Genomic DNA, 51,032 nt, shown 5'->3' on the forward strand with positions numbered 1-51,032 from the left:
AACCCATTAAGTTGGGGAAGTTATTACGCTAATCAACCAACTGTCTGTGTTGTGAGTTTAGAGCAAGCTCACCAACAAATCGTAAAAACAACAGAGCTTTATAGTTTATTACGTCAAAACCAGCATGAAATTGATACATTAGCGAATGCATTGGTGAAAATATGAGTTTATATGATACGCAATCAAATGCAGCTATTGTTGTTTCACACAGTAATAATAAAACCCATGAAATAAGTGGAAAAGAGTTTGACCAACAAACCACAACGTTGGCTAATACTTTAAAGACTTTTGAAGGAAATGTGGTTGCTTTTCAGCTTGATAACACCCCTGCATGGCTAGCCTTAGATTTTGCAACTCGAATAATCGATAAAGTGGCTATACCTATCGCTCCATTTTTTAGCGAGCAACAAACGCAGTATGTACTCAATCAATGTGGCGCTGCTATTTTTATTACAGATACTCTGCCTGGTCCTAACCAGCATCCAGCGTTCACTGTTATGTTATTTGATTACTATTGTTTGTATATATACTCACAAACAGTGAGTAAAGCAGTTAACTACTTCGATACGACCCAAAAAGTAACGTTTACATCAGGCTCGACAGGTGAACCAAAAGGGGTGTGTTTGTCTGCTCACAGTCAAATGCAAGTGGCGCAATCATTGTGCGATAAAATTAATATTAATCAGCCTGTGCATTTATGTTTATTACCACTGGCGGTGCTTCTTGAAAACATAGCAGGTGTATATGCGCCTTTGAAAAGTGGCGGTCAAGTTCATTTAATACCACTGAACGAACTCGGTTTTTTAGGGTCTTCGTTAGCGCAACCTAATGCACTTATTAACGCTATTGATAAAGTAAATCCTAATACACTTATATTGGTGCCAGAGCTTTTAACATGCCTTGTTGCTTTTGCAGAACAAGGCTGGCAGCCGCCTAAATCACTCAAGTTTATAGCAGTGGGTGGGGCGATTGTAGATAAAACCATAATTGTTAAAGCTAGAAGTTTAAATTTACCTGTTTATCAAGGTTATGGACTATCTGAAGCAGCGTCGGTAGTTAGCTTAAACACAGTCAAAAACGATAATTACCATAGTGCAGGTCGTGTTCTTCCTCATATTCAAACCAAGATTACAGACAATCAATTATATATTAAGGGAGACCTGTTTTTAGGGTATTTAAATCACCCGCCACACGATCAAAACCAGTGGTACGCCACCGGAGACTTGGTTGAGCAACAAAATAATACATTATTTATTAAAGGGCGGATAAAAAATCTAATTATTACCAGTATGGGGCGTAATGTGAATGCTGAATGGCCTGAATCATTATTGCTAAGCCAAAGTGGCATTTTACAAGCGGTTGTTTTCGGCGAAGGTAAACCCTTTTTAACCGCCATTATTTACGTCAATTCAACACTAAACAAACAAAGCTTAACTCTACTTATAAATAACGTAAACCAACAATTACCTGATTACGCTCGCATAAAAAAATGGCACTGCATAGCTAAGCCATTAACTGCTCAACAAGGGTTGTTAACAACTAATAATCGTCCAAAACGACAAGCAATTAGTCGCCATTACCACCATGTTTTCGAACAATTTTACCGACTTGGAGAAGTAATTAATGAGTAATTTTTTTAATACATTAAAAGCACAAACACAAAACGAGCGTGAGTACTTATTAGCTGCGCCAATTATACAGCGTGTATTTAACGGACAAGCAACGCTTGAAGAATATGCCTCTTTTCTGGCGCAGGCTTATCATCATGTAAAACACACGGTTCCTTTAATGATGTCAGTTGGCGCGCGTTTAACAGATGAGCAAGAATGGTTACGCGAAGCGGTAGCAGAATACATTGAAGAAGAAATTGGCCATCAAGAATGGGTACTTAACGATATTGCCGCTTGTGGTTTTGATAAAGAACGCGTGCGTCATTCCAAGCCACAGTTTGCAACAGAAATAATGGTGTCGTATGCCTACGACAGTATTGCTCGTAAAAACCCGTTGAGCTTTTTTGGTATGGTCCATGTGCTCGAAGGTACTTCTATAGCACTGGCCGACGGGGCTGCATCAAATATTGCAAGCGCCGTGGGTTTACCAAAAAAAGCGTTTAGTTATTTAACCTCTCATGGTGCCTTAGATATTGAGCATGTGAAGTTTTTTGAAGACCTCATGAACAAAATAACCAATGAGGCCGATCAACAAGCAATCATCCATGGTGCAAAGTGTTTTTACCGTTTATACGGGAATATATTTCGCGATTTAGATAGTGAACCCTTTTTTAAGACTACTACGCAAAGTGCATCTGTATGAGTGGGGCTCTATGTGTATTAACCGGTGCCTCGGGTGGAATAGGGCAAGCTTTTGCAAAAATGTTACATGATCAAGGTTGGTCATTATTGTTGGTGGGGCGTAATAAACAAGCCCTTGAAGCCTTAAACAAAACGCTCCCAAATAGTGAGGTTTTTATTGGTGATTTAACCGATGAAGCTACCCGCGTTAATTTAGCTATAAAAGCAAACCAACTCGGTGGTACTAAGTTGTTGATTAATAACGCAGGCATTAATGTTGTGCAAGGTTTGAAGCAAACTAGTAGTGATCATATAGACTCGGTATTGAGCACCAATTTATTGGTCCCCATAAAATTATGCCAATTGTTTTTGCAACAGCTAGAAAGCTCAAAAGGCATAATAGTAAATGTAGGATCGTCGTTAGGCAGTATTGGATACCCCTATCACACACTTTATTGTGCAAGTAAATTTGGTTTACGGGGTTTCACCGAAGCCCTTTCTCGTGAGCTTAATGGCTCTGGAGTTAATGTGACTTATTTAGCACCAAGAGCTACAGATACAAGTATTAACAATGATCAAACCCGTGCAATGAACAAAGCGCTTGGTAATAGAATGGATACACCTGAACGCGTAGCAAAAGAGTTATTAACGTTAATTAATTCAAGTAAAAAAAGACGCTTTATTGGTTTTCCAGAAAAATTATTTGTGCGTATTAACGGTGCCTTTCCAGGCATTGTGGATGGCGCAATTGGTAAACAACTATCAATAATAAAACGATTTTTAAGCTAAAAATAAACGAATACACGAGGATAAAGTTATGTATAAAATAACCCTAGCGTTATATTTAATTGTATTAAGTATATTATCAATATCAGCCAAAGCAGATGAATCACAAGATCTACTCGCCATTCAACAACAATGGGCAATTGCCAATTATGAACTTGAAGACGATGCGCAAATAAAAGCATTCACAGATCTAACTGAGCAAACAACATTATTTGTGCAAAACTACCCAAATTCTGCACAATCACATATTTGGCATGGCATTGTACTAGCCAGTTTTGCCGGAGCAAAAGGAGGGATCGGGGCTCTGGGATATGCAAAACAAGCAAAAGAATCGCTAGAGCATTCACTTGAAATTGACGGCACAGCACTTGGAGGCTCTGCGTATGCGAGCTTAGCCACGCTTTATAGCAAAGTACCTGGTTGGCCTATAGGTTTTGGCGATGATGATAAGGCTAAAAAGCTTTTTAAACAGGCACTTGCATTTAATCCGCAAGGTATTGATACTAACTACTTGTACAGCGAATTTTTGTATGGTGAACGTGAATACAAAGAAGCTAAAGCACGGTTAGAGGTCGCGCAAAAAGCGGGTATACGAGAGCACCGACGTAAAGCTGATGAATATCGTCAACAAGCCATTAGCCAATTACAAGTAAAAGTAGATAAAAAACTTAAGAGATAAATAATAAGCATGCATTTACTGTTAGTAGAAGATGATCAACTTGTGGCGCAGGGACTTATCCGTTCATTGCGCCAAGAAGGCTACAGTGTTGAACACAGTGGTACAGTAAAACATGCGCTTCAATGCATATCTGGGGGTGAAATAGAACTCGTTATACTCGATTTGGGATTGCCCGATGGCGACGGTACTCAGATTTTAAAACAAATAAAACAACAAAAAAAAATAATACCTGTCGTTATTTTAACGGCACGTAGCAGTATAGATGACAAAGTACTTGGGCTCGACATGGGAGCTGATGATTACTTAGCTAAGCCTTTTGATCCAGCAGAACTATTTGCACGTTTACGGGCCGCGAGTCGGCGAATAAACCATACCCATTCAAGCCTATTAAACTGTGGCGATGTTGTCCTTGACACATCAGCCCACAGCGCCAGTGTAAGTGGGGAGCCATTAACCTTGCCTCGCAAGGAATACATGCTATTAAAAGCATTAATGGAAAATCAAGGGCGTGTGCAGTCAAAGCAGCAGCTCGAAAATAAACTTTACCAATGGGGCGAAGAGGTCGGCTCTAATACTATAGAAGTCCACATACACCACTTACGAAAAAAGTTTCCAAAAGATTTTATTAAAACTCTTCGTGGTATCGGGTATGTGGTAGGAAAACGTTAGTGTCTATTCGTAAACGCCTTACCTTAATACTACTGTCGATGATGGTGCTTATCTGCTTTTTTGCGCTTGTAAAAGGGTATCAAAAAAGTATGCGTGAAGGTGAAACTCTGCTCGATAACGAGTTAAAAATAGTGGCGCTAGTACTGGGTGAACAGCCCTTAGTCAAAACAGCACAAGCTATAAAGTTAAATAGCGCTAATACCCAGCTTCTTTACCAAATTTGGTACCAAGATACGTTATTAAGTGGATCTGCTAGTTTAAAAATAGAGCCCATGGATTTTGAAGAGGGCTTTCAAACTGCCAATATTGCAGGGCAGAGAATGCGAGTGTTTGTTTTAACACAAAATAACCGAAAAGTGATAGTGGCTGAGCCAATATCAAAACGCTTTGAGTTGGCAGAAGCCGTTATTTTGTCTGCGATGCTACCCATGCTTTGGGCTGTGCCAATACTTGCAGTGTTTATTAGCTTTTTTATTAAGCATGCACTGGCGCCCCTAACACAATTATCGAAACAGCTTGCTGAGCGTAAAGCAAATGATTTTAGCCCTATAAGCTGGCACGTTACCGACCAAGAGATTAAGCCCGTAATAAATAGGTTAAATGATCTATTTCAACGAGTAGAGACTGCCTACCTAAGAGAGCGCTTTTTTGCCTCAGACGCAGCCCATGAACTGCGAACCCCACTCAGTAGTTTAAAAATAAATGTGCATAATTTAAAAAAATTGGAAAACGATCAGTATTATGAGCAAGAGTTAGAGGCTATGTCACAGGGGGTCAATAGACTGGGTAATATAGTGGAGCAAATGCTTATCTTGGGCCGTACCCATCCAGAGCAATGGCAAAAGCAATTTACTGAACAATGTTTACTGGTAATTACCCAGCATGCGGTATCTGATCAATACGACAAAATAGATGAAAAAAATCTAACAATAAGCTTAGAGGGTGATGACTTTAAAATTAATGGCGATGAGTTTACGCTTACTACGCTTATTTCTAACTTATTAAGTAACGCAATAAAATACACCCCTACAAATGGTAAAATTACAATAAAACTTGTCAATAATGTTGGGTGTTATTGGCAAATTGACGATTCAGGTTCCGGCATGACTGATGAGCAAAAACAGCGTGTATTTAATAGGTTTTATCGTGTTGGAGGGGATCAGCATCCATCAGGAGAGCAAGGAGCTGGATTAGGCATGGCTATAGTGCAACACATTATTGCTATATATTCAGCCCAAATAACATTAACAGATAGCCCTTTGGGCGGACTAACCGCGCGTGTCACCTTCAAGGGGGAGCAACATGGGTAAGCGCATAATTAAGCAATGCTTATGCCTTTTAGTGCTTATATCGTTTGAAATTAATGCAAAAGAGTACCTGATTGTACTAAAAGATCACTTATTTTACCCTTCAAAAATAACGATCCCAGAAAATCAAAAAGTTAAATTAATTATAGAAAACCAAGACGACACCCCTGAAGAATTTGATAGTTTTGATTTGAACAGAGAGAAAGTTCTTTATCCGCATCGAAAAAGCGTTATTTATATAGGCCCTCTAAAAAAGGGGCGGTATGCGTTTTTTGGCGAATTTTCGCCAAATTCTGCAACAGGTGTTGTAATCGTACACAACAAAGAGGCGCAACATGCTAATAACTAGTTTAGTAGTTAGCCTTAATCAATTGCTTCCAATTGCAATTTTATTAGTACTATTACAAGTTTTTGCAAAGCAAAGCGCCCACCATATATGGTTCTGTTTGATGTTTGGTGTTGCAATGTCGTTTTTATATATGTACAGCGCGTTGTGGGCTAGCCAGTGGTTTGATCATAAAGGGCTGGAGTACATTCAAATCGCTATGTGTATTGCAATATTCATTGCGGTACTCGTGTTTGTTATACAGCAAAGTGTTACGGCTTTTAATTTTGCAATTATTACTACGATAGTCATGTACTTAAGCCACTATGTTATTTATCTCAATAGCTTTTGGAAAAATAGTGATGCAGCTGAAAGCTTATTTATAGGCACATTCTTAGGCTCTGGTATTTGTTTAAGCTTTTGTGTGTTGTTGTACTTTTTTGTGAGTGGCGTTAAGCACCGTTTTGGTAATTACCCAATACTCATTTTAATTGCCTTAAATAGTGCATCTAAGCTGCTGGTTGCTCTTGATTTAGCAAGTCAAATAGACTTAATTACAAATACTAATCCTATTTGGGATTTAAGGCATTGGATTAGTGAGCACTCAGAGCTTGGTCGAGTGCTTCGCGCTCTAATTGGTTACGAGGCTACTCCTGATCTCACTACGGTGCTTACCTACATCGCAAGTACAGCGTTATTTTTAATATTTTGCTACGTTATTCCAGCTTCAATATCTAAGGAACGAGTATGAAAGCACTCAACCTGTATTCAGCACTATTTTTAACCGCTTTTTGTATGCTGTTAATTTCAACCCAAGCGAATGCCGATGGTATTGTCGTTGATAAGGTTTACCATCCCTATGTATTGCCGCTAGAGCGCGAGTTTGAATGGCGTTTAGTTTCTCATCAAACCGACAATGGCAACCTCTTAGCACAACGCATTGGTGGTGGTGGAGCAATCAACGATACGATGGCTGTAGAAGGCTATTTTGTAGGAGAGCGAGATGACAATGGTGACTTTGGTTTAGAATCATATGAAGTTGAGCTGCGTTGGCAATTAATAGAACAAGGTAAATTATGGGCTGATTGGGGCGCGTTATTTGAACTTGAAAAAATGCACAATGAAGACATCTACGAAGCAACGACGGGGTTTTTAATAGAAAAAGAGTTTGGTAAAACGAGTTTAACCATGAATGCATTTTTAGTGTACGAATGGGGCAAAGATATTGAAAACGAATGGGAAACCCAGTTCAGGGTACAATATCGGTATAGATACCTTTCTGCGTTTCAACCTTCCATTGAGTTGTATGCAGGAGAGGATTTCATTGGGATTGGGCCAGGGTTTATTGGGTTATACCGGTTTGAAGGGCAAAAGCAGCTAAAATGGGAAGCCGGTTTTATAAGTGAAATTAGCCAAGCTGAAAAAAACCATAGTTTTAGACTAGCCCTAGAATTTGAATTTTAAGCTAGCAAACACAATGTGGTTATTTATTGCTCAGCAATTAAAGGAAGTGCTTGACTTATATTTGGTTATCTATATAGTGGGCCGCAGCTAGAAAGAAAGCATGTAAGCTATAAATCTCCATTTCGATGTTGTATAAGTAATACTTGTAGTACCGTCCTGAAGTTTTTAAAGTACCATCTCATTTTTTGCTACACCCGCTCATATGAGCATATTTTTTATTTTTATATCAGGATATTACAATGTCTAACATCGTATCAGGTACAGTTAAGTGGTTTAACGAGTCTAAAGGTTTTGGTTTCATCGAGCAAGAAAATGGCCCAGACGTTTTCGCACATTTCTCAGCAATCAAAAGCGAAGGTTTCAAAACTTTAGCTGAAGGCCAACGTGTAGAGTTTACTCTTTCACAAGGTCAAAAAGGTCCTCAAGCTGATAACATCACAGCTGTATAATTTTACTTTTTAAGTAAAATGAAAAAAAGCGCCTAGGGCGCTTTTTTTGTGTCTAAAATAAACCTAACTTATGTAACAACCCTACCTACTACTCACAAGCACAATTTAAGTGATTCTATTTCCCCCCTAAACACCACTACTTTTTGGCAGGAATACGTGGCAATAAAATGTCGAAATAGCCGATTTTAACAAATAACACCAGCTCCCTTAATTAAGTGATCTTTTGAGGATGAAAAAGCGCGTGAAAGCTGCTCTAAATGAGTTTTTTACGCAGATAACGATACGTTTTGCATTGCAGGTTGGTATAAAAGCGAAGAAGCTGACAAGTGCTTGCAGCGCTTATTAAAGTACTAATTAATACGATGAGGTAACAACACTTGTTATTGGTTTACAGTACAGGTAAACAATACAAATTAAAAGTTTGCTTATTTACCGTAAGGGCTTTTTTTAGTTTTATTTATCTCTTTATGTGCTTTTTGCATTTTTTCTATAAGAACTGTATCTGTATCTTTATTTGCAGCTAAATAAGCAACCGTTGTTAGTGCATCTATTTTAAAAATAAACTTTAAGTGGCCAGGCTTAAGTTTGAAGTAATCACTGTATTGAAGCATGTAATGCGGGTCATCTAATATTAGATCTACTTTTTTGGCTAGTAGTAACTGATAAGAATGCTGTATATCTGAAGTTATAACGCCCTCAACGCCCATTTTTGTGAGAGTTTGTGTTGAAAAGTCGTTATGTTGCATCGCTATTTTATAATTTTTTGCTTGGTTAATATTATTGATTACTATATCTGTTCTGTCTGATAGCCCAACAAACCCCATTTCAAAGCGACCAATTTCGCCTACCCACTGAAATTGATTTTCTCGTTCTGCTGTACGAGCAATACTGTATATAAACGTGTTTTTCTCCTCGCTTGCCATTTTATAAGCGCGAGCCCAAGGGTACATTTGTATGTCTGGCGTTAAACCGGCCTGTTTAAATATATCCCTTATGTATTGTGTCCCTCTACCTTGAACAGTGCCGTCTATTAAAACTTGATTAGGCGGTGCTAATTCTGTAACTACCAGTAACGGTTTTTCAGCTAAAGTAGAAAACGATAAAACAAGTATAAAAAGGGTCAGAATGTATTTCACAACAGCGAGTCATTATTGGATTAAAAACACTAACTTAAGTGTGGAACAAAATAGAATAATTACAAAAAAAAGTGATTAAAATAGAGCATTATAATGATTAAGTGGTAGTTACGATAAGATAAAAAGGCATAAGGTAATTTACGCCTAAAACGATAAAAGGGCCTTGCGGCCCTTGGTGAAGTATCGTTCAAGTCAGCTAGCACTTTAACCCCTTAAAGTACTAACTTCTTGTTTTGCAACACCGGTTCATCTCTTAAGTTTCTAAGCTAGCGAGAGGAAAAACCCAGCAATTGCTGCGCTCATAAGGTTAGCCATAGATCCTGCTAACACTGCTCTGAGCCCTAAGCGTGCGATATCCTTCCGCCTGCTAGGCGCCATACCGCCTAACCCACCTAGTAAAATGGCTATCGATGATAAGTTAGCGAATCCACACAGAGCAAACGTAACAATTGCTTGTGTGTGCGCACTTAACGTATCGCGATAATTTATAAAGTCTAAGTAAGCAACAAACTCGTTCACTACTATCTTTTGACCAATAAAGCTGCCGGCTATAATTGCTTCATCCCATGGCACACCTAGTAACCATGCAACAGGAGCAAATACATAACCTAATATTTCTTGAAGCGTTAATGTTGGGTAATCAAACCACCCACCAATACCGCCTAATAAACCGTTTAGAAGCGCAATTAAAGCAACAAATGCCAGTAACATTGCACCTACATTGAGTGCCAAATGCATGCCATTTGCAGCGCCTGATGCCGCTGCATCAATCACATTTACCGGTTTATCGTCATCGTTTAAATCTAAATCAGCTAAGTTATCTTTAGGTGTTTCGGTTTCTGGCACAATCATTTTTGCCATTAAAAAACCACCCGGTGCCGCCATAAAGCTGGCTGCAATTAAGTACTTAAGCTCTACACCAATAATTACGTAACCAGCCATTACAGACCCAGCTACAGTGGCTAAGCCACCTACCATCACAGCAAACAACTCAGACTTGGTCATTGTTGCTATAAAAGGTTTAACAATTAATGGCGCTTCAGTTTGGCCAACAAAAATGTTTGCCGTTGCTGAAAGTGATTCTGTGCGCGAGGTTTTTAAAAGCTTTTGTAAACCACCGCCTAAAATCTTAATAATCCAATCCATAATGCCAATGTGATATAAAACAGCAACCAGCGCTGAGAAAAACACAATAACGGGCAAAACCTGAATTGCAAAAATAAAACCGAGCGTGTCTTGCGAAGCCAGAGGGCCAAACAAAAAGCCAATACCATCGTTGGCATAGCCAATAACCGATGAAACCGCGGCCGACATACTTGCTAATACGTTTTTTCCTGCGTCAAAAAACAGAACAAAGCCACCAATAACAACTTGCATTGCAAATGCTATAGCAACGGTTCTTAAATTAATTGCCTTGCGATTAGTTGACGCGGCAAAGGCAATGCCCAGCAGCACACACATGCCTACTAAGCTCATAAATGTTGTCATACAAATGTTTCCCGTTGTTATTCTTGTAGTAAATATTTAATTTTACTTTTTATAATATCAATCGCAACGCGGTTCATGCCGCCTCGAGTCACAACTAAATCTGCATTATGCTTAGAAGGCTCAATAAATTGATAAAACATCGGTCTTACAGTTGCTTGATACTGTTCAACAACAGATTGTAACGTTCTGCCTCGCTGCTCCATATCACGTTGCATACGACGCATTAAGCAGATATCTAAAGGGGTGTCTATAAACACCTTAATATCAAATTCTTTATTAAGCGCTTTATCGCTCAGTAATAAAATACCTTCCACAATCAAAATTTTTGCAGCGGCTACACGTCGCGTTTTATCGCTGCGAGTATGTTGTGCATAATCATATGTTGGTACTTCTACTGAATTTCCACTACGAAGTTGAGTTAAATGTTCAAGCATTAACTCATGTTCAAATGCATCAGGGTGGTCGTAGTTCGTTTGCGTACGATGAGCCATCGGCAAATGCGACTGATCCTTGTAATAAGCATCTTCTTCAATAATGGCAATTGCGCCCGGTTCAAGCTCATTAACCAACTCATTGTATATAGTTTGGCTAAACAGAGATTTGCCTGACGCAGACGCGCCAGCAATAGCTATAATAGTTGTTCGTGTCACTAAAGTTCTCACCCACACAGAAGGATATATTGTTGGTAGATCACAATAGCAAAAAAGACACGATTAATCTCTTTTGCTTCGCTTAAGAACGCAAATTTATAATGTTTAGGTTTTATGAAACAGGACTTTTGTCCTGTACGGAAAAATCGTTCAGCAGATAAAGTAACCACCTAGAAACAAAGTGAGGTCAAAATGGCAAGAGCAATTATCTTAATGGCAGATAGCCTAGGAATCGGTGCAGCACCAGATGCAGATAAATTTGGTGATCTTGGCGCTAATACATTCGCTCACTTATTAAAAGCATATTACGACGAAACAGGCAGTGCACTTTCGCTTCCTAATCTATCAAAATTAGGTTTAGTAGACGCCTGTGAAGCTGCCGGTGGAGAAACGTGTTTAGTTTCAGACCGCCAAGCACCAAAGGGTGCGTGGGGTTACGCTAAAGAACTTTCTAGCGGAAAAGACACACCATCAGGTCATTGGGAAATGGCTGGTGTACCTGTGTTATTTGATTGGGGTTACTTCCCAAAAACACAGCCAAGTTTCCCACAAGAATTTATAGACGAGTTTATAGCTCGTACCGGTATTCCGGGCATTTTAGGCAATTGCCATGCATCGGGAACGACCATTTTAGAACAGCTAGGTGAAGAACACGTAAAAACAGGTAAACCAATCTGTTACACCTCAGCTGATAGCGTGTTTCAAATAGCCGCGCATGAAGAGTCATTCGGCCTAGAGAAGCTTTATCAAGTTTGCGAAATCGCACGGGCGCTGCTTGATGAAATGAACATAGGACGAGTGATTGCGCGGCCATTTTTGGGTTCAAATAGTCAAGATTTTGCACGAACAGGCAACCGTCGTGACTATTCAGTACTGCCGCCAGCACCTACTCTGTTAGATGTACTAGCAAAAGACGGCGGCGAAGTAATTAGTATTGGTAAAATTTCAGACATATACGCGCATCAAGGCATAACCCAAAAGCATAAAGCACCTGGGCTTATGAACTTGCTAGAAAAAACCAGTGAGGTAATTTCAACAGCACCTGATCGCAGTTTAATATTTACCAACTTAGTTGATTTTGATGAAAAATTTGGTCATCGCCGTAACCCGGTAGGTTACGCCAAAGCATTAAAAGAATTTGATGACTACTTACCAACTATACTAAACCAGTTAAATGCAGATGATGTATTAATGATCACTGCCGACCACGGATGTGACCCAACCTTTCCAGGTTCTGAGCACACACGTGAATACGTACCTGTGATAGCTTATAAGCCTGGTATGGATAATACACCGCTAGGTGAACGAAATAGTTTTGCAGATATTGGTCAAACACTAGCACAGTGGTTTAACTTGTCTGAGCTTGAATATGGCGACAGCTTTTTAACTCAATTAAACGCGCCAAAATAAAAAGGAAACAACGAATGAGTACTCCTCATATAAATGCAAATGTTGGTGATTTCGCCGAAACAGTTTTAATGCCAGGCGATCCGCTACGTGCGCAATATATTGCTGAAAACTTTTTAGATGATGCGGTACAAGTAACGGGTGTACGCAACATGTTTGGCTTTACAGGTACTTACAAAGGTAAGCCAGTAAGCATTATGGGTTCAGGCATGGGTATTCCATCAATGTCTATTTACGCACGTGAGCTTATTGTTAGCTTTGGCGTAAAAAACATTATACGCATTGGTACATGTGGCGGTATTGGTACCGATATTAAAATCCGTGACGTAATTTTTGCACAAGGTGCAAGCACAGATTCAAACGTAAACCGTGCACGTGTTCGTGGCTACGATTTTTCTGCTATTGCAGACTTTGACCTACTTTTAAACGGCGTTAACGCAGCAAAAGAGCTAGGTATAAAAGCAAAAGTAGGTAACGTATTCACAACCGACACTTTCTACCAAGCAGACGACACTTTCTATAAAGATTTAGACAAGTTAGGCGTACTCGCTGTAGATATGGAAACAGCCGGTTTATATGGCGTTGCAGCTGAATACGGCGCAAACGCAATGGCGTTATTCACCGTAAGTGACCACGTGATCACTGGCGAAGCAACACCAGCCGATGAGCGTCAAAGCACGTTTAACGAAATGGTTAAAATTGCATTAGAGTCTATCTAATCAATAAAACAGTTCCTTGGTAACGTATTCACTAAGTTTTGGAGACACGCCCAAAGTGAAGTGAGACTAACCTCCAAAGCCGCATTTTATGCGGCTTTTTTTATGCTCAAATAATCATTCGTTCAATCATTATCAGATTCTAAAAGCGCAGCGTTTCTAAGCCTCTTTATGAAATTGGGCTTTAAAGCAGTATGCACAAAGAGAAACGAATGAGCAGCCAAAGTGACAGTGTTAAGTGATCTTTTTATCACCACAGAGCGCACCGAGGCGCTTCGCGCTACACAGAGTTAAAAATACTGGTTAGTCACTGCTCCAGGTCTTCTCCTTCACTTCTAGGTGGTGAAACAATCACTTTTATAGCATAAGTAAAGCGTTGTTATTCAACGAAAGTAAAGCGTGCCTACAGGCTATATTTAGCCACAGCATTGTAAATACGGGGCTTTTTCATTACCTCTAAGAGCGCAGCGTTTCTTAGCCTCTTTGTGAAATTGGGCTTTTAAATCTTAATGCACAAAGAGAAGCGAATGAGCAGCAAATGAGTAGCCAAATTGAATAGGGTTAAGTGTTTTTGTATCACCACAGAGCGCACCTAGGCGCTACACAGAGTTAAAAGCATTTTTTAGTCACTACTCCTGGTCTTCTCCTTCACTTCTCGGTGGTGAAATAATCACTTTTATTGCAGTTGCTATTAAACGAAAGTAAAGCGAGTCTGTAGGCTACATTCAGCCACTGCTTTTAAATCTTAATGCACAAAGGGAAGCAAATGAGTAGCCAAATTGAATAGGGTTAAGTGTTTTTGTATCACCACAGAGCGCACCTAGGCGCTACACCGAGAAAAAAAGAGTAACAATTAGTCACTGCTCCTGCTCTTCTCCTTCACTTCTCGGTGGTGAAGCAATCACTTTTTATATCATCAATATAATTATGTATTTAATAAAATTATTTTAAAAAGCTGGGTTAAACTAAAGCTATAAAGGCCAAGGTTATTCATTTAATTGCTACCCGAAAACGGCAAAATTTGCTATGTTGCAATACAGTACACGCTTAGTGTTTTTATTAGGAAAGTTATGAAATCGTTATCTATTTTTTTTGCTTTATTTACCTTTACGCTAGCCTCAAACAGCTATGCCACAGAGCCCACTAACGAACAGCAAAAAGCTGACGAAAAAGTAAACACACTTGAATACAAAGCCCCTGAGCTTAAAAAACCTGTTATTGACCCAGCAAAACCAGACGACACGAAAGTGTTAGGCGATGAAACACCAAAGCCCGTTGTTAAACCAAAAAATAAAATAGAAAAAGCCGCCGCTGTAGCCGAGGCAGAAAAAGCTGTAGCGCAAGCAAAAGAAGCCTTAACAGCTAAGCAGCAAGCTAAAGCTAAACAATCTCGCGAATCACTAGCCGTGGTCGAACAACTTATAAAAGCCTATAACGCACGCAACATTGAAGAGTTCATTCGTGTTTACGATGAAGATGTAGAGTTTTATATTTTTCCCAATGAGCTATTATTTAAAGGAAAAGAAAAACTAATAGCACGTTATGGGTTAATGTTTAAAAAGCTAAAGTGTATTCACTCATCGCCTATTAAACGTATAGTCCATGGCGATATAGTAATAGATCATGAGCTATCAGAAACTTGTTCAACAGACGAAAACGTAATAGATAAACGCTCAGAGCTTGTATCGAGCTACCAAATTAAAAACGGAAAAATAATCCGCGTATTATTTTTTCGTTAAGGATTATTATGCAAATTACTGACGACAAAAAACTTCGCTTAATGTACCGAGTTGAACCTGGTTGTTTAGGCCCTGATGGCGCTGAGTATATTGAAGATTTTTGTCGTTATGCCAATAGGCATATTAAGTCACCGTACTACGCACAATTTGTCTTTTTACCGCGTTACGATAAACAAAAAGACGAACGCCAATACAGCGTAAAAAGCCGTAACCTTTCACAATTACAGGTTAAAAAGTACTTTAGCTATTTTGAAATTGATATGGATGGCTTTGAAGAGCAACTCGACGAGCTACTCACCAAAGCAATCGACTTGTACTTTAAGCGTTAACACCTAAAACTTTGAACAAAAGTAAAGCGGCTAAGGTATACTGAGTACGTATGCTTTATACCAAAGCCTGCTCACGTAACCCTTTATCAAATCACTTAGCACCTACCTCTAAAAGCGCAGCGTCTCTTAGCCTTTTTGTGAATCATTGGCTTTTAAAATCTTAATGCACAAAGAGAAGCGAATGAGGAGTAAATGAGTAGCCAAAAAGTGACAGGGTAAGTGATCTTTTATCACCACCGAGCGCACCGAGGCGCTTCGCGCTACACAGAGTTAAAAATATTGGTTAGTCACTACTTCAGATCTTCTCCTTCACTTCTCGGTGGTAAAACAGTCACTTTTAAAGCATATGTAATACGTTGCTTTAAACGAAAACAAAGCGCGTTTAAAGGCTGTATTTAGCCACGGCATTGTAAATGGTGGGCTTTTTTACTATCTCTAAAATCGCAGCGTCTCTTAACCTCTTTGTGAATGTTTTTTTAAAACAGTAATGCACAAAGAGAAGCGAATGAGAAGAAAATGAGAAGACAAAGTGAACAGGTCATAGTTTGGCCTTGTTTTGTAGACGTAGAGCTTGCTCACGTTAGAAGCGCAGCTTCTTGCTACTCAAAAATAAATATCACCACCGAGCACACCGAGGCGCTACGCGCTGCACAGAGTTAAAAAATATTGGTTAGTCACTACTCCTGTTCTTCTTCTTCACTTCTCGGTGGTGAGTTAATTACTTTATAACCCTTAAAAGCGTATTACACAAAGAGAAGCGAATGAGGAGTAAATGAGCAAAACAAAATGACAGGGTAAGTGATCTTTTATCACCACCGAGCGCACCGAGACGCTACGCGCTGCACAGAGTTAAAAAATATTGGTTAGTCACTACTCCTGTTCTACTCCTTCACTTCTCGGTGGTGAGTTAATTACTTTATAACCCCTAAAACCATAACGCACAAAGGGAACAGAATAAGCTGCAAATGAACTGCCCAAAACCAGTGTGTGGGTATTTTTGGTAGACGTAGAGCTTGCTCACGTTAGAAGCGCAGCTTCTCATTTCAGGTCAAATATTAAATTACCTAGTCCCTAACTCTAAAAGCACAGCACTTTATTACAGCCACAAAAAAAGAGCTTTCGCTCTTTTTTAAATACTATATAAACAGGCTAAACTTACTCGCCCGCCACAATAGTATTAAAGCTGTTATTATCGTGCAGGCTTGCAAATGCACTTTCGTGAAGTAACTCATTACGTAAGTTAGGCGAGTACTCAAGTGCCATTTTTATATCGGCCAGCGCATCGGCGTGCTCGTGTATTAGCGCAAATGCACAGGCACGTTGCCAATACGCATAACCATAATCGCTATCTATATCAATTGCTTGGTTACATAAATCAATCGCTTTTGCTGTTTGATTAATTTCAAGCAACGCATCAGCCTTATAAGCAATAGCTTCAACATCTTCAGGTTTACGTTTTAAAATTTCATCAAAAATTTCAATTTTGTTAGCATAATCACTTTCTAAATTTGCGCGCATCCACAACGAGTGAACCTCGTTTGTAATAGAAATACGTTCTTGGTTACTGAGTATTTCTTCAGAACGTACACGCAGTTTTTCTTCTAGAATTTTTAATCGGTCTTCGTATTCGTCGGTAATAACACTCACGCGCGTATTTACAATATCTTCTACTTTGTTTTTAACATCACGAAGCGAATTCCACCCAACAAGCACCAAAATAGATGCCGTGGCGGTAATAATAAAGAACACATTATTTATTGTATCGGTGGTGTAAGTAAGGGCTCTGTCGGCCGTGTCTAATTGCGCGTGAGTAACTTGTTTAGTTACATCTTCACGTAGTTGTTGCTGATCTTGGCGAACCGCTTTTAGCTCATCTAAAATGTAGCGTTCCATAAGCGGTTTATACATAGGCTCTTTAAGTTGCTCGAGCGCTTGCTGTTCTTGTTGCTTTGAGGGGGCTTCTGTTTGTTGCTCAGCGGCATTAGCCGACGCTAAAAATAAAGTAAAACAAATACATAGTAAATAAAAGTAATAACGCATCAACATGCCCAAATAAAATAATTAATTGCAAAAATAATATTAACACGCACAACCTAAACTCACTAGGGCAGGTTTTGTTTTGAGGGCGAGTTTACGGCACATTATAAATTATTATTATGAAAACATTGTGTAGTGGTAAATTTTAGGCAAAAAAAACCAGCTCTGGGTGAGCTGGTTGAAACTGCTAAAACATCAAAGGTCGGGAAAACTTAACTACTGTTAGCTAATTATAATCAACTAACAAAAAACTGATAAACTGAGTTTATAAAGTAAAGGTGTATTGGGCTTAGTAATACACCTTTAACATTATAACTACAATTTCATGGCGAAGGGGGGTATTCCTATGTGCGCTATGGTAAACCAAAGCCACTTTCAAACCCTTCACATACCATTACGCCGCTACTTTTTAATTCGATCATCGTTATTTAAAAAAAGATCAAAATATTAAACCCACTTGTTTGCTGTACTAACTCAAGCCTCTATTTACCAGAGCTTGTTTTTTAAGTTCCAATCAAAAATACAAATCGGGCCAATCGTTTTAAATACGGTGTATTCATTGGCATAGCTCAAAAAATAAGCCTATATTGGTAATTCAAAATAAGTATAAATATATAAGTAGTTGATTAAGCAATCATTTGCATTAGTTAAAAATAGTATCACTTAAACAAATTAAATATCGCTTACGTATTTTTTACACCAAGAGGATTGAAAATGAGCAACTCTAGCGCCGGCAAATGCCCGGTAATGCATGGCAGCAATACACAAACAGCTGGCCAAAACACAGATTGGTGGCCAAACGCACTTAATTTCGACATCCTACATCAACACGATACAAAAAGTTCTCCCTACGGCAGCGACTTTAACTACGCTGAAGTATTTAAAACCCTCGACCTAGAAGCCGTAAAAACCGACTTAAAAAACTTAATGACCCAAAGCCAAGATTGGTGGCCAGCCGACTGGGGGCACTACGGTGGTTTAATGATCCGCATGGCATGGCACTCAGCAGGCTCGTACCGTTTATCTGACGGACGTGGCGGCGGTGGTACTGCAAATCAACGTTTTGCGCCTTTAAACTCGTGGCCCGATAACGCCAACCTCGACAAAGCGCGTCGCCTACTTTGGCCAATTAAAAAGAAATACGGTAACAAACTCTCGTGGGCCGATCTCATTATTTTAGCGGGCAACATGGCATATGAATCAATGGGCTTAAAAACCTTTGGGTTTGCCGGTGGCCGTGAAGACATTTGGCACCCAGAAAAAGACGTATACTGGGGCGCCGAAAAAGAATGGTTAGCACCAAGCGACGAACGCTACCAAAATGTAGATAAACCCGACACAATGGAAAACCCCTTAGCGTCTGTTCAAATGGGCCTAATTTACGTAAACCCAGAAGGGGTAAACGGTAAACCCGATCCGCTCAAAACCGCAGCACAAGTGCGCGAAACATTTGCCCGCATGGCAATGGACGACGAAGAAACCGCAGCCCTTACCGTTGGTGGCCACACCGTAGGTAAAACACATGGTAACGGAAAAGAGTCAAACCTTGGCCCAGAGCCAGAAGCGGCTGATATTTCAGAGCAAGGCATGGGGTGGAACAACCACAAAACACGGGGTATTGGCCGCGATACAATGACATCGGGCATTGAAGGCGCATGGACCACGTACCCAACAAAATGGGATAACGGCTACTGTGACCTTCTTTTAAACTACGAATGGGAACTGACAAAAAGCCCGGCAGGCGCTCACCAATGGGAACCTGTAAACATTAAAGAAGAAGACAAACCGGTCGATGTAGAAGACCCATCAATTCGTTTAAATCCAATAATGACCGACGCCGACATGGCCATGAAAATGGACCCAGCGTACCGTAAAATAATTGAGCGTTTTCATAACGACTTTGAGTACTTTTCAGACGTGTTTGCACGTGCATGGTTTAAACTCACGCACCGCGACCTAGGGCCAAAAGCACGTTACTTAGGTGCCGATGTACCAAGTGAAGATTTAATTTGGCAAGATCCAATTCCAAGCGTTGACTACACCTTAACAGATGCGCAAATCAGCGATTTAAAAGCAACATTACTTAATAGTGGCGTAAGTGCCAGCGATTTAATTAACACCGCATGGGACAGTGCACGTACCTACCGAGGGTCTGATCACCGAGGCGGTGCAAACGGGGCACGCATTCGTTTAGCACCACAAAAAGAGTGGCAGGGTAACGGGCCAGAGCGCTTAGCAAGCGTGTTATCAGCGCTTGAAAAAGTGCAAGCAGAGTTAAGCACACCTGTAAGCATGGCCGATTTAATTGTACTTGGCGGCACAGCCGCGGTTGAACAAGCTGCTAAAAATGCAGGGGTAGAGGTTAACGTTCCGTTTGCTCCAGGGCGCGGCGACGCAACCGACGACATGACCGACGCCGAATCGTTCGATGTACTTGAACCGATTCACGATGGCTTTAGAAATTGGCTGAAAAAAGATTACGTGGTATCTGCTGAGGAGTTATTACTTGAGCGTAGCCAACTGATGGGTTTAACCGCCCCTGAAATGTCGGTGCTTGTTGGTGGTATGCGAATGCTGGGTACCAACCATGGCGGCACACAGCACGGTGTATTTACAAATAACGTAGGTACGTTAAGTAACGATTTTTTTGTAAACCTAACCGATATGGCAAACCGCTGGGAGCCAACCGGCAATGGCCTTTACAATATTGTAGATCGCGCAAGCGGCGCAACTAAATGGACCGCAACACGCGTAGATTTGGTATTTGGGTCAAACTCAATTTTACGTGCATTGGCAGAGTTTTATGCTCAAGACGATAATAAAACACGTTTTGTTCACGACTTTGTAAATGCATGGGTAAAAGTAATGAACGCCGATAGGTTTGATATTTAATAAACCTAAGTAACAGTAAAAAGGAGCAGCAATGCTCCTTTTTTTAAAAAACTGAGCTTTCAAAACCGTATTGCACAAAGAGAAGCGAATGAGGAGTAAATGAGTAGCCAAAGTAAACAGGTTAGTGTTTAGCCTTGCTTTGTAGACGTAGAGCTTGCTCACGTTAGAAGCGTAGCTTCTTGTTACTAACTTTTAAAGCGATTCCTCTAAAAGCGCAGCGCCTCTCAACCTCTTTGTGAATAATGGCCTTTAAATCTTAATGCACTGAGAGAAGACAATGAGGAGTAAATGAGGAGTAAATGAGTAGCCAAAGTAAACAGGTTAGTGTTTAGCCTTGTTTTGTAGACGTAGAGCTTGCTCACGTTAGAAGCGACAGCTTCTTGTTTCAGATCACATATTAAATTACTTAGTTTTTACCTCTAAAAGCGCAGCGTCTCTTGAACTCTTTGTGAATAATGGCCTTTAAATCTTAATGCACTGAGAGAAGACAATGAGGAGTAAATGAGAAAACATAATGAGCTGGGCAGCGTTTAGCGTTGCTTTGTAGACGTAGAGCTTGCTCACGTTAGAAGCGATAGCTTCTTGTTTCAGAACACATATTAAATTACTTAGTTTTTACCTCTAAAAGCGCAGCGTCTCTTGAACTCTTTGTGAATAATGGCCTTTAAATCTTAATGCACTGATAGAAGACAATGAGGAGTAAATGAGAAAACATAATGAGCTGGGCAGCGTTTAGCCTTGCTTTGTAGACGTAGAGCTTGCTCACGTTAGAAGCGATAGCTTCTTGTTTAACATGCTATTTAATTTAAATAAATACAATCCCAAAATGGATATTGCCCGACACTTTTTACTATGCCAGTTCTTAGTGGGTTAGCAGCAATATAACGAGCTTGATTGATTAAATCTTTTTCAGAACGAAGCTGATGTTCAAAATAATTTTGCTGCCAAATTTTGCCTGTTGTTCCATTTAGCTTATTTATTTTTACAGTCGTTACACTTTTAAAGATTTTTATTACGTTAGCTAGTGAGCACTCTTTAAGCTGAAATAACCAATGTAGATGATCAGGCATTCATACATAGCAAATTGTATTAACTTTATTTTGCATATCCACAATAGCCTTTGCTGCAATACATGCATTGCCAAATTCTTTAAATAGAGATGCTCTATTTATGCAGCATATAGTCACAGAGTAGAACTGATTATTATTTGAAAAACGATGTGCTAATAATTTTGAGGAGTCATGCATCGGAGAGTCATATATTTTGGCTTTGTATAAACATAGATAAGAATTGACCTAAAACAAGTTTTAAAAAGCGTTGCTTTTTCACGCCAGCAAGCTGCGCGTCTACAGGTTAATTTAAACACTGCTTTGTAGACGTAGAGCTTGCTCACGTTAGAAGCGATAGCTTTTTGTTACTTAAAAATAGATATCACCACAGAGCACACCGAGGCGCTTCGCGCTACACAGAAAAACACGAGTAATAATTAGTCACTACTCCTGTTCTTCTCCTTCACTTCTCGGTGGTAAAACAATCACTTTTGCAGCATAAGTAATACGTTGCTTTAAACTAAGCAAAGCGCGTCTACAGGCTACATTTAGCCTCGGCATTGTGAATAATAGGCTTATAAAACCGTATTGCACAAAGAGAAGCAAATGGGGGAAAAATGAGCAGCCATAGTAATCAGGGTAAAGTTATTTTGTTTTGTGAGTGCTTATCTTGTTCATGTAACTATTCATTAAATTATTTAGCCCTTACCTCTAAAAGCGCAGCGTCTCTCAAACTCTTTGTGAATAATGGGCTTTTAAATCTTAATGCACAAAGAGAACAAAATGAGGAGTAAATGAGTAGCCAAATTGAATAGGTTAAGTGACTTTTTATTACCACAGAGCACACCGAGGCGCTTCGCGCTACACAAAAAACATCAGCATAGTTAAACACCTCTTGGTGATGATCTAATTACTTGTTTACTAATGCATTTAACCACGCATAAAAAAGGCGCTAACTAAGCGCCTTTTAAAACTAAACACCCAGCAAGCTTATGCTTTTTTCTCTTCGCAACTTGCAAGGTACTCATCAAACGTACCCTGAAAATCAATAACCTGCTTATCTTTAATATCAATAATACGCGTAGCCAACGACGACACAAACTCACGGTCGTGGCTTACAAAAATAAGCGTCCCTTCAAAGTCTTTAAGCGCATTATTTAATGCCTCAATGGCTTCCATATCCATGTGGTTTGTTGGCTCGTCCATTACAAGTACGTTCACGTCTTGCATCATTAACTTACCAAATAACAAACGGTTTTTTTCACCACCTGAACAGTTACGCGCTTTTTTGTTTGAATCGTCTGCGGTAAACAATAAACGGCCCAACATACCACGAACCATTAAATCGTTATGCTTAGCTGTACGCCATTGCGACATCCAATCAAATAACGTTAAATCGTTATCAAAGTCTTTAGTGCTGTCTTGCGGGCAGTAACCAAAGCTCGCATTTTCAGACCACTTAATTTCGCCTTCATTACTTTTAAGCTCGTTAACCAAACAGCGTAAAAACGTAGTTTTACCCACCCCGTTTTCGCCAATTACCGCAAGCTTAGCACCTGCTTCTAGTAAAAACTCACCGCCACTAAACAGTGTTTCACCATCAAAACCATGGCCAAGTTTGTTAACTTCAAGCGCTTGGCGGTACATTTTTTTGCCTTCGTCAAAGTTTAACGATGGGCTCATACGGCTCGATGCTTTAACTTCATCAAGCTTAATTTTATCCATTTTTTTAGCACGCGAACTAGCTTGTTTAGCTTTAGAGGCGTTAGCACCAAAGCGGTTAACAAAGTCTTGTAGCTCGTCAATCTCAGCACTTTTTTTAGCGTTTTCAGCTAAAAGTTGCTCGCGTTGCAGGCCTGCCGCTTCTAAAAACTTTTCGTAGTTACCCGGGTAAATACGCAGCTCGCCGTAATCAATGTCGGCCATGTGTGTACAAACCGAGTTTAAAAAGTGACGGTCATGCGAAATGATAATCATCGTACATTTACGCTTGTTCAGCTCGTTTGCAAGCCACGTAATGGTATGAATATCCAAGTTATTGGTAGGCTCATCGAGTAGCAGTATGTCTGGGTTTGCAAACAACGCTTGTGCTAAAAGCACACGTAGCTTCCAACCCGGTGCAACGTTTGCCATTAACCCGTAATGAAACTCTTTATCTATACCCGCTTCTAGTAAAATTTCTTCAGCGCGGCTTTCGGCGGTGTACCCGTCCATTTCGGCAAATACACTTTCAAGGTCGGCCACTTTCATGCCGTCTTCTTCGCTCATTTCAGGTAACGAATAAATACGGTCGCGCTCTTGCTTAACTTTCCAAAGCTCAACGTCGCCCATAATTACCGCATCTACCACCGTGTATTGCTCAAATGCAAACTGGTCTTGGCTTAGGTTACCTACTTTTAAACCTGGTGTAATCGACACATTACCCGCACTAGGTACCAGTGCACCGCTTAAAATTTTCATGAAAGTCGACTTGCCGCAGCCGTTAGCGCCAATTAAACCGTAACGGTTACCGTTACCAAATTTAGCTGAAATGTTTTCAAACAACGGCTCTGCGCCAAACTGCATCGTAATATTTGCGGTGGAGATCAAAAAAGGTAATCCTAGAATTAGTACTGACAGGAGCTCGTTGCAGCAAAAGGCCGCAAACAACATCAAGCAATAGGGTAAATTAGCTGGCGAATTATACAGATCAGCCACTACTAATGAAAGGTAAAAGGCAGCTAATTTATAACCAACGCTAAACGCACACAAACGGTGCAAAAGGCCTTAAATTTACCCACTAAGCACGCAAGGTTAACTAATTTAAAGTATTAGTGGTTTTGGTAAATACGCTCAATAGCTGCTTTATTATTAATAATATACGAGTTAATAACCGCTATATCGTCAGTGGTTACCGTTTTTTTACTCAGCATAAAATGCACATTATTTACATTTATAGGCTTAAGCAACGCCGCCGGCATAATGTTTGAGTACTGTTTAGTAAAGTGCTGCGCCACTAACGAATCATCAATTAAATAATGAATACGCTGCTTGTTAAGCATACCAAAACGTTTTTTAGACTCGCTCGTAAGTACAACCTGCTCAGCATACTGTAAGCGCAATTGCTCAAATGTTTCACCAAAAACACTTCCTCTGTTAACCCCCACAGTTAGCGACTGACTAAATAGCTGGTTAATACTGTGTACGTTGGGCGAGTTGGCATGTTTGTATAGCAGCATTTTTTCAACACGATAAGGCAACGTAAAGTGAGCATACTCTGCACGCTCAGTAGTTTTGCTAGCAGCAAAAATTAAATCAACACGGCCCTGTTTTAGCTCTTCAAATGCACGTAACGAGTTAGGCAGCACACTAAAATTTAAACAATAAGGTGAGCCTTTAAAAATAGCGTTAAGTACGTCTATTTCAGTACCACCTAGCGTATTGTTTTTTAATATTACGTAAGGCGGCCAGTAACTTTCGTTGGTAGCCACCGTTAACGTTTTAGTGCATCCCCAGGCATTAAATGCACTAAAAGTAATAAGGGTTATAAACAATAATATTTTCAAACTACAGCCTTTTGTGAGCGGTTTTTAGTGTATATTTAGTTATAATTTTTCAAACAGTTCTTCTAATTGTGCTTTTCTGCTTTGTATTAATTTATTAACTTCAACTACATCTTGCAAGGTAGACGTATTTTTACTCAGCATTAAATGAATAGAGCCTTTGTTAACATAGGTTGTGGTATTTACCCGCTTAATATTGTTTGACTGGCTTATAAAATACTCGCCCACTAATTGGTCTTCAATTATAAAATCGACCCGCTGTTTAGCTAATAAAGCAAAACGCCTTTTTGCTGCACCGGTAAAAATAATTTGTTTTGGGTAAATACTTTTTAAACGCTCAAATTGCTCGCCGTAATAACTACCCGCATGGGCGGCCACGGTGTAGCCTTGTGCAAACGCGTCTTGCAGGTTTTTAACGTTGTACTGTTTACTTTTATGCTGATACAACCACATAACCTCGTTGCGGTAACTATCCGAAAAATAAACATGCTCTGCGCGTTTTTCAGTAAAGCTTGCAGCCCACCCTAAATCCATTCGGCCTTTAGTTTGTTCAACAAATGCGCGCTCTGTATTGGGTAAAAACTCAACCTGAACACAATAAGGCGAACCTGCAAAAATAAGCCAAAGCGCCGTTACTTCTTTACCTTGTGCGTGACCGTTAACATCAATAACGTAAGGCGGCCAAAACGTATCATGCGACGCGACAAAAAACTTTTTTTCGCAAGCCCCACTCCCAAAAGAGAGGGCTACTAACAAATACAAACCGTATTTTTTTAATCTATGCATTATATCCCTCATGCTAGCGACGCAATACGTACAGTATAAACCAGCCTTAAAATTTAGTCGTAAATTTTGTATAAGCATGTAAATAGTATTACTGAGTTTATAAAGTTATGTATTTATAATCAACGTGTTGGGAAGGCTAAGTTTAAATGTTCGTTTTTGTAATCGTTAAACTTGCAATGTGCGCGGGCGATTAATGAAAAGGACGTATTAATTTAAAATATTCTACTACTAAGTCTATATTTTATTTATGTGTTCCTGTAGATTAAACACCAATGAATTTAATATTAACAGCGGCTTAGCTGTTAAACGATTAGCCAAGGAGCGGGTGTATCGTGCCAAGTACCACACTCACTTACTACAATAACAACGCGCAAACCTTTAGCGACTCAACGCTTAATGTTGATATGTCGGCGCTTTACGCTGAGTTTTTACCGCTTATCCCTAAACACGGCCATATTTTAGATGCAGGCTGTGGAAGTGCCCGCGATGCCATGTATTTTAAACAGCAAGGTTTTACTGTTAGCGCGTTTGATGCAAGCGAAAATATTGCAAAGCTAGCAAGTAATTATTTACAACAAACTGTTCAAGTTAAAACCTTTCAGCAGCTTGATTGCTGCAATCAATACGATGGCATTTGGTGTTGTGCCAGTTTACTTCACGTGCCAAAAGTAGAGTTACCGCAGGTGTTTTCAAAGCTACAAAATGCACTTAAATCGAATGGTGTTTTGTATGTATCGTTTAAATATGGCACGCAAGAACGCGTGCATAACGGCCGTGAATTTACCGATTTAAATGAAGATGGCATAACTGCGCTAATTAACCACCACACCGAGATTAAAATACTAAAACAATGGCAAAGTGTTGATCAGCGGCCAGAGCGCGAGAGTGAAGTGTGGCTCAATGCGTTATTAACGCGCAGCGAATTAATAAATGAATAGTTTTAACGAACAGCACCAATTGCAAAGTAATAAGCAGCAGCTTATTACGGGTGATAATGACCCGTTATTACCTAACCTTGTGCATGCCATAAACAATGCCACTGAGATTGAAATTACAGTTTCATTTATTCAGCCAAGTGGCTTAGCACTCTTGTTCGACCCACTAAGCGAAGCTTTACAAAGTGGCGCAACACTCAAGCTGTTAACCTCCGATTACCTTGATATTACTCATCCTAATGCGCTCAGAGAGCTAATGGTATTAGTTGATCGTGGTGCTGATGTGCGTATTTACCAAACGCAGGGCAATCAAAGCTTCCATATGAAGTCGTATATTTTTGTAAAAACAAACGACACCAGCGAAATTACCTCTGGTTGTGCCTTTATCGGCTCAAGTAACATTAGCGCCAGTGCATTGACTAAAGGTCATGAGTGGAATTTTAGACACGATTATCTGCAGCCAAAAACAAGCCAAGCAGCGCAGCAATTTTTGAGTATTCGTAATGCTTTTTACGCTATTTTCAACCACGAGTTTGTCACCAATTTAAGCCATGAATGGATTAATAACTACATTGCTAGGCGTAAAGCACAGCAGTTTGTAGCGGTAAACGATGCCGATACAGCGGAACAAATTATTGATCAAAGCGAAGCTAAAACACCAAGGCCAGCTCAAATTGAAGCGCTTAATGCTTTAGCGCAAACTCGCGCTGAGGGCTTTAAACGTGGTTTAGTAGTACTTGCAACAGGCATGGGTAAAACATGGTTAAGCGCGTTTGATGTTAAACAATTCAAAGCTAAACGGGTATTATTCGTCGCGCATCGTGAAGAAATACTTGTACAAGCACAGCGTACTTTTGCTGAACTATTGCCGCTTTCAACGGGATTTTATAACGGTAAACACCGCGACAAAAACGCCGACTGCTTATTTGCCTCTATTCAAACCATTGGTAGAAGTAATCATTTAAAGCAATTTGCACCAACGGCGTTCGACTACATCATTGTTGATGAGTTTCATCATGCCAGCGCACGTGTTTATCGTCAGCTATTAAACTATTTTGAACCACAGTTTTTACTCGGTTTAACCGCCACGCCAGAACGTACCGACCAAGCCGATATTTTAGGATTGTGCGACAACAATTTAGTGTTTGAGCGAAACTTAACGCAAGGAATTGATCAAAAAACGTTAGTGCCGTTTCATTACTATGGCATTTGGGACGAAAACGTAAACTACCAAGCCATTCCATGGCGTAATGGTCGATTTGATCCAGCAGCGCTTGAGAACAAATTTGCGACACAAAAACGTGCCGAACATGCGCTTGCACAGTGGCAGCAATATAAACAGCAACGTACTTTGGGCTTTTGTATTTCCACAAAGCATGCCGATTACATGGCTGATGCGTTTAATAAAGCGGGTGTAAAAGCACTATCAGTACACAGCCAATCAAAAGTACGCCGTAATGAGGCGCTTAAACAATTAGAACAGCGTCAAGTTGAAGTATTATTTACCGTTGATCTGTTTAACGAAGGGACTGACTTGCCCAGCATCGATACTATATTAATGCTGCGCCCAAGTGATTCTAAAATCCTGTTTTTACAGCAATTAGGGCGTGGTTTGCGTACGCTAGAAGGTAAAACGCATTTAGTGGTGCTCGACTTTATTGGTAACCACCATAGCTTTTTAAATAAGCCTTATGCGTTACTCCATGAAACTACGCCAAGTGGTGTAGTGAAAAAGCTTAAAAAGCTAAATCTAGCTGATGGCTGTTTTATAAATATTGATTTAAAAGTCACCGACTTCTGGCAACAGCTAGCTAAGGCGCAGCGCACCACGGCGCTTGAAGATATAACACAACTTGCTGAGCAACTTGGGCATTTACCCACCTTAAGTGAGTTTTACTACCACTATGGGGATATAAAAAAGGTAAACAGCAATTATATTAGTTGGTTTGAGCTAATTGCAAAAACACAAAATATTGATGACGAAGCACAGCAAAGTGCCAAGCAACTAGCGCCGTTCTATGACTTTTTACATAAGGGCATACAAACAACCAGTATGACCAAATGCTTTAAAGCTATTTTGCTTGAAGCTTATGTGGCATTAAATGGTTTTACCATTCCCCCAACAGTTGCAGAACTTGCAGCCATGAGTGCTAAAGTATTAGCGCGCCACCCAAATTTAAAACAACACGATTTATCAGCCAAAGAGCAGCAAGCTGCCGCGGATTCACAAACATGGCAAAGCTACTGGCGTAAAAACCCAATCAAAGCTTATACCAATAAAAATAAAGACGGCACGCAGTGGTTGACGCTAGAAAACGACACAGTAAAAGCCACGTTTGACGTACCCGCAGAAAAATGCGAATTATTAAACAACGCCGTGTTAGAGCTGGTTGAATACAGCTTAGCTAAATACAGCCAACGGCTAAAAGTAAACGTAGCAACAATTGAACAAAATACCGAGCAACAAGCTGACAATGTAACTCAGCTAGCGTTTAAAGATCGTGCCGATACAGCAAATGAGCAAGATAACACATTAAAGCTGCCGTACTTCCCCAATATAAAAATTGCCTGTGGGCATTTTAAAACAGGGGATGAAAGGGATATGGAATTGATGGATGCACCACTTGGCGCAGGCAAGCTTGATCCAAACGTGCACTTTTTAGCACACGCATCGGGTAACTCAATGAATGGCGGTAAACACCCAATACTTGATGGTGATTTACTGCTACTTGAGCTTATAACACCTGATAAAGCGGGGTCGCTACGCGGCCAAATAGTCGCCATAGAGCGAGATGATATAGGCGGGGAAGGGCAGTATTTACTGCGCAAAGTTAATAAATTACCAAACGGGCAATACGAACTAATCGCTCAAAACCTTGATTACGAAGTAATGATTGCTGATGAAAGCATGCGAACATTCGCACGGTTTAAACAAGTGGTTGTGTAGTCGCGATTTTATATCGCGTTTTAACGTGTAGACGCGCAGCTTGCTGGCGTGCAAAGCGAAGCTTTGAATGTGTTAATTTAATTATACAGCGCTTATAAATGATGTTTTTTTGTGTGAACTTTAAGGGATTTAACAACCTCTATTCGAGGTTATATCGCGTTGGCGATGGCAACCAAAGGGCGGCTGCCGCCGACCACCCTTTGGAATCCCACGGCGCACCCGAGGATCACACTGTATCCTCAAGTTAAAAATTGATATGAACGTAAGCGCCGTGTATTCGCCATCCATGGCGAAGTCACGGCTTAACTTGCATCCATGCAAGTGATTACTCATCAATTGATAACTTTCGGGTGTGATCACGGGGAGTTGGAGTGTGCTGGTAGATTAGTGATATAACTAATTAGCCTTTACAAGTTTCAAACCAACTTAAAGATGAATGATAAATGAACAATTATTTGTTCTAATATTAATTTACTGTTACTTTAATAGAAACGTAATGAGAAAGGACTCTAATATGAAACTCAATCAAGTTTTGTCAGTTGTTAATCAAGTAGAAAAATCAAAATTCATTTCGTGCCTCGATCGTCTTTGCTCGGATGCCGCTAAAAATAATAAGAAACTAGCTAAAACAATCGACAATATCGACGGCCAAATTAAAAATGCCTCAGGTAGTGAAATTACTCAGCTTTTTAATACTGTTCGAGATTTCTTCAAAACGTCAGTTCAAGAGCAAATATTAATGAGTAGCGCTCAGCTTAACTTATTGGTGAATATTTTAAGTAGAGACGGGAATGGTGTAGCAAGAATTACTTGGATAGAGTCGCTTTATGAAAAAGAATGGGTTGAGCTATCTAAGCTTTCAAAAGAGCTCAAAGAATGTATCCAGCAAGGCGCAGCCGAAAGCGTTTTAGAGCGAAACAGAGCCTTAAAAATTTACCATGCTTGTATGAAAGAAGCCTACTTTAATGATGAAAAGAATAATCGAGAAGCTAAAGTTACAGATGATGAGCGCAGTGTTCTCAATGTTCTGGCTAATGAACTTAATTTAACTACTGATGAATGCGCCGCTGTAGAGCATTTAGTTGATGTTATTCCTAAAAATGGGGTATTAGATGCCTTAAATAGTCTCAGGGATATGGGGTTATTATTTATCAGCAAAAAGCGACAAGAAGTATTCATCCCCGATGAAATAGTTATGCTATTGAATGAAATCCAAGGGAAAGATTTAGCTGATAAATACGTGCTTAGAATACTTAGAACGCTAACAGATGCCGAACTTTCCAACGCATTAAAAGCTCATGGCCGAAAAATTAGAGGCGTAAGCAGAACTGAAAAAATTCAAACAATTATTCATTCAGGGATCAGCGCTGCCAAATTGTTATCAGACGACATTCACAATGTTGAAGATAACCAAAACCAGCGTAAAGAGCGATTAAAGCAGCTGATACAAGATTTAGAAATTGATACAGAAAAACTGGGAACAACCTTGGATGAACGTATTGGCTTAATACTATCATCGCTATCAGGCGCTACAGAGAAAGAGTTTGATTCGCTGAGCGCTAGCGGTTTCAAACAGCTTTTAAAAACGCTAGAAGAGCATTTCCCAACTATGCAGGCCGTTCTTAAAGAAGCGTTTGAACTTGAAGCAAACGAAGTTATTGATACCGAAAAATTGCGTGCGTTGAGCATTACTCCTCACGATATTTTATATTTGCTGTCAAACGATGAAGTAAAAGAAGTTCGTGACAGTATGGGGTTATCTAAGCGAGGGAATCCACGTTTCGCCATTTTAGAAAGCTTTGCAAACGCGACAGATAAGCTAATAGAGAACTATGATGCACTAGCGCGTCGCGATTTTAATACATTGAGAGATGTTGGTGCTGATGTAGCCGAGGCTGATATTGGCGTTAAATTCGAAGAAGTTACAAAAGCTATTTTTGAACTTTTAGAGCTCAATATCGATGAAGACTTACGTAAAGACTTAAACACCAGTAAAGATAAAGCCGATATTGTAATTTCACTCAGTGATAACGACATAATTATTGGTGAAGCAAAAACCTGTAAAAATGGTGACTTTGCAAAATACTCAACAACGTCTCGCCAAGTAAAAGCCTATGTAACCCGCGCTGAAAATCAAGGTAAGCGCGTGGCACAAGTATTAATAATAGCCCCTAGCTTTTCTGATGATTTCATCGAATCAGCTGAAATGGATACCGAGGTAAATATTTCACTGTTAGAAGCACATGGCCTTAAGTTAATTCTTGATGCATACAAGTCAAAGCGTAACCCAAGTTTCGCGCCTAAGCTACTGACTAAAGGTGGCTTGTTGAAGGCTGAGTTAATAGCTAAAAATATTTAATTCTTACTTCTAGCTAAAACTTTTGGAAGGTACACATGCTAGCTAATAATAAAATAGTTATGAATATTGCTAAACGTGCTGAGCGCAAAGGCAGTGATTACTTAATAAAATCATTTGTCCAATTAGATAATGTTTTTCCAACTCTATGTTTAGAAGAGAATCAGTTAATTTATGGTCGCCGAGGAACAGGAAAAACACACTTATTAAAATATCTATCTAGTCAATTAATCAATGATGATGAACATGTTATTGATTTGGATATGAGGTTATTAGGATCCACCTGTGGTATTTACTCTGATTCTAACTTACCCATAATGGAACGAACTGCTAGGTTGTTTTGTGATCTTTTATGTAATATCCATGAAGCTTTAGTTGGTATTGTCCAGGATGTTAGTGGCAATGAAGATTTTAATTTTTCAGAGGCTGTTTTACTTCTTGACCAATTTCTAGAGTTAGTGACAAATGTCAGCATTGATGGAAATAAAGAAGTGGAATCATCTTATAATCAAGCTGTTTCTTCTTCCAATACAAAAACAGCAAAATTTCTTTCAACACCATCATGTGCTATTGAATTTAATAGAACGGATAATTTAAGTTCTACGGACGGTACTCGAGTTAAAAACTCTGGCGTGGAAAGAAGAAAAATTCATATTGGGTCTGTCACTCGCGCTCTTAGAAAAATAGTAGATCTATTACCACAGAAAAAACTTTGGATTTTACTTGACGAGTGGAGTGAGATTCCTATTGAACTGCAACCTTATTTAGCTGATAGCATTAAAAGAACGATTTTTAGTGTAATTAGTATAAATGTAAAAATTGCGGCCATTGAGCATCGTTGTCAACTCAGGCTTTATAATAGTGATAAATCAATTGGTATTGAAGTATCAGCAGAAGCTTCTTCTTCAATCAATTTAGATGAATTTATGGTATTTGATAATGATAGAAACAAAGCTATAAATTTCTTTGGCCAGCTCATTCATAAACATAGCATGGCTTTAGAGCCAACTTGTAATAGTGACTGTAAATCTTTTTTATTAGAGCTTTTTGCCTCCAGCAGAGCATTTGAAGAGTTTGTAAGGGCTGCTGAAGGTATTCCAAGAGATGGACTACATATTATTTCAAATGCAGTATTACATAATCCTTCTGGTAGGATTAGTGTTACTGCAATAAGGGAATCAGCAAGTCGTTGGTTTAATACGAATAAAAGTAAGGATGTTAATTCGAATAGCGGCGCTATTCAGATGTTAGATTGGATCATCAATAAAGTTATAGGACAAAGGCACTCACGCGGCTTTTTATTAAAATTAGATACTAAGGATGAAATTATAGATTTCTTATATGATTCGAGAATCATTCACTTAGTTAAGCAAGGAGTTTCAGCCAAAAGCCACAGAGGTAAACGCTTTAGTTTATATGCATTAGACTATGGATGCTATGCAGATTTATTGGCTACTAAAGATGAACCTAAGGGACTGATAATTGATGATAGTCAATATGTGGAAATTCCAAAAATTGACTTTAGATCTGTTAAAGATGCAATTTTGGACCTTCAAGAATATAAAAGTAGCTCAACTCTCCCTTTATTTGAAACCACAGACGACATATATTTGCATGCCAAGCACACGGGAAAAGTCCAAGATGACTATAGTGATTCAAATTTTAAAATCATAAACTCTCTACCTCCTAATATCGGATCATTAAAGTTAAAAAATACAGTGTATATACCTATTGTTTTTATCGGATTAGTCATCCGCGATAATATGGGTTTTAAAAAAAGCACGGGGGCCGAAATAACTCAAGCTTATAATGAGAATGTTGCTAAAAACGAACAAAGAAAAAAAGCTAATAATATTTCTAGAGCATTACGTGACAACAAGACTGTTATGGATGAACAATGGTTAGTTATTGATAATAGAAACTCTAATCCTTTATTTTCGTTATCAGATAACTGGGAAGACCATTGGGAAAATTATTTTTGTCCAAATAATACATTCAAATTTAATTAAAAATAATTTTAAGCAAAAATAATTTTATTCACCCAACTGCCAATTTCCCTGCCTCATGCCACATTTCGCTTGGCATGGGGTGGGTTAACTCCCACGTTATATTCATTGGTTGGCTGCCGCTGTGGTGTTGGTATTTAACCTCGCCGTAGTTTACAAATCCCATGGTTCGGCCGTTTTCGTCTTTGCCTTGTTCGCGCACAAATAACAGGATGGTTTTGCCCGTTTGCTGGTGCTGAATATAACTAAGGCCGCGACCGTGTTCTGGGCGGGCGCTGTTTTGCGTTTGCCAGTGGAACAGGGTGGGGCTGATAGCGTAGTCGTGATACAGCGTGGTGGGCGAGTAGGTTTTTTCGCACTTATTAAGTGTTACAAATAACAGCTCTAGATTATGGTTTTTAAATTCTAAAACGCCTTCGCGAGCAGTCGATTTTTTATCAAATGAGTGAGCCCCAAAAGCTGCGAGTATTTGTTGGCGTGTGTAGCGGCTGTGTAATTTTATTGCGTGGTTTGGTAGGCACGCTAAATCACTTTCTTGCTGGTGTATGCGGTTTATTAACAGCGTGATCACTTGTTCTAGCTCCTGCTGTAGTTCTTTGTGTTTAAGTGCTTGTAAGCTTTGTTCGAGCGTTTTAAATCCCAAGCTTTTACCAGTGCTATCCCAAGAATTGTAATGCGCCATAATGGCGTACTGTTGGTTTTCTGCTGTTGGGGTAAAGCTAAAGTTGTTATTACATAAATCACGTAAAAAGCACAAATAGCTGAGTGAGTCGCAGCCGAGTAATTGGGTGTTGATTGCGCGGTAATACGCGGCGTAAATATCGGTTTGTTCTACTGGAATTTCATCGCCTTTAAGCCAGTGCCAGCCACCGAGCCTAGCGTCTTTTGGTTTGTATATATCTTCAAGCGTGACTTGTGGGTTTATGCGTAAAAAGTTACTAAGCGTTAGCGAATCATTAGTGTGTTGCGAGTAAGTATTTATCAGCTGCTGTAAACGGCGTTTAGAGTTTATGGCTTGCTGTATATTTTTTAATATTGTTTTTTGTGTGCGTTTTTGTAGCTCAATACGACAACCCAGTGGTAAATGCGGGAAGTTGTTTTCAATCTCGGTTTTTATTGGCTGATTACTTTTACCAATGAGAGCGCGGAATTTACTGGCAAAGTCGTATTCGGGGCGGGCATTGCCCACAAAGTCGAGCACGGTACAGCATTGCTTTTGGCTGTTGTCGGGCAGGCGTAAACCACGGCCTAGTTGCTGCAAAAACAGCGTTAGGCTTTCAGTTGGGCGTAAAAACAGTAAAGTATCGACTTCTGGAATATCGACACCTTCGTTGAAAATATCAACCACGCAAAGTATTTGTATTTCGCCTTGGCGCAGTGCTTGTTGTTTAGCCGCACGTTCATTGGTGTTTTTACTGGTCAGCACATCGGCGTTTATGCCTGCTAAGTTAAACTTTTTCGCCATAAATTCAGCGTGTTTTTGGCTTACGCAAAACGCGAGTGCTTTTATATCGTTAACATTGGTAACTATATCAGCAAGGCTGGATATAATTTTGTTAGCGCGGCTGTTCTCACCTGTATAAAGGTTACTTAGCTCGCTTATATCGTAACGGCCGCCTCGCCATGTTAATTGGCTTAGGTCGGTGTCGTCATCCAATCCAAAGTACTGAAATGGGCATAAATGGCGCTGGTTTATTGCCTCTGGTAAGCGAATTTCAGCGGCTATTACGCCACAAAAATCATCGAATATATTTGCGCCATCTTGTCGCTCTGGTGTGGCGGTTAAGCCAAGTAATATTGTGGGCGTAAAGTGATTTAATATAGCGCGGTAACTTGCAGCGCTTACGTGGTGTACTTCGTCTATCACTATGTAGTCGTAGTAATCGCGGGTTAAATTGAGCGATTCAATTTGGCTGTTTAATGTTTGGATTGATGCAAATAATTGGTTGTAACGTTGTGGCTTGTAGTTACCTACCCACAGCTCACCAAAGTCGTTGTTTTTAAGCACGCCACGATAAGCGCTTTGCGCTTGTTTTAGTATTTCTTCTCGGTGGGCTACAAACAAAAAGTGTGCATTTGGGTTTTTGTCGTAAACGGTTTTAAAGTCGAACGCCGATATTATTGTTTTACCCGTGCCGGTTGCGGCAACCACTAAATTTTTAAAACGCTTATGTACGCTGCGCTCAGCACTTAGCTTTTCTAAAATAACGAGCTGATGCGTTTTTGGTGTTATATCAAAATAAAACTGGCTGCTTGATTGCCCAACACCGCGCTGCTCGTTAAGTGAATTAATGAGCTTTTCCTTGCATTCAGCTTTGCCTGTAAATAGCTCGAAATCTGGCGATTGCCAGTAGGTTTCAAACGTACTTTTGGTTTTAGCTATAATGTGCGGAATTTCTTGCGCGGTAATTTTTAAGTTCCACTCAAGGCCGCTGGTAAGCGCCGAATGCGATAAATTAGACGAGCCAATATAACCGGTATGAAAACCCGTATTACGCATAAACAAGTATGACTTGGCGTGTAAGCGTTCTTGCTGATTATTGTAACTAAGCTTTACCTCGGTATTTGGCAGGCCTGCTAAAAACTCAACCGCTTTAGCATCTGTTGCACCCATGTACGAAGTAGTAATTACTTTGAGTTTATTACCACTTTTGGTAAATGCTTCAAGCTCATTTTTAAATATGCGCAGCCCTGTCCACTTTATAAATGAGACAAGCCAGTAAATAGTGTCGGACGATTTAATCTCGCGCTTTAGCTCGGTTTCGAGCGATATACCCGCATTCGCGCCGCTAAACAATTCACTTTGGGTAAGCCCTGTTAGCGGAAAAATATCGCTTGAGTAATCTTTAAGGTTAGCCGCAATAGGGTTTTGGGTATTAAACAGCGCAGTAAGTATTCGACCTTGGCTATCAATTAGGTTTTCGTTGATTAGCTCGTCATCGCGGATATGATCTTTTAGCCACAGCACAAGGCTGTTTGCGAGATTAATTTGCTCGTGCAAACGCTCGTTTGAATTAGGGATTGCATCAATGGCATGTTCAACAAGTTTACCTAAAAAGCGCGAAAGCCACGTAGCTGCCTCGGCCGATTCGAGTTGGCGTTCGCCCACATAAAATTGGTCACGATTTAAGTTCTGCTCAATTACTTGTGTAATTAACTGCTCGTAAATACCTATTTGCTGCATTGAAACCACTCCCTGTTTGCGAGTGGTTAGTTTACTAAAAAATGTAATGCAAACAAGCATTAACTCATTTTGAATTAAAGGCTAATGCTAAGACAATTCCCCCGTCATTTTGCCCGAAAAGACTCAATTGATGAGTAATTGATTGCATGGAAGCAATCGAAGCCGTGACAGGCACATGGATGTGCCTTACACGGCGTTTACGTTCATATCAATTTAGGTTTTGAGGGAAGTGCAAAATGCTTGGGGCGCCGAGAGATTCCAAAGAGAAGTCGGCGGTTACTTCTCTTTGGTTGTCGTCGCCAATGCGATAAAAGTAAATACAATTCAAAAGCTGCGCTTTTCGTGCGAGCAAAATTTAACTCTAAAGCCATGATTTTATTAAAATATAAAGTCATCTTGAATATTTTCTCGTAATAATAAAGTATGCTGTACCTAAATCTATTTTTGGTTAAGCCATATATTAAGCGGTTACAGAGGAGTTACTGTTTGTTTTGAGCGCATATTTTTGCTCTGTTGCTTCTATGTACATTATTTAAATATCGCAGCTTGACGATTTTATAAACTAAATATGAGGGTTAAAAGTGAGTGTAAGTTTATTAGAGAACACATTTAAATTACTGCTAGATAAAGACTTTAAAGCTTTATCTAGCCGATGTGAAGAAACGTCAGTATTAGATTTAATAAAATTTGATGAAAATAAAAAATCTGATGTTTTGGCATGGCTTTTGGACCCTAACGGTGGCCATCAGCAAGGCGATTATTTTTTAAAAGCATTGCTTCACTATGTTTTCAATATTGCTGATGATGAGCAATTAAACAATTTTTTAAGCACGTTTGAATTACTTTCTCACTCTGTTTCACAAGCGAAAGTTATTCGCGAGTTTCCTATAAATGCGGGGGCTGGGCGGATTGACTTACTTATTTTAGATCCAAGTCAAAAGTTAATTATTGTTATAGAAAGAAAAGACGGTAGTAAATTACACAATCAACAATTAAACAAATACGCAAGTTGGGTGGAAGCAAACTACGCAGATTGGAATAAGGTATATGTGTTGTCTGACAGCTACTTTAAAAACCATGGTGACGAATATGACTCTCGATTTGTGAAGGTTGACGACACGTGGCTATCAGATGCATTACTTGATGTAATTGGGCGTGGTTTATTAACCCAGCGACAAGAGTATCAACTAAGCGATGTTCATGATTTTATTTTTGGTGAATTGGATGAGAAGAGGGACCCTTACTTTAAGAGTTTTGATAAGTTATTAAACAGGGTATCAGCCAACCATAGCGATACGATTCGCCTTTTAGAAGAGCATAAGCTAATAAGCGGAAATAAATCATTTCCCCTCATTGAGTTAACACCATTAGAATATTTTGGCTATGTATTACCTAACGCTCATAATTATGCTGATTGGCAGCTAAAACTTGCTGAATTAATACAATATAATCATAAGGTATTCAGTCAGTTACATGGTTTAAATGAGTTCTACTTATTTGAGGAGTGTATACAAAAGCAATTTCCTGAGTTAAGTGTTAGCTTTGAAGATAGCGCAATAATATTAATGTTAACTAAACATAAACCTAGTGAGGGTCATTATTGGCCGTATTATCTTAAAATCGAACGTGAGAAAAACGAGGACGATCAAGGTATTTATGCGGTAACTATTAACGTTAATCGCGATTCTCCGGAAGAATTTCACTACTTGGCTGAAAGGGTTGCTGATGCATATAAAATGAAAAGGCAGTCTAATTGGCGCTTTAAACACGAGGTTTTGCTGGAGAACATTGAGAGTTTAGTTTTAGATGGGCTAGATGATTCCCTTTACCATAAGATCAAAGGTTTTTATGGTGTTGTGAAAGGTATTAAATTTAAGGCTTAACGAAACTTAGGGTTTAAATACTTTTTTATGCTAAAAGGCAGGTGAATATTTTTGCCTGCTTTTTTTGTTTTTTGCAGCTGTAATAACACTTTAACATTTGCCTTTTTCTAGATAAAAACTTTGTGATTTGAGTTTTTTAATAACTTATGTATTCGGGTTACCAGTGCTTTTCGCGCAGGCAAGCTTTGTGCCTACAGATTTATTAATCATTGTAGTTATAGTTAATAATAAAAACACTTTAGTTATTTTTAGCGTTAGCTCTGGTTTGAGTTTTATTATTTAAGTATTGTTGTTTAACTATTATGCCGGGCTAATTTAATGAAAATAAAAACACGTCATGTAGTGTTGTTAGCTGTAATACTGTCTTTGTTTTTATAACCTATTGTGTTTTATGTATATATTGGCATAATTGTCGGAAATTATTTACAAGGAAAGTAGATGCAGTCAACCACTACAACTCCAGAGAACTCGTCTAATACTTCTTTTGCCAGCGAATCTACAGGCAAAACCGAATACAGAGAACAAAGTAAAAACCAAAGCCAGTTAGTTTCTCTTACTAAAGATGAGTCACAATTTTTAAATAAAAAAAGAAAAAGCTGGAAGTTTGCAAACCCGCAAGATTTACATACTTTTAGGGATCAACCGATTGGTATTGTTAACTACTTAATACATATTGTTATTTTTTTAATTTGTTTATTTGTTTTTATTTCTAGTCACTATTTGTCTTTTGAGAAAGAGGTAATTAATGGTGTGGGTAGTTTCAACACGATAACGCCATTTGAACGATTTTCGAGAACTTTATTAGTTTTCTTAATTTTATTTAATTTAAATTCGTTAAGGCTTAACTTAAAAGCTTACCCTATTAAGCGCTATTGGTTTGCTATGGCAGCAAATTCGCTATTTAAAGTTATTATTTTAAATATTTACTATTTGCTTTTTATATTTTTGAGTATGGCTTTTCTTGGTGCTTCTAAAGGGGTAGATTTATTTAGCGCACTAGAAATGCTTAATAATAGCGCTGATTACGAACTGCTTTTGATTCTTGATACTGTTATTTGTGTAGGTATTATTTTGTATGCATTTCGCTTTTGCAGAAAGGGGCTCAAACAATGAAGTACTTTACTAGTTTAGTTCTTTTTTTAATTTTATTCTTTCAGCCTAGTTACGCTAAAAGTGAGCTTCCATATAATTGTAATGAGTACTCTGATGTAGAAGAAAAAAACCTTGTTTTGTTTAATAAAAAACAATTTATAGAGCTTGGAGAATGCGCCGGCGAGGCTTTAGTTAAAGCAAAAAAGGTTTATAATATTGCAGCTGCCTGCTCTGAGGTTATTGAAGACAAAAATAGTTTATTAGGTATATTTAGTTTATCAAAGGTAGAAGCAATTAAAATAGGGGTTTGCATAGGGGCCATTAACGCCGTTTATACTCGCTACGACAGGGAACTTGTTCTAGTTAATAGCCGCTACCGAAGTACAAAACGCTACTATAGTTGTAAAAAGGGGTTGCTAGCTGTGAATGAGCTCGTGGCAAGTGCAACAGATGAATATTATATGCGCTCTGAACTTAGAGATATTTTGTGTGATCAAGTGTACTAATATGAAAGAAACAGTTGACACTGAGATTGAACTTATACCCCAAATCGCAAAGTTTTATATCAAGCAAAAAGCTTCTGAAACATTACCAAAAGAGCTTCATGATGCGTTAAATAATATTTTTACAAAAGGGCATCAAGAGTCGACAGATAAGCATGTTTCAAATAACCGTGCGATTGAATATAGAAAAGCTATCACTGCACTGAGCTTAGCTGATTATGGTAAGCGTGCTGAACATAGGGTGATTCGCGGTCGAAAACCTTCTGTATACAATGCTTTATGCTTATATACACTAGTTGGCACTGCAGGTACTAAAAAAATATTTCAAGAATATTATGCTGCTAAGTCATTGGCCAATAAGCCTCAGTTCAAAATATTAGACCTATTCGCAAAAAAAGAACTCAGTGCAGAAATGCTGTTTTTTGGGGTATCTCAGTCTTCGTTCAGTAAGATTAAAAATAAGTTACATGATGATAATTTTAATTTATTCACTGAAAAGTTACCCTCTCCATTCCATAGTTTGAAAACGGGTAATACCGATTTATCTCCCCTTGGCGTTCTTTATGATAGGAATGTTAATTGGCAAGACTTTATAAAAACTTATATCAATGCTGATAAAAAGCTTAAGTTTAAAGAATACATTGAAGCGAGGCGTATACTTCAGTCTATAAAAGATAAACGCTTACTACGACTTCCGTTAGTTAAAGAGCTTAACGCTAATATCGATTCTAATATTGAAGAAAATAATGAAGCTTGGGAATACCTTAAAAGTATTTTAAATTAATTCTTTGTAGTGCTCCGCACAAGTTCATTATTAAACTCAGTTAACAAACTGGAGTTTAATAATGAAATCAATCAATCGTGTACTTAAAACCCTTCCACCATGTCAGTCAGCCCGTTATGTATCAGAGGCTAAAAGAATTTATAAACACCTTTTATTAGGTTTCAACTATAGAGAGCTTGGTGGCCGAAAGCTCAATATTGACCCTAGACTTATACGCTTTAAATTAGGTAGCTACCGTTTGATTTTTGTGTTTTCAGATGGCGTTTTTCAACCCAAAGTACTTTTAGCACGCAAAGATTTTGAGTCTTACCTAAAACGAAGGTGAATAATTTTGTTCACATCAAGTTTTACAAAGGAAGACAAAATGACTAAAAAAATAAGCCCAGCTAATAATCAAGCAAATCAGCAAAATGCTAATAAAGGTAATGAAGGTGTAAATCAGCAATATGCCAAGGTGCATGGCAATCGTGGTAAGCAATTAAATAAAAATGGAGGTAAAAAATAATGTTGCAATCATTAGAAGTAAAACCGTCACCTATTTTTCAGTTGAGTAAAAATATGCAGGCACAATTACATTCTGCGGTTTGTATATTGAACTTTGAAAAACTCAAATGGAAATTGACACAATCTGTTGAAGCCACATGGAGTAATGAACTATGTGATTTTGCCGAACTTGAATATCGTAAGTTTTTATCACTTAAAAAATGGTATCCCAAGTTATCACTTGTCCCAAGCAAATTAGTAGATAAATTTTGGCATGAGCATATTTTAGATACACAGAGTTATACAAATGATTGTGAAGCACTCTTTGGTTTTTATTTGCACCATTACCCGTATTTTGGAATTTATGGTGATAAAGACCAATCTAAATTACAGCATTCGTTTGACAAAACTGTCGCAGTTTATGAAGCCCATTTTGGCGCTTTTCCTTCAGCTGAGCTTTATTCAAATGAGTCAACGCAAATGGCACGTTGTGAGGATCATGCATGTCATGTTCCAACATCGTGCGCCTGTCGAGTACCTGGTGCTTGTAAGTAACTAATAAAAAGAGCTGTTACGAGCAGCTCTTTATATTTATTTAAGGATTAAAAAATGAGTTTAACATTTGCTGTTTTAGTTGATGGTGAAAATGCTTCCCATACGGAGTATGCATCACTTCTTGAAGAAGTAGAAAAATATGGAACGGTGGCAATCAAATGGGTTTATGCTGACTGGACATCAACAAGACATTGTAACTGGCAAAAAATCTTACATAAAACAGCTTCGAGCCCAAAGCAACAATTTCAATATGGTAAAGATGCTTCAGATCATGCATTAGTGATGGATGCAATTGAGTTAATAAATAATAATCAACGCATAAATGGAGTATGTATTGTGTCAAGTGATGGAGGGTTTTATAGCTTAGCGCAGCGTATCAGGGAAAAGGGTTTACACGTTATGGCAATAGGCAACGAAAGAACTCCAGAGCGCTTTGTAAAGGCATGCCATAATTTTGTATTTACAAAAAACTTAACAAAAGCAGGCGTTGCTAAAGATATAAATACATTACTAGTTAATGCTTATATGCGTTGTGCTCAGAGCAATGAACCTGTTTATTTAGGTGACTTGGGTAGTTCTCTTAAGGTATTGGATTCCTCTTTTGACTATAGGAATTACAATGCACACAGTTTAAAAGCACTTATAAAAGATAAGCCAAACCTCTTTAAAATTATAGAAGAGGGGCATGATCGCTGCTTCATATCACTATTTAAACAACAAAATTTGGTTAAAAGAGAAGATATAAAAGGTGTTATTCGTAAGCTTGATATAAACAGAGGCTTTGGTTTCATAACATCAGAATATGGTGATTTTCATTTTAAAGTTAGTGAGTTGAGTGATGATAATTTTGAAGAAGGAAGTTCTGTAAGCTTTAATTTGCCAAATTTTGATAAGGGTTGTCAAAAAAACGGTAGTAAATCTATTAGTGTTTTGAATATTATGAGTAATATTTGATAAATGAATAACGGAAAAATATTAGCTATGTATTCATTTTATTTTTTTAATGAATACCATTTAAACAAAAAGCATTGTTTGAAGTACAGTGGAAAGGAAAACCGTAATTATGTTTAAAACTAAATGGCGTGTGGTGTTTATGTTTTTTGTGTTTGTAATTGCCTGTGGTTTAGTGGCTAACCATTTAACGGGGCGTGTATTTAATTTTTACGATCCGGTTGGTGAAGTTAAACGCATTTATAAACGTTTAAGCACACAAAATTTAGAACCTTCAGTAACAAAAACAGCAATAAATAAAACTGCTATTAAAGTTCAGGGAAATAAAACATCTACTGACTTTCATTTTCCGCAGGCCGATACTACTCGGTGTATAGATACCTCTTTAGGGGAAGTTAAATATGAACGCAATGGCGATATTTATACGTGGACAGATAGCCAAGGCGTTGTGCACTTTACCGATGAAAAACCCAACTTTGCGGTCGCAACGTATGATTCAGGTTTTAAAGCTCCGCTCGATTACTTTGACTTAACTTTAAACACCCCAAAGTTACCCTCGTCGTTTAACCAAGATTTACGCATAAAGCTCAATACTGTTTTTAAAGTTTATGGTCAAATAATAGGAGTACATGCACTTAAAAAAGTGAAGTTAAATTTGACTGTTTTGCCCACTAGGAGCGCTTATGAGGCGGTTATTAAGCATCGCGGTGGCGACCCTACGAACACAGTGGGTATGTATTTTCATGCTAGTAACTCTGCGTTTATAGAGTATAGAAATGCGCAAAATGCAATGAGTACAGCGGTGCATGAAGCCGTTCATGCCATTAATAAAGCGGTACTAGGTTATACGCCTAGGTGGTTAAATGAAGGGTTTGCAGAGTACTTTGAAATTACTAAAAATCACATGCAAACCGGTATTGTAGAGCCTAATACTTCGTGGACAATAAATAATAGACTCGCGAAAGGTGTTTTTAATATGAGTAGGCTAATTGGTTTAGAAGAGTCGTGGAAACAACAAAATACGAGCAAATTATACGCAAGTAGTTGGGCGGCAATTTACTTTTTGATGGACTCATCACAGGGTAGGTTATTGCTTAAAAATATAATGCTGGCCGAGCAAGAGTCGCCATGTAATAAATTGCAGCCAAAGCAGTTAAAAAACATGCTGTATTTACAGTTTCCTGATTTTAGTAAGGTTTATTCTGAGAGGTTAAAAACACCGCTTAAGACGCATAACTTTTAATACGTAAAATGACACTTTAGCTATTTTTAGCGTTAGCTCTGGTGTGAGTTTTATTTTTTAAGTATTGTGGTTTAACTATTATGCCGGGCTAATTTAATGAAAATAAAAACACGTCATGTAGTGTTGTTAGCTGTAATACTGCTGATTTTACACTTTTTTTATAAACCTAATACTGCTGTGATTGTAGTAAATAATGACACGCATAAAGCCCAAAGTGCTGAGAGTTATACGCATGTGTATACTACTGAAACTGTTAATAATAAGCGTGTTGGTAATGTAGCCAATAAAGCTAAAGCCCAGCCAAAAGCTGCTCCAGTGCAACAAAATAGTTGCGAGTTGGTGCACGACCCAGAAGAACTTGAATACGCGCAAAGTGAGTTGTCGCAATTAAACGATAATCTCGATTTCACTAGCGAAACGTTTGATATTGGGCCATATACGACGGTTAAATTAATTACCCCTAATGTAAATAGCGATTACCATAAAACGCTGCGTATTCGTTTGTTTGAAGCATACGAGAAGTATCAAAACTTATTTGGTTTATACCCCGACAAACCCATTTTAATGAACTTGGTTGTATTACCTAATCATTATTACGACGATTATGTGTCGCGCTTTGGGGCTTTACCAAGCAACAATGCGGGAATTTATTTTGGTAAAAATAATACGGCGTTGGTGAGGTTTGACCCGGCCGATCCGCAAGGTAGTTTGCGCGTAGCCATACACGAGGCAATGCATGTTATTAATTTTAATTTAATTGGCAGTACCCCTAGGTGGTTAAACGAGGGAATAGCTGAGGTTTTTGAAAATACGCTGATTTATAAAACTAACCGGGCTATTGCTATTCCTACTAACCGTGTGCGCCGTACGTATATGGAATTTAGGTCGTTAATTGATTCAGAATCGTTGTGGGAGCAGCAGTCTTACCGTGGCGATTTATACGCAAATGCGAATAATTGGTTGGCGTTTTTTATTCAGCATAAGCATGGCAGAAGGTTGTTAAAGGCGATTGTGCAGGGTGAGGCTAAAAATCAGTGTAATACGCTTGAGAATGAGGTGATTTTAAATGCGCTTTCTACCTATTTTATAGATTACGAGCAGGCGTATTTGGTGTGGTTTAAGGCATCGCAGCAGGTTAAGGGCGAGTTTATTCCTGTTTATTAAGTTGTGGCGTTGATTTAAAAGCGCGGGGTGCTTTCGTTTATATAAGCAGTGGGCTTTTTCAAATCTTAATGCACAAAGAGAACAAAATGAGGAGTAAATGAGAAGAGCCGAGCCACTTGATTTATTGGTTTTTTAATCACGAGTCACTTGATCACTTTTCTTAAAGCGGAGCGTGTCTTAGCCTCTTTGTGAATAATGGCTTTTTAGGGCTTTAATGGTACAAAGACAACAAAATGATGAGTAAATGAGCAGCCAAAGTGACGGTGTTAAGTGATGTTTTATTACCACAGAGCACACCGAGGCGCTTCGCGCTACACAGAGTTAAAATATTGGTCAGTCACTTTTATAGCATAAGTAAAAGCGTTGCTTTTAAACGCCAGCAAGCTGCGCGTCTACAGGTAAATTTAGCCTTGATGTGATCAATGACCTTTTAAGACCCTAATGCACAAAGAGAACAAAATGAGGAGTAAATGAGCAGCCAAAGTGACAGGGGTAAGTGATCTTTTATTACCACAGAGCACACTGAGGCGCTTTGCGCTGCACAGAGTTAAAATATTGGTTAGTCACTTTTATAGCATAAGTAAAACGTTGCTTTTAAACGAAAGCAAAGCGCGTCTACAGGTCAATTCAGCCACGGCATTGTAAATGATGGGCTTTTTCACTCACTCTAAAAGCGCAGCGTCTCTTAAACTCTTTGTGAAATTGGGCTTTTAAAATCGCATTGCACAAAGAGAAGCGAATGAGGAGTAAATGAGTAGCCAAAGTAAGTAGGCTTAAGTTATTTGCTTTCGTATTAGTAAGTTTAAGGTCAGGCCAATGCAAAGCACTGGGCTGTTTTGTTGGGCGTTGTTTTAAACCTGCTTTGTATTAAATTAAAGCATCTTGCAAACAATTTAAATACTGCTAAAGTAATCATTAGCATGTTAATGACTGACTAAGTGTGCATTTATGAGATCTGAGCAAGCGTTAAAATTGGCGAATCGATTGGGTGATTTAATTCGTCAGCACCGCACTTTACATTATACCCAAAGTACGTTTGCTAAAATGATAGGTGTATCTCGTTCAACGGTACAAAAACTTGAGCAAGGCGAGGTGGTAAAAAGCGATATTTTGTTTGAGGCTTTAGTTGCTCTTCAGCTACAAGGTTCGCTGTTAGACGAGGTTAATGAGTTGGTTGCAGATGCTGGTGGTTATAATGCCAGGCAGCGTAAAGGCCGTAAAACTCAGGAGGTTAATGATGACTTCTGAGGCTTATGTTTTTATTGATGGTTTGGAAGATAGCCCTATTATTTGTGGTTTTTTTAAGCTAAACACACAAACAGGCCGAGGGGAGTTTAATTACGGTAAAAGTTACCTTGCACGAGCAGATGCGTTTGCTCTTGATCCGGTGCACTTACCGTTAAAGCCTGGCATTGTTAGTTATTCGGCGAATAAAGGTATATTTGGCGTATTAAGTGACGCCGGCGCTGACTCTTGGGGCCGCAAGCTTATATTATCATTACATAATACTAGGCCAAAAAATGAGCTCGAGTTTTTACTAGCTGGGTCTGGTTATGGTGTAGGCGCTTTGGTTTTTAGTTTGTCGCGCAGTGCATCAAAGCATAAAACTAATAAAAATACGTTAGCCGATTTAGCGTTTTTAGATCAAGCTAAAGACGATTTACTCGCTGATAAGGCTATTTCACTCGAGGCAAAAAAAGCGTTTGAGTTTGGCCAAAGTATGGGTGGTGCAAGGCCTAAAACATCAGTAAAAATTGGCGATAAACTTTATTTGGCAAAATTTAATCGTCATGACGATTTGTTCAATTTAGTTAGGGCTGAGCATGGCGCTATGTGTATGGCTAGTGAATTGGGTATTCGCACTGCAAATACCTGTATTCATGAAACAGAAAATGGTGACGTGTTGTTAGTTGAACGTTTCGATGTAAGTGATGGCTTGCCAACTCATCATTTTTTGAGCGCTAATAGCTTGCTACAAAAACCTAAAGTCGCGTTAAGCGATTTAGCAACTTACTATAGTTACGCTGAATTGGCTGAGTTTATTCGCCACCACACAGGTGAATTTGCTGATGATGCTACTGAGCTGTTTAGGCGAATGGTGTTTAATGTATTTATAGGTAATACAGATGACCACAGCCGTAACCATGCATTTTTGTATAATTTTGTTGAGCAAGCGTGGCGCATGAGCCCTGCTTACGATATTACTCCAATTAATAATTCAAAGCAGCATGGCTTAGGGCTTGGTGATGATGGCCGCTATGCGAGTATCGATAATATTCTGTCGCAAGCTAAACGCTTTGGTTTAAATAATGCTCAGGCAAAAAAAATTATTGCTGAGATTGAGTGTTATGTTCGCCAATGGCCGGCTCATTTCAAACGCTTCGCTAATATTAGTGAGGTTGACATAAAGCGCTTAGAAAGCGTTATACCTGTTATAACCTAATAAGGAATGATGAATAGGGCAAAGCCATGTTTAGTTTAGGTTTTTACACGCCGAGTTTGCGCATGCAATCATTTATCTGATTACCTAGTTTTACCTCTAAAGCGCAGCGTCTCTTGACCTCATTGTGAATCATTTGCTTCAAAACCGTATTGCACAAAGAGAATAAAATGAGGAGTAAATGAGAAGGGCAGAACTAATGTTCAATTTCGGTTTTTACACGTCGAGTTTGCATACGCAGCCATTTATCAAATTGCTTAATCCCTACCTCTAAAAGCGCAGCGTCTCTTAAACTCTTTGTGAAATTGGGCTTTTAAAACCGTATTGCACAAAGAGAACAAAATGAGTAGTAAATGAGCAGCCAACGTGACAGGGTAAAGTGATCTTTTATCACCACAGAGCACACCGAGGCGCTTCGCGCTACACAGAGTTTAAAATATTGGTTAGTCACTTTTATAGCATAAGTAAAAGCGTTGCTTTTAAACGCCAGCAAGCTGCGCGTCTACAGGTCAATTCAGCCACGGCATTGTAAATAATGGGCTTTTTCACTCACTCTAAAAGCGCAGCGTCTCTTAAACTCTTTGTGAATCATTGGCTTTTAAAATATTAATGCACAAAGAGAACAAAATGAGGAGTAAATGAGCAGCCAAAGTGACGGTGTTAAGTGATGTTTTATTACCACAGAGCACACCGAGGCGCTTCGCGCTACACTGAGTTAAAAATATTGGTTTGGTCACTTCTCCTGGTCTTCTCCTTCACTTCTCGGTGGTGAAACAATCACTTTTATAGCATAAGTAAAAGCGTTGCTTTTAAACGAAAGCAAAGCGCGTCTACCAGTAAATTTAGCCTTGATGTGATCAATGGCCTTTTAAGACCCTTATGCACAAAGATAATAAAATGAGGAGTAAATGAGTAGGGCAAAGCCAATGTTTAGTTTGTTTTTGTGGACGTGGAGTTTGCTCACGTTAGGATCGTAGCTTATTGGCAAAGGCGCGACTTCGCCTTAGACGGCGAATACACGGCGCTTACGGTTAAAAATCAAAGCGCGAAGTAAAATTGCATATACAAATATTTAAATTACGGTTGCCTATAATTTAAAAAGCGATGGTGCTTGCAAAACAATGAGGCAATTAATGCTATTAATCGCCTCATTGAATGAGGCGATTAAATCATATAGACTGAAGCTAACTAACTTAAGGGCTAAAGACTATGTGGATATGGCAACAACAAAACTGGCCAAACTTTACGTGGGATGATGCGGCGCTTGCTCCCTTACTAAGGGAACTTTCATATAACCATGGCTTATTAGTGGGCCGTATGGGCGTGCAAAGTGCGCATCAAAAGCAGCAAGCTCTTGATACTTTATTAGCAAATATTATTCACTCTAGTGCGATTGAGGGCGAAAAGCTTAATGCATTTTCGGTTCGCTCTTCGCTCGCTAAAAAGCTCAATATTAACGAGAAGCCTTATCCCACAACAGTGCAAAGCGACAACCTTGCAGAAATTATGCTTGATGCAATAACTAACACAGATTCAGCGCTTGGTTTAGAAAGGGTGCTTAACTGGCATCGTTTACTATTTGCTGATAAGCAAAGCTTGTTTATTAATATTGAGGGTGGGCAGTTGCGTGGTGACGAGCCAATGCAGGTTGTATCAGGGCGTTTAGATAAACCGGTATTACATTTTACAGCGCCACCTAAAAAGTTAATAAACAAAGAGCTGTCGCTATTTTTTGATTGGTTCAACAACACGCAAAACGATCCACAAATAGACCCTTTTATTCGTGCTGCTATCGCACACTTATGGTTTGTAACAATACATCCGCTTGAAGATGGTAACGGGCGAATAACACGGCTTATAACCGATCTGGCTTTAGCACAAAAGTATGCTCAGTCTATTCGGTTTTACGCTATGTCGGTGGCTATTTTAGGCGATAGAAAAAGCTACTACGAGGTGTTAGAAGCCACACAGCGTGGTGGGCTTTGTATTACACAGTGGATCAAATGGTTTTTATGTACGCTTAATAATGCGATACACCATACGCTTAAAAACATTGAGCAAACAGTTTTTAAAACCAATTACTGGGCAAGTAAAAAGCAAACAAAACTAAGTGAGCAACAAGTAAAAGTAATTAATAAATTACTCGATGGCCAATTTGAGCACGGAATTAGTGCCAGTCAGTATCAAAAGGTAGCGAAAGTCAGTCGTGCGACTGCAACACGGCATTTAGCCGATTTACAAACATTAGGTTTCATAACAAAAACAGCTGCCGGTGGGCGCAGTACACGTTACAAAGTTGCTCAATGAGGCAATTAAATGGCTATTTGACTCATTGGTTGAGGCAAACAGGTGTATTTAAGTTAAACGAGTAGTGCTGAATGCTTTAATTAAAGCGAAAGGTAAACTTTCGTCCGTAATTTAAAAGCTTTGCTTTTCGCGCGAGCAAGCTTTGCGCCTACGGTGTTTGTTGCAAGCGCTGGTATTTAATTATAGACATCGAGCTTACTTTCTTTAGAGGTAAAGTTTCCCGTTATTAAGCACAATCATTTCGCTAAAAGCGCAGCGTGTCTTAAACTCATTGTGATTAATGGGCTTTTAGATCTTTAATGCACAAAGAGAAGCGAATGAGGAGTAAATGAGCAGCCAACGTGACAGGCGTATTTTAGTTTGTTTTTGTAGACGTAGAGCTTGCTCACGTTAGAAGCGGCAGCTTCTTGTTATTTAAAATAAATATCACCACAGAGCACACCGAGGCGCTTTGCGCT

At 39.0% G+C, this 51,032-nt stretch carries 43 protein-coding genes (1 of these 43 cut by a window edge); 34 read left to right on the plus strand and 9 right to left on the minus strand.

What is annotated here, in order from left to right:
* From ATS76_RS18745 to ATS76_RS18795, 11 genes are all read left to right on the plus strand, one after another.
* Window positions 1–165: the 3' portion of a thermostable hemolysin gene (locus tag ATS76_RS18745; RefSeq protein ID WP_058553308.1), read on the plus strand. Its footprint begins 489 nt before the window's first position; only the last 165 of its 654 coding nucleotides appear in the window; the start codon falls outside the window, past its left edge; its stop codon occupies window positions 163–165.
* On the plus strand, window positions 162–1,631 hold the full coding sequence (locus tag ATS76_RS18750; protein WP_058553309.1) for an AMP-binding protein: 1,470 nt from the start codon (window positions 162–164) through the stop codon (window positions 1,629–1,631). Before ATS76_RS18745 ends, ATS76_RS18750 begins: the two co-directional genes overlap by 4 nt.
* The gene (locus tag ATS76_RS18755) at window positions 1,624–2,313 is read left to right on the plus strand and encodes a TenA family transcriptional regulator (protein WP_058405424.1); all 690 of its coding nucleotides are present in this window, start codon (window positions 1,624–1,626) and stop codon (window positions 2,311–2,313) included. Before ATS76_RS18750 ends, ATS76_RS18755 begins: the two co-directional genes overlap by 8 nt.
* Window positions 2,310–3,080 carry an SDR family oxidoreductase gene (locus ATS76_RS18760; RefSeq protein WP_058553310.1) on the plus strand — a complete coding sequence of 257 codons (771 nt, stop codon included), beginning with the start codon at window positions 2,310–2,312 and terminating at the stop codon, window positions 3,078–3,080. The genes ATS76_RS18755 and ATS76_RS18760 overlap by 4 nt, the downstream gene beginning before the upstream one ends.
* Window positions 3,081–3,108: 28 nt before the next feature.
* Entirely contained in the window at window positions 3,109–3,756 is a 648-nt protein-coding gene (locus tag ATS76_RS18765; RefSeq protein WP_058553311.1) for a tetratricopeptide repeat protein, read from the plus strand.
* A gap of 9 nt (window positions 3,757–3,765) precedes the next feature.
* On the plus strand, window positions 3,766–4,425 hold the full coding sequence (locus ATS76_RS18770) for a response regulator (protein WP_058553312.1): 660 nt from the start codon (window positions 3,766–3,768) through the stop codon (window positions 4,423–4,425).
* Window positions 4,425–5,735 (plus strand): ATP-binding protein, encoded by a 1,311-nt coding sequence (locus ATS76_RS18775; RefSeq protein ID WP_058553313.1) that lies wholly within the window; start codon window positions 4,425–4,427, stop codon window positions 5,733–5,735. Before ATS76_RS18770 ends, ATS76_RS18775 begins: the two co-directional genes overlap by 1 nt.
* A complete protein-coding gene (locus ATS76_RS18780) occupies window positions 5,728–6,081 on the plus strand; it encodes a cupredoxin domain-containing protein (RefSeq protein WP_058553314.1) in 354 nt (117 codons plus the stop codon). The genes ATS76_RS18775 and ATS76_RS18780 overlap by 8 nt, the downstream gene beginning before the upstream one ends.
* The gene (locus tag ATS76_RS18785; protein ID WP_058553315.1) at window positions 6,068–6,808 is read left to right on the plus strand and encodes a hypothetical protein; all 741 of its coding nucleotides are present in this window, start codon (window positions 6,068–6,070) and stop codon (window positions 6,806–6,808) included. The genes ATS76_RS18780 and ATS76_RS18785 overlap by 14 nt, the downstream gene beginning before the upstream one ends.
* Complete coding sequence (locus ATS76_RS18790) at window positions 6,805–7,521, plus strand: hypothetical protein (protein ID WP_058553316.1); 717 nt, start codon at window positions 6,805–6,807, stop codon at window positions 7,519–7,521. Before ATS76_RS18785 ends, ATS76_RS18790 begins: the two co-directional genes overlap by 4 nt.
* 239 nt (window positions 7,522–7,760) lie before the next feature.
* Window positions 7,761–7,970, plus strand: coding sequence for a cold-shock protein (locus tag ATS76_RS18795; RefSeq protein WP_002959120.1), 210 nt, complete (start codon window positions 7,761–7,763; stop codon window positions 7,968–7,970).
* A gap of 425 nt (window positions 7,971–8,395) precedes the next feature.
* Here the strand turns inward: ATS76_RS18795 and ATS76_RS18800 are convergent, their stop codons facing one another.
* The 3 genes from ATS76_RS18800 to udk form a co-directional block, all read right to left on the minus strand.
* Window positions 8,396–9,106, minus strand: a complete 711-nt coding sequence (locus ATS76_RS18800; RefSeq protein WP_058553317.1) for a substrate-binding periplasmic protein — start codon at window positions 9,104–9,106, stop codon at window positions 8,396–8,398.
* Window positions 9,107–9,367: 261 nt separating this feature from the next.
* A complete protein-coding gene (locus ATS76_RS18805; RefSeq protein ID WP_058553318.1) occupies window positions 9,368–10,594 on the minus strand; it encodes a NupC/NupG family nucleoside CNT transporter in 1,227 nt (408 codons plus the stop codon).
* A 17-nt stretch (window positions 10,595–10,611) separates the two neighbouring features.
* Window positions 10,612–11,244 (minus strand): uridine kinase, encoded by a 633-nt coding sequence (gene udk, locus ATS76_RS18810; RefSeq protein WP_006794607.1) that lies wholly within the window; start codon window positions 11,242–11,244, stop codon window positions 10,612–10,614.
* A 192-nt stretch (window positions 11,245–11,436) separates the two neighbouring features.
* Between udk and ATS76_RS18815 the strand changes: the two genes are divergently transcribed.
* The 5 genes from ATS76_RS18815 (at window position 11,437) to ATS76_RS19245 (ending at window position 16,095) form a co-directional block, all read left to right on the plus strand.
* Complete coding sequence (locus ATS76_RS18815) at window positions 11,437–12,654, plus strand: phosphopentomutase (protein WP_058553319.1); 1,218 nt, start codon at window positions 11,437–11,439, stop codon at window positions 12,652–12,654.
* A 14-nt stretch (window positions 12,655–12,668) separates the two neighbouring features.
* The gene (deoD, locus tag ATS76_RS18820; RefSeq protein WP_006794609.1) at window positions 12,669–13,370 is read left to right on the plus strand and encodes a purine-nucleoside phosphorylase; all 702 of its coding nucleotides are present in this window, start codon (window positions 12,669–12,671) and stop codon (window positions 13,368–13,370) included.
* 1,067 nt (window positions 13,371–14,437) lie between these two features.
* Window positions 14,438–15,106, plus strand: a complete 669-nt coding sequence (locus ATS76_RS18825) for a nuclear transport factor 2 family protein (protein ID WP_058553320.1) — start codon at window positions 14,438–14,440, stop codon at window positions 15,104–15,106.
* Between the two features lie 8 nt (window positions 15,107–15,114).
* Window positions 15,115–15,435: a hypothetical protein gene (locus ATS76_RS18830; protein ID WP_058553321.1), complete on the plus strand. Its 321-nt coding sequence runs from the start codon at window positions 15,115–15,117 to the stop codon at window positions 15,433–15,435.
* 516 nt (window positions 15,436–15,951) lie between these two features.
* A complete protein-coding gene (locus ATS76_RS19245) occupies window positions 15,952–16,095 on the plus strand; it encodes a hypothetical protein (protein ID WP_160327123.1) in 144 nt (47 codons plus the stop codon).
* A 495-nt stretch (window positions 16,096–16,590) separates the two neighbouring features.
* Here ATS76_RS19245 and ATS76_RS18835 read toward each other — a convergent pair whose 3' ends face one another.
* Complete coding sequence (locus ATS76_RS18835) at window positions 16,591–17,475, minus strand: tetratricopeptide repeat protein (protein WP_058553322.1); 885 nt, start codon at window positions 17,473–17,475, stop codon at window positions 16,591–16,593.
* A gap of 711 nt (window positions 17,476–18,186) precedes the next feature.
* Here ATS76_RS18835 and katG point away from each other — a divergent pair.
* Window positions 18,187–20,364 carry a catalase/peroxidase HPI gene (katG, locus tag ATS76_RS18840; protein WP_058553323.1) on the plus strand — a complete coding sequence of 726 codons (2,178 nt, stop codon included), beginning with the start codon at window positions 18,187–18,189 and terminating at the stop codon, window positions 20,362–20,364.
* A gap of 800 nt (window positions 20,365–21,164) precedes the next feature.
* Here katG and ATS76_RS18845 read toward each other — a convergent pair.
* From ATS76_RS18845 to ATS76_RS18860, 4 genes are all read right to left on the minus strand, one after another.
* Window positions 21,165–21,434: an REP-associated tyrosine transposase gene (locus ATS76_RS18845; RefSeq protein ID WP_058553324.1), complete on the minus strand. Its 270-nt coding sequence runs from the start codon at window positions 21,432–21,434 to the stop codon at window positions 21,165–21,167.
* A 969-nt stretch (window positions 21,435–22,403) separates the two neighbouring features.
* On the minus strand, window positions 22,404–24,002 hold the full coding sequence (locus tag ATS76_RS18850; RefSeq protein ID WP_082664380.1) for an ABC-F family ATPase: 1,599 nt from the start codon (window positions 24,000–24,002) through the stop codon (window positions 22,404–22,406).
* Between the two features lie 221 nt (window positions 24,003–24,223).
* Window positions 24,224–24,958: a substrate-binding periplasmic protein gene (locus ATS76_RS18855; RefSeq protein WP_058553326.1), complete on the minus strand. Its 735-nt coding sequence runs from the start codon at window positions 24,956–24,958 to the stop codon at window positions 24,224–24,226.
* Between the two features lie 39 nt (window positions 24,959–24,997).
* On the minus strand, window positions 24,998–25,741 hold the full coding sequence (locus ATS76_RS18860) for a transporter substrate-binding domain-containing protein (RefSeq protein ID WP_058553327.1): 744 nt from the start codon (window positions 25,739–25,741) through the stop codon (window positions 24,998–25,000).
* 332 nt (window positions 25,742–26,073) lie between these two features.
* Between ATS76_RS18860 and ATS76_RS18865 the strand changes: the two genes are divergently transcribed.
* The 4 genes from ATS76_RS18865 (at window position 26,074) to ATS76_RS18880 (ending at window position 33,988) form a co-directional block, all read left to right on the plus strand.
* On the plus strand, window positions 26,074–26,679 hold the full coding sequence (locus ATS76_RS18865) for a class I SAM-dependent methyltransferase (RefSeq protein WP_058553328.1): 606 nt from the start codon (window positions 26,074–26,076) through the stop codon (window positions 26,677–26,679).
* Complete coding sequence (locus ATS76_RS18870) at window positions 26,672–29,623, plus strand: DEAD/DEAH box helicase family protein (RefSeq protein WP_058553329.1); 2,952 nt, start codon at window positions 26,672–26,674, stop codon at window positions 29,621–29,623. The genes ATS76_RS18865 and ATS76_RS18870 overlap by 8 nt, the downstream gene beginning before the upstream one ends.
* A 514-nt stretch (window positions 29,624–30,137) precedes the next feature.
* On the plus strand, window positions 30,138–31,982 hold the full coding sequence (locus ATS76_RS18875) for a hypothetical protein (RefSeq protein WP_058553330.1): 1,845 nt from the start codon (window positions 30,138–30,140) through the stop codon (window positions 31,980–31,982).
* A gap of 35 nt (window positions 31,983–32,017) precedes the next feature.
* Complete coding sequence (locus tag ATS76_RS18880; RefSeq protein ID WP_058553331.1) at window positions 32,018–33,988, plus strand: ORC-CDC6 family AAA ATPase; 1,971 nt, start codon at window positions 32,018–32,020, stop codon at window positions 33,986–33,988.
* 28 nt (window positions 33,989–34,016) lie between these two features.
* On the opposite strand, the gene ATS76_RS18885 is transcribed toward ATS76_RS18880, so the two are convergent.
* Entirely contained in the window at window positions 34,017–37,169 is a 3,153-nt protein-coding gene (locus ATS76_RS18885) for a DUF3427 domain-containing protein (protein WP_058553332.1), read from the minus strand.
* Between the two features lie 581 nt (window positions 37,170–37,750).
* Between ATS76_RS18885 and ATS76_RS18890 the strand changes: the two genes are divergently transcribed.
* The 13 genes from ATS76_RS18890 (at window position 37,751) to ATS76_RS18945 (ending at window position 50,574) form a co-directional block, all read left to right on the plus strand.
* On the plus strand, window positions 37,751–39,052 hold the full coding sequence (locus ATS76_RS18890) for a PDDEXK-like family protein (RefSeq protein WP_058553333.1): 1,302 nt from the start codon (window positions 37,751–37,753) through the stop codon (window positions 39,050–39,052).
* 438 nt (window positions 39,053–39,490) lie between these two features.
* Complete coding sequence (locus tag ATS76_RS18895; RefSeq protein WP_058553334.1) at window positions 39,491–40,165, plus strand: hypothetical protein; 675 nt, start codon at window positions 39,491–39,493, stop codon at window positions 40,163–40,165.
* The gene (locus tag ATS76_RS18900) at window positions 40,162–40,650 is read left to right on the plus strand and encodes a hypothetical protein (protein WP_058553335.1); all 489 of its coding nucleotides are present in this window, start codon (window positions 40,162–40,164) and stop codon (window positions 40,648–40,650) included. The genes ATS76_RS18895 and ATS76_RS18900 overlap by 4 nt, the downstream gene beginning before the upstream one ends.
* 1 nt (window position 40,651) lies before the next feature.
* On the plus strand, window positions 40,652–41,431 hold the full coding sequence (locus ATS76_RS18905) for a hypothetical protein (protein WP_058553336.1): 780 nt from the start codon (window positions 40,652–40,654) through the stop codon (window positions 41,429–41,431).
* 61 nt (window positions 41,432–41,492) lie between these two features.
* A complete protein-coding gene (locus ATS76_RS18910) occupies window positions 41,493–41,756 on the plus strand; it encodes a hypothetical protein (protein ID WP_058553337.1) in 264 nt (87 codons plus the stop codon).
* Between the two features lie 39 nt (window positions 41,757–41,795).
* The gene (locus ATS76_RS19330; protein ID WP_201023520.1) at window positions 41,796–41,936 is read left to right on the plus strand and encodes a hypothetical protein; all 141 of its coding nucleotides are present in this window, start codon (window positions 41,796–41,798) and stop codon (window positions 41,934–41,936) included.
* Window positions 41,936–42,469 carry a glycine-rich domain-containing protein gene (locus ATS76_RS18915; protein ID WP_058553338.1) on the plus strand — a complete coding sequence of 178 codons (534 nt, stop codon included), beginning with the start codon at window positions 41,936–41,938 and terminating at the stop codon, window positions 42,467–42,469. The genes ATS76_RS19330 and ATS76_RS18915 overlap by 1 nt, the downstream gene beginning before the upstream one ends.
* 54 nt (window positions 42,470–42,523) lie before the next feature.
* Window positions 42,524–43,423 carry an NYN domain-containing protein gene (locus tag ATS76_RS18920; protein WP_058553339.1) on the plus strand — a complete coding sequence of 300 codons (900 nt, stop codon included), beginning with the start codon at window positions 42,524–42,526 and terminating at the stop codon, window positions 43,421–43,423.
* 109 nt (window positions 43,424–43,532) lie between these two features.
* Window positions 43,533–44,663: a DUF1570 domain-containing protein gene (locus tag ATS76_RS18925; RefSeq protein WP_058553340.1), complete on the plus strand. Its 1,131-nt coding sequence runs from the start codon at window positions 43,533–43,535 to the stop codon at window positions 44,661–44,663.
* A 96-nt stretch (window positions 44,664–44,759) separates the two neighbouring features.
* A complete protein-coding gene (locus tag ATS76_RS18930) occupies window positions 44,760–45,827 on the plus strand; it encodes a hypothetical protein (RefSeq protein ID WP_058553341.1) in 1,068 nt (355 codons plus the stop codon).
* A 948-nt stretch (window positions 45,828–46,775) separates the two neighbouring features.
* Entirely contained in the window at window positions 46,776–47,075 is a 300-nt protein-coding gene (locus ATS76_RS18935) for a helix-turn-helix domain-containing protein (RefSeq protein WP_058405273.1), read from the plus strand.
* On the plus strand, window positions 47,065–48,270 hold the full coding sequence (locus tag ATS76_RS18940) for a type II toxin-antitoxin system HipA family toxin (RefSeq protein ID WP_058553342.1): 1,206 nt from the start codon (window positions 47,065–47,067) through the stop codon (window positions 48,268–48,270). Before ATS76_RS18935 ends, ATS76_RS18940 begins: the two co-directional genes overlap by 11 nt.
* Window positions 48,271–49,476: 1,206 nt before the next feature.
* Window positions 49,477–50,574, plus strand: coding sequence for a Fic family protein (locus ATS76_RS18945; RefSeq protein WP_058553343.1), 1,098 nt, complete (start codon window positions 49,477–49,479; stop codon window positions 50,572–50,574).
* Window positions 50,575–51,032: the final 458 nt, after the last annotated feature.

It is taken from the genome of Pseudoalteromonas sp. 10-33, from assembly GCF_001469195.1.
Lineage (GTDB): Bacteria > Pseudomonadota > Gammaproteobacteria > Enterobacterales > Alteromonadaceae > Pseudoalteromonas.

Coding starts and splice junctions, on each gene's coding strand:
- ATS76_RS18760 (WP_058553310.1), top strand. CDS start 2,310: ATGAGTGGGGCTCTATGTGTATTAACCGGTGCCTCGGGTGGAATAGGG.
- ATS76_RS18925 (WP_058553340.1), top strand. CDS start 43,533: ATGTTTAAAACTAAATGGCGTGTGGTGTTTATGTTTTTTGTGTTTGTA.
- ATS76_RS18785 (WP_058553315.1), top strand. CDS start 6,068: ATGCTAATAACTAGTTTAGTAGTTAGCCTTAATCAATTGCTTCCAATT.
- ATS76_RS18755 (WP_058405424.1), top strand. CDS start 1,624: ATGAGTAATTTTTTTAATACATTAAAAGCACAAACACAAAACGAGCGT.
- ATS76_RS18825 (WP_058553320.1), top strand. CDS start 14,438: ATGAAATCGTTATCTATTTTTTTTGCTTTATTTACCTTTACGCTAGCC.
- ATS76_RS19245 (WP_160327123.1), top strand. CDS start 15,952: ATGAGAAGACAAAGTGAACAGGTCATAGTTTGGCCTTGTTTTGTAGAC.
- ATS76_RS18895 (WP_058553334.1), top strand. CDS start 39,491: ATGCAGTCAACCACTACAACTCCAGAGAACTCGTCTAATACTTCTTTT.
- ATS76_RS18885 (WP_058553332.1), bottom strand. CDS start 37,169: ATGCAGCAAATAGGTATTTACGAGCAGTTAATTACACAAGTAATTGAG.
- ATS76_RS18880 (WP_058553331.1), top strand. CDS start 32,018: ATGCTAGCTAATAATAAAATAGTTATGAATATTGCTAAACGTGCTGAG.
- ATS76_RS18805 (WP_058553318.1), bottom strand. CDS start 10,594: ATGACAACATTTATGAGCTTAGTAGGCATGTGTGTGCTGCTGGGCATT.
- ATS76_RS18935 (WP_058405273.1), top strand. CDS start 46,776: ATGAGATCTGAGCAAGCGTTAAAATTGGCGAATCGATTGGGTGATTTA.
- ATS76_RS18920 (WP_058553339.1), top strand. CDS start 42,524: ATGAGTTTAACATTTGCTGTTTTAGTTGATGGTGAAAATGCTTCCCAT.
- ATS76_RS18815 (WP_058553319.1), top strand. CDS start 11,437: ATGGCAAGAGCAATTATCTTAATGGCAGATAGCCTAGGAATCGGTGCA.
- ATS76_RS18795 (WP_002959120.1), top strand. CDS start 7,761: ATGTCTAACATCGTATCAGGTACAGTTAAGTGGTTTAACGAGTCTAAA.
- katG (WP_058553323.1), top strand. CDS start 18,187: ATGAGCAACTCTAGCGCCGGCAAATGCCCGGTAATGCATGGCAGCAAT.
- ATS76_RS18770 (WP_058553312.1), top strand. CDS start 3,766: ATGCATTTACTGTTAGTAGAAGATGATCAACTTGTGGCGCAGGGACTT.
- ATS76_RS18910 (WP_058553337.1), top strand. CDS start 41,493: ATGAAATCAATCAATCGTGTACTTAAAACCCTTCCACCATGTCAGTCA.
- ATS76_RS18870 (WP_058553329.1), top strand. CDS start 26,672: ATGAATAGTTTTAACGAACAGCACCAATTGCAAAGTAATAAGCAGCAG.
- ATS76_RS18930 (WP_058553341.1), top strand. CDS start 44,760: ATGAAAATAAAAACACGTCATGTAGTGTTGTTAGCTGTAATACTGCTG.
- ATS76_RS18845 (WP_058553324.1), bottom strand. CDS start 21,434: ATGCCTGATCATCTACATTGGTTATTTCAGCTTAAAGAGTGCTCACTA.
- ATS76_RS18915 (WP_058553338.1), top strand. CDS start 41,936: ATGTTGCAATCATTAGAAGTAAAACCGTCACCTATTTTTCAGTTGAGT.
- ATS76_RS19330 (WP_201023520.1), top strand. CDS start 41,796: ATGACTAAAAAAATAAGCCCAGCTAATAATCAAGCAAATCAGCAAAAT.
- ATS76_RS18905 (WP_058553336.1), top strand. CDS start 40,652: ATGAAAGAAACAGTTGACACTGAGATTGAACTTATACCCCAAATCGCA.
- ATS76_RS18765 (WP_058553311.1), top strand. CDS start 3,109: ATGTATAAAATAACCCTAGCGTTATATTTAATTGTATTAAGTATATTA.
- ATS76_RS18835 (WP_058553322.1), bottom strand. CDS start 17,475: ATGCGTTATTACTTTTATTTACTATGTATTTGTTTTACTTTATTTTTA.
- ATS76_RS18780 (WP_058553314.1), top strand. CDS start 5,728: ATGGGTAAGCGCATAATTAAGCAATGCTTATGCCTTTTAGTGCTTATA.
- ATS76_RS18940 (WP_058553342.1), top strand. CDS start 47,065: ATGACTTCTGAGGCTTATGTTTTTATTGATGGTTTGGAAGATAGCCCT.
- deoD (WP_006794609.1), top strand. CDS start 12,669: ATGAGTACTCCTCATATAAATGCAAATGTTGGTGATTTCGCCGAAACA.
- ATS76_RS18790 (WP_058553316.1), top strand. CDS start 6,805: ATGAAAGCACTCAACCTGTATTCAGCACTATTTTTAACCGCTTTTTGT.
- ATS76_RS18830 (WP_058553321.1), top strand. CDS start 15,115: ATGCAAATTACTGACGACAAAAAACTTCGCTTAATGTACCGAGTTGAA.
- ATS76_RS18750 (WP_058553309.1), top strand. CDS start 162: ATGAGTTTATATGATACGCAATCAAATGCAGCTATTGTTGTTTCACAC.
- ATS76_RS18900 (WP_058553335.1), top strand. CDS start 40,162: ATGAAGTACTTTACTAGTTTAGTTCTTTTTTTAATTTTATTCTTTCAG.
- ATS76_RS18875 (WP_058553330.1), top strand. CDS start 30,138: ATGAAACTCAATCAAGTTTTGTCAGTTGTTAATCAAGTAGAAAAATCA.
- ATS76_RS18860 (WP_058553327.1), bottom strand. CDS start 25,741: ATGCATAGATTAAAAAAATACGGTTTGTATTTGTTAGTAGCCCTCTCT.
- ATS76_RS18945 (WP_058553343.1), top strand. CDS start 49,477: ATGTGGATATGGCAACAACAAAACTGGCCAAACTTTACGTGGGATGAT.